At 64.9% G+C, this 57671-nt stretch carries 50 protein-coding genes and 1 tRNA gene (2 of these 51 running past the window's edge); 16 read left to right on the top strand and 35 right to left on the bottom strand.

Annotated features, from left to right (window positions below; translation table 11 throughout):
• From IGS60_RS09420 to IGS60_RS09345, 16 genes are all read right to left on the bottom strand, one after another.
• Nucleotides 1-1519: the 5' portion of an ATP-binding cassette domain-containing protein gene (locus IGS60_RS09420; RefSeq protein WP_230503972.1), read on the bottom strand. The gene continues 374 nt to the left of window position 1, outside the view; only the first 1519 of its 1893 coding nucleotides appear in the window; it begins with the start codon at nt 1517-1519; the stop codon falls past the left edge of the window.
• A gap of 159 nt (nt 1520-1678) precedes the next feature.
• Nucleotides 1679-1753 (bottom strand) — tRNA-Arg (locus IGS60_RS09415).
• Between the two features lie 77 nt (nt 1754-1830).
• A complete protein-coding gene (locus IGS60_RS09410; protein WP_230503970.1) occupies nt 1831-2562 on the bottom strand; it encodes a PEP_CTERM-anchored TLD domain-containing protein in 732 nt (243 codons plus the stop codon).
• A 120-nt stretch (nt 2563-2682) separates the two neighbouring features.
• Nucleotides 2683-3075 (bottom strand): RidA family protein, encoded by a 393-nt coding sequence (locus tag IGS60_RS09405; protein ID WP_230504073.1) that lies wholly within the window; start codon nt 3073-3075, stop codon nt 2683-2685.
• A 35-nt stretch (nt 3076-3110) separates the two neighbouring features.
• A complete protein-coding gene (locus tag IGS60_RS09400) occupies nt 3111-4271 on the bottom strand; it encodes an acyl-CoA dehydrogenase family protein (RefSeq protein ID WP_230503969.1) in 1161 nt (386 codons plus the stop codon).
• 4 nt (nt 4272-4275) lie between these two features.
• A complete protein-coding gene (locus tag IGS60_RS09395; RefSeq protein WP_230503966.1) occupies nt 4276-5130 on the bottom strand; it encodes an enoyl-CoA hydratase family protein in 855 nt (284 codons plus the stop codon).
• Nucleotides 5131-5132: 2 nt separating this feature from the next.
• A complete protein-coding gene (locus tag IGS60_RS09390; protein WP_230503964.1) occupies nt 5133-5645 on the bottom strand; it encodes a MarR family winged helix-turn-helix transcriptional regulator in 513 nt (170 codons plus the stop codon).
• 13 nt (nt 5646-5658) lie between these two features.
• Nucleotides 5659-6441: an SDR family NAD(P)-dependent oxidoreductase gene (locus IGS60_RS09385; RefSeq protein ID WP_230503962.1), complete on the bottom strand. Its 783-nt coding sequence runs from the start codon at nt 6439-6441 to the stop codon at nt 5659-5661.
• A 19-nt stretch (nt 6442-6460) separates the two neighbouring features.
• Nucleotides 6461-8863 (bottom strand): bifunctional salicylyl-CoA 5-hydroxylase/oxidoreductase, encoded by a 2403-nt coding sequence (locus tag IGS60_RS09380; RefSeq protein WP_230503960.1) that lies wholly within the window; start codon nt 8861-8863, stop codon nt 6461-6463.
• Nucleotides 8860-10479: an AMP-binding protein gene (locus IGS60_RS09375; RefSeq protein ID WP_230503959.1), complete on the bottom strand. Its 1620-nt coding sequence runs from the start codon at nt 10477-10479 to the stop codon at nt 8860-8862. The genes IGS60_RS09380 and IGS60_RS09375 overlap by 4 nt, the downstream gene beginning before the upstream one ends.
• A 231-nt stretch (nt 10480-10710) precedes the next feature.
• Nucleotides 10711-11418 carry a response regulator gene (locus tag IGS60_RS09370; protein ID WP_070312085.1) on the bottom strand — a complete coding sequence of 236 codons (708 nt, stop codon included), beginning with the start codon at nt 11416-11418 and terminating at the stop codon, nt 10711-10713.
• 86 nt (nt 11419-11504) lie between these two features.
• Nucleotides 11505-15668 carry a two-component regulator propeller domain-containing protein gene (locus IGS60_RS09365; protein ID WP_230503957.1) on the bottom strand — a complete coding sequence of 1388 codons (4164 nt, stop codon included), beginning with the start codon at nt 15666-15668 and terminating at the stop codon, nt 11505-11507.
• A gap of 123 nt (nt 15669-15791) precedes the next feature.
• On the bottom strand, nt 15792-16961 hold the full coding sequence (locus IGS60_RS09360; RefSeq protein ID WP_070224601.1) for a patatin-like phospholipase family protein: 1170 nt from the start codon (nt 16959-16961) through the stop codon (nt 15792-15794).
• 41 nt (nt 16962-17002) lie between these two features.
• Nucleotides 17003-18778 carry a gamma-glutamyltransferase gene (gene ggt, locus IGS60_RS09355; RefSeq protein WP_230503955.1) on the bottom strand — a complete coding sequence of 592 codons (1776 nt, stop codon included), beginning with the start codon at nt 18776-18778 and terminating at the stop codon, nt 17003-17005.
• 84 nt (nt 18779-18862) lie between these two features.
• Nucleotides 18863-19621, bottom strand: coding sequence for a 3-hydroxyacyl-CoA dehydrogenase (locus IGS60_RS09350; protein ID WP_070224603.1), 759 nt, complete (start codon nt 19619-19621; stop codon nt 18863-18865).
• A 149-nt stretch (nt 19622-19770) separates the two neighbouring features.
• A complete protein-coding gene (locus tag IGS60_RS09345; RefSeq protein ID WP_230503953.1) occupies nt 19771-20193 on the bottom strand; it encodes a hypothetical protein in 423 nt (140 codons plus the stop codon).
• A 279-nt stretch (nt 20194-20472) separates the two neighbouring features.
• Between IGS60_RS09345 and IGS60_RS09340 the strand changes: the two genes are divergently transcribed.
• Nucleotides 20473-22530, top strand: coding sequence for a TonB-dependent receptor (locus IGS60_RS09340; protein WP_230503951.1), 2058 nt, complete (start codon nt 20473-20475; stop codon nt 22528-22530).
• On the opposite strand, the gene IGS60_RS09335 is transcribed toward IGS60_RS09340, so the two are convergent.
• The 9 genes from IGS60_RS09335 to IGS60_RS09295 all read right to left on the bottom strand — a co-directional run bounded on the left by IGS60_RS09335 (nt 22527) and on the right by IGS60_RS09295 (nt 29968).
• Nucleotides 22527-23027: a glycine zipper family protein gene (locus tag IGS60_RS09335; RefSeq protein WP_230503949.1), complete on the bottom strand. Its 501-nt coding sequence runs from the start codon at nt 23025-23027 to the stop codon at nt 22527-22529. The two genes, IGS60_RS09340 and IGS60_RS09335, sit on opposite strands and share 4 nt — an antisense overlap.
• A 13-nt stretch (nt 23028-23040) precedes the next feature.
• Nucleotides 23041-23427, bottom strand: coding sequence for a hypothetical protein (locus tag IGS60_RS09330; protein WP_070224609.1), 387 nt, complete (start codon nt 23425-23427; stop codon nt 23041-23043).
• Between the two features lie 200 nt (nt 23428-23627).
• On the bottom strand, nt 23628-25751 hold the full coding sequence (locus tag IGS60_RS09325; protein WP_070224610.1) for a sodium-translocating pyrophosphatase: 2124 nt from the start codon (nt 25749-25751) through the stop codon (nt 23628-23630).
• A 194-nt stretch (nt 25752-25945) separates the two neighbouring features.
• Nucleotides 25946-26602 carry an adenylate kinase gene (adk, locus tag IGS60_RS09320; RefSeq protein WP_070224611.1) on the bottom strand — a complete coding sequence of 219 codons (657 nt, stop codon included), beginning with the start codon at nt 26600-26602 and terminating at the stop codon, nt 25946-25948.
• A 275-nt stretch (nt 26603-26877) separates the two neighbouring features.
• Nucleotides 26878-27636, bottom strand: a complete 759-nt coding sequence (gene kdsB, locus IGS60_RS09315; protein ID WP_230503948.1) for a 3-deoxy-manno-octulosonate cytidylyltransferase — start codon at nt 27634-27636, stop codon at nt 26878-26880.
• Nucleotides 27637-27638: 2 nt separating this feature from the next.
• Nucleotides 27639-27815 carry a Trm112 family protein gene (locus IGS60_RS09310; RefSeq protein WP_010395789.1) on the bottom strand — a complete coding sequence of 59 codons (177 nt, stop codon included), beginning with the start codon at nt 27813-27815 and terminating at the stop codon, nt 27639-27641.
• On the bottom strand, nt 27796-28851 hold the full coding sequence (gene lpxK / locus IGS60_RS09305) for a tetraacyldisaccharide 4'-kinase (RefSeq protein WP_230503946.1): 1056 nt from the start codon (nt 28849-28851) through the stop codon (nt 27796-27798). The genes IGS60_RS09310 and lpxK overlap by 20 nt, the downstream gene beginning before the upstream one ends.
• 74 nt (nt 28852-28925) lie before the next feature.
• On the bottom strand, nt 28926-29366 hold the full coding sequence (locus tag IGS60_RS09300; protein WP_230503944.1) for a biopolymer transporter ExbD: 441 nt from the start codon (nt 29364-29366) through the stop codon (nt 28926-28928).
• On the bottom strand, nt 29363-29968 hold the full coding sequence (locus IGS60_RS09295) for a MotA/TolQ/ExbB proton channel family protein (protein ID WP_070224614.1): 606 nt from the start codon (nt 29966-29968) through the stop codon (nt 29363-29365). Before IGS60_RS09295 ends, IGS60_RS09300 begins: the two co-directional genes overlap by 4 nt.
• An 880-nt stretch (nt 29969-30848) precedes the next feature.
• Between IGS60_RS09295 and IGS60_RS28330 the strand changes: the two genes are divergently transcribed.
• Both IGS60_RS28330 and xseA read left to right on the top strand, forming a co-directional pair.
• Entirely contained in the window at nt 30849-30980 is a 132-nt protein-coding gene (locus tag IGS60_RS28330; RefSeq protein ID WP_268993996.1) for a hypothetical protein, read from the top strand.
• 316 nt (nt 30981-31296) lie between these two features.
• Nucleotides 31297-32658, top strand: a complete 1362-nt coding sequence (gene xseA / locus IGS60_RS09290; RefSeq protein WP_230503942.1) for an exodeoxyribonuclease VII large subunit — start codon at nt 31297-31299, stop codon at nt 32656-32658.
• An 83-nt stretch (nt 32659-32741) separates the two neighbouring features.
• On the opposite strand, the gene IGS60_RS09285 is transcribed toward xseA, so the two are convergent.
• From IGS60_RS09285 to IGS60_RS09260, 6 genes are all read right to left on the bottom strand, one after another.
• On the bottom strand, nt 32742-35192 hold the full coding sequence (locus tag IGS60_RS09285) for a TonB-dependent receptor (protein ID WP_230503939.1): 2451 nt from the start codon (nt 35190-35192) through the stop codon (nt 32742-32744).
• Between the two features lie 107 nt (nt 35193-35299).
• Nucleotides 35300-36352, bottom strand: coding sequence for an ABC transporter ATP-binding protein (locus IGS60_RS09280; RefSeq protein ID WP_230503937.1), 1053 nt, complete (start codon nt 36350-36352; stop codon nt 35300-35302).
• Between the two features lies 1 nt (nt 36353).
• Nucleotides 36354-37730, bottom strand: coding sequence for a GH1 family beta-glucosidase (locus IGS60_RS09275; RefSeq protein WP_230503935.1), 1377 nt, complete (start codon nt 37728-37730; stop codon nt 36354-36356).
• 32 nt (nt 37731-37762) lie between these two features.
• Nucleotides 37763-38581, bottom strand: coding sequence for a carbohydrate ABC transporter permease (locus IGS60_RS09270; RefSeq protein ID WP_034751746.1), 819 nt, complete (start codon nt 38579-38581; stop codon nt 37763-37765).
• On the bottom strand, nt 38578-39570 hold the full coding sequence (locus IGS60_RS09265) for a carbohydrate ABC transporter permease (protein ID WP_230503933.1): 993 nt from the start codon (nt 39568-39570) through the stop codon (nt 38578-38580). The genes IGS60_RS09270 and IGS60_RS09265 overlap by 4 nt, the downstream gene beginning before the upstream one ends.
• A gap of 7 nt (nt 39571-39577) precedes the next feature.
• Nucleotides 39578-40870: an extracellular solute-binding protein gene (locus IGS60_RS09260; protein WP_230503931.1), complete on the bottom strand. Its 1293-nt coding sequence runs from the start codon at nt 40868-40870 to the stop codon at nt 39578-39580.
• A gap of 444 nt (nt 40871-41314) precedes the next feature.
• Between IGS60_RS09260 and IGS60_RS09255 the strand changes: the two genes are divergently transcribed.
• From IGS60_RS09255 to IGS60_RS09235, 5 genes are all read left to right on the top strand, one after another.
• The gene (locus IGS60_RS09255) at nt 41315-42334 is read left to right on the top strand and encodes a LacI family DNA-binding transcriptional regulator (protein ID WP_070224621.1); all 1020 of its coding nucleotides are present in this window, start codon (nt 41315-41317) and stop codon (nt 42332-42334) included.
• A gap of 211 nt (nt 42335-42545) precedes the next feature.
• Nucleotides 42546-43124 (top strand): superoxide dismutase, encoded by a 579-nt coding sequence (locus IGS60_RS09250; RefSeq protein WP_034751750.1) that lies wholly within the window; start codon nt 42546-42548, stop codon nt 43122-43124.
• A 125-nt stretch (nt 43125-43249) separates the two neighbouring features.
• Nucleotides 43250-46216, top strand: coding sequence for a sensor histidine kinase (locus tag IGS60_RS09245; protein ID WP_230503929.1), 2967 nt, complete (start codon nt 43250-43252; stop codon nt 46214-46216).
• A gap of 146 nt (nt 46217-46362) precedes the next feature.
• A complete protein-coding gene (locus tag IGS60_RS09240) occupies nt 46363-46722 on the top strand; it encodes a lysozyme inhibitor LprI family protein (protein ID WP_230503927.1) in 360 nt (119 codons plus the stop codon).
• A gap of 78 nt (nt 46723-46800) precedes the next feature.
• Nucleotides 46801-47676 (top strand): Kdo hydroxylase family protein, encoded by an 876-nt coding sequence (locus IGS60_RS09235; protein ID WP_230503925.1) that lies wholly within the window; start codon nt 46801-46803, stop codon nt 47674-47676.
• Between the two features lie 54 nt (nt 47677-47730).
• Here the strand turns inward: IGS60_RS09235 and IGS60_RS09230 are convergent, their stop codons facing one another.
• Nucleotides 47731-49329, bottom strand: a complete 1599-nt coding sequence (locus IGS60_RS09230; RefSeq protein WP_230503923.1) for a CYTH and CHAD domain-containing protein — start codon at nt 49327-49329, stop codon at nt 47731-47733.
• Between the two features lie 120 nt (nt 49330-49449).
• Between IGS60_RS09230 and mgrA the strand changes: the two genes are divergently transcribed.
• Entirely contained in the window at nt 49450-50490 is a 1041-nt protein-coding gene (mgrA, locus tag IGS60_RS09225; protein ID WP_230503921.1) for an L-glyceraldehyde 3-phosphate reductase, read from the top strand.
• A 75-nt stretch (nt 50491-50565) separates the two neighbouring features.
• The gene (locus IGS60_RS09220) at nt 50566-51051 is read left to right on the top strand and encodes a hypothetical protein (protein WP_070289581.1); all 486 of its coding nucleotides are present in this window, start codon (nt 50566-50568) and stop codon (nt 51049-51051) included.
• Here the strand turns inward: IGS60_RS09220 and IGS60_RS09215 are convergent.
• The 3 genes from IGS60_RS09215 to IGS60_RS09205 form a co-directional block, all read right to left on the bottom strand.
• The gene (locus IGS60_RS09215; RefSeq protein WP_070289580.1) at nt 51036-51512 is read right to left on the bottom strand and encodes a DUF2244 domain-containing protein; all 477 of its coding nucleotides are present in this window, start codon (nt 51510-51512) and stop codon (nt 51036-51038) included. The two genes, IGS60_RS09220 and IGS60_RS09215, sit on opposite strands and share 16 nt — an antisense overlap.
• Nucleotides 51513-51599: 87 nt before the next feature.
• A complete protein-coding gene (locus IGS60_RS09210; RefSeq protein WP_070224630.1) occupies nt 51600-51917 on the bottom strand; it encodes a hypothetical protein in 318 nt (105 codons plus the stop codon).
• 115 nt (nt 51918-52032) lie between these two features.
• On the bottom strand, nt 52033-52362 hold the full coding sequence (locus IGS60_RS09205; RefSeq protein WP_070312067.1) for a hypothetical protein: 330 nt from the start codon (nt 52360-52362) through the stop codon (nt 52033-52035).
• 286 nt (nt 52363-52648) lie between these two features.
• Here IGS60_RS09205 and IGS60_RS09200 point away from each other — a divergent pair, with 286 nt between their 5' ends.
• The 6 genes from IGS60_RS09200 to IGS60_RS09175 all read left to right on the top strand — a co-directional run.
• The gene (locus tag IGS60_RS09200; protein WP_162995582.1) at nt 52649-52966 is read left to right on the top strand and encodes a DUF4148 domain-containing protein; all 318 of its coding nucleotides are present in this window, start codon (nt 52649-52651) and stop codon (nt 52964-52966) included.
• A 132-nt stretch (nt 52967-53098) separates the two neighbouring features.
• Nucleotides 53099-54511: an efflux transporter outer membrane subunit gene (locus IGS60_RS09195; protein ID WP_230503918.1), complete on the top strand. Its 1413-nt coding sequence runs from the start codon at nt 53099-53101 to the stop codon at nt 54509-54511.
• 73 nt (nt 54512-54584) lie between these two features.
• Nucleotides 54585-55091 (top strand): MarR family winged helix-turn-helix transcriptional regulator, encoded by a 507-nt coding sequence (locus IGS60_RS09190; RefSeq protein WP_070224646.1) that lies wholly within the window; start codon nt 54585-54587, stop codon nt 55089-55091.
• Nucleotides 55092-55101: 10 nt separating this feature from the next.
• Nucleotides 55102-57246 carry an FUSC family protein gene (locus IGS60_RS09185; protein WP_230503916.1) on the top strand — a complete coding sequence of 715 codons (2145 nt, stop codon included), beginning with the start codon at nt 55102-55104 and terminating at the stop codon, nt 57244-57246.
• Nucleotides 57236-57436, top strand: a complete 201-nt coding sequence (locus IGS60_RS09180) for a DUF1656 domain-containing protein (RefSeq protein ID WP_070224633.1) — start codon at nt 57236-57238, stop codon at nt 57434-57436. Before IGS60_RS09185 ends, IGS60_RS09180 begins: the two co-directional genes overlap by 11 nt.
• 38 nt (nt 57437-57474) lie before the next feature.
• On the top strand, nt 57475-57671 hold the beginning of the coding sequence (locus IGS60_RS09175; protein WP_230503914.1) for an efflux RND transporter periplasmic adaptor subunit. It continues 700 nt past the right edge of the window; only the first 197 of its 897 coding nucleotides appear in the window; it begins with the start codon at nt 57475-57477; its stop codon lies beyond the right edge, outside the window.

Below are 57671 nucleotides of genomic sequence, written 5' to 3'. Positions count from 1 at the left end.
CCTGCGTGACCACGTTGTCGAGGAAGGTGCGGTCATGGCTGACGAGGAAGACGGTGCCGGTGTATTCTTCCAGCAACTCTTCCAGCAATTCCAGGGTATCAATATCCAAGTCATTGGTCGGCTCATCGAGCACCAGCACGTTGGCTGGCTTGGCGAACAGACGCGCCAGCAGCAAACGGTTGCGCTCGCCACCGGACAGGGACTTGACGGGCGAACGCGCACGTTCCGGCGCGAACAGGAAATCGTTCAAATACGTCATCACATGGCGACGCTGGCCATTGATCTCGACCCAGTCGCTGCCTGGCGCGATGGTTTCCATCAGATTCGCCTCTTCGTTCAGCTGCGTGCGCATCTGGTCGAAATACGCGACCTGCAGCTTGGTGCCCAGGCGGATGGTACCCGTGTCCGACTGCTCTTCACCCAGAATCATTTTCAGCAAGGTGGTCTTGCCGGCGCCGTTGGCGCCGATCAGGCCAACCTTGTCGCCGCGCAAGATGGTGGCGCTGAAATCCTTGACGATGACCTTGTCGCCGTAGATCTTCGAAACGTTTTCCAGGTCCGCCACGATCTTGCCCGAGCGTTCGCCGGCCGACACGTCCAGTTTCACTTGGCCCTGCTGTTCGCGGCGCGCATTGCGCGTCAGGCGCAGCGCTTCCAGGCGGCGCACGCGGCCTTCGTCGCGCACGCGGCGCGCCTTGACGCCCTTGCGTATCCACACCTCTTCCTGCGCCAGGAACTTGTCGAACTTGGCGTTTTCCACTTCCTCGATTTCCAGCTGCTCCGCCTTGCGCGTCTGGTAAGCCGTGAAGTTGCCCGGATACGACAGCAAACGGCCGCGGTCGAGTTCGATGATGCGCGTGGCAACGTTGTCGAGGAAGGAGCGGTCATGGGTGATGAACAGCACGCTGCCCTTGAAGTCGCGCAGCAAACCTTCCAGCCACAGGATGGAGCTGAAGTCCAGATGGTTGGTCGGCTCATCGAGCAGCAGCACATCGGGCGCCGACACCAGCGCGCGCGCCAGCGCCACGCGCTTCTGCATGCCGCCAGACAGGGTTTTCATCAGCATGTCGCCCGTCAGGTTCAAGCGGTCGAGCACGGTTTCCACCTTGTTCGGCAAGCTCCACGCATCGGCCGCATCCAGTTTGACCTGGATGTCGTGCATGCGTTCCATCAGTTCGTCGTCATTGCCCTGGCCAAACTGGCCCGTCAGCGCATCGTATTCCTTCAACCAGGCCTGCGACTCGCCCATGCCGGACGCGACGGCGTCGAACACGGACATGTCCGGATCGAATTGCGGTTCCTGCTCCACATAGGCGATCTTGATGCCCTGCTGCATGACCAGCAAGCCATCATCGAGCTTGAACTTGCCCGAAATGACCTTCAACAGCGACGATTTCCCCGTGCCGTTGCGGCCGATCAAGCCGACCCGTTCCGAGGTTTCCAGTGAAAATTCCGCGTGATCGAGCAGCGCGACGTGACCGAACGCAAGTTGCGCCGATGAAAGAGAAATGACAGCCATAATGAGTAAAGGTGTACGGGCGCCGCCTCGCGCGCACCGCGTGGTACGCCAAACAGCTGCCGATTGGATGAATGAAGCACGCATTGTACCGACAACTCGGCACCACCAGTACATTGCGGCCAGCATGAACTCAGGCCACCGGCGCGCGTTGCGTGGATGTGGTGTCGCCAGCAGGAATCGAACCTGCATTTAAGTCTTAGGAGGACCTTGTACTATCCATTGTACGATGGCGACACGCGCAGCGGCATTATACAGGCTGGCGCCCGCCATGGACAGCGTGGCAAGCGGACGGCATTTTTGACTGCGACGCGTCAGGCCAGCGCGCGCTTGCGGCGGCGAACCACGCCCAGCACGCCCAATCCCGCCAGCAGCAGCGCATAGGTGACTGGCTCGGGAATGGCGCTGATGCTGAATACCTGGATGGCGCCATAAGTGATGTCAGCCCCCTTCCAGACGGAGCCATCCAGAAGGCTATAGCCCATCGTCGGCTGACCGTAGTGGTTATAGGTATACAAGTAGGACGAGCCGCCATTGGTCAGATTCTCGGGAACGTAGAGGTCATGGCCGACGCCGAAGGTAGGACCGGCCTTGGCACCGTTGAAGGTCTGATCCTTGCCCAAGCCATCTCCGCTGAAATACTGCTTCAACTGCGGCAGCATGAAGCCCGCTGTCAGATTGAACAGGAAGGCCGTGCGCTCGCTGTCCTCCATGGTCACATGCATGCCATCAGTCGAGCTCCAGCTTTGTGGATTGTAGCCGCCCACCAGCCACGTCTTGCCCGATGAATTCGTGGCTTCCATAACGGAAAATGTGCGCCCCTTGCCATCGGAGGCCTTATGGAAATCGAGCGAAGTGTCGCCCGCCGCCTTGCTGTAGATATTCGTCAGCGCCAGACGGCCCTCTCCGAGCCAAGTTTCCAATTGCGCCTGATAGCCAGGAGACAGTAGCGACGTGCCGGTTCCGGCCTGCGCGCCCAGGCAAACACCCATACCGGCCACGGCCAGCACCACACTTCTTACTGCCTTAAAATTATTGTGCATCATCTGCCTCGACTGTCAGTATTTGAAGCCGGCGTATTTTCCGGTTGCCAAATATAACATAGCAGATATTGTTTTTATATTTCTTATTTTAGCGCAAAAGAATATAATTTTGATAAAAATAATTCATTCAGGCAACACCGCCGTCACCTCGATCTCGACCTTCGCTCTGTCCTCGATGAGTCCCGCCACCTGCACGGCCGTCATGGCCGGGAAGTGCTTGCCGATGATTTCCCTGTAAGCAACGCCGATTTGTGGATATGACGCCACATATTCCTTCTTGTCCAGTACATACCAGTTCATGCGCACGATGTGCTCGGGCAAGGCGCCCGCCTCGGCCAGCACGGCGACGACATTCTGCAGCGCCTGGCGCACCTGTCCCGCAAAATCGTCCGTATGAAACTGGCCCTGCGCATCCCAGCCGATCATGCCGCTGACGTACACCGTGCGTCCGCTGGCGGCCACGCCGTTCGCATAGCCGCGCGGTCTTGCCCATCCGGGCGGTTGCAGCACTTGCATCGTGTTCTCCTCGTTGTCCATGCGGTTCATGCTGTTCATGCGTTCCCCGCCTCGCGCAGCAGTTCGCGCGCGATGATCAATTGCTGCACTTCGCTGGCGCCCTCATAGATGCGCAGCGCGCGGATTTCGCGGTACAGGCGCTCGACCGGGTGCCCGCTGACGACGCCCATGCCGCCAAACAGCTGCACGGCCGCGTCGATCACCTGCTGCGCCGTTTCCGTGGCCGTCAGCTTGGCCATCGCGGCCTCCTTCGTCACCTTGCGGCCCTGGTCGCGCTGCCAGGCGGCGCGGTAGGTCAGCAGCGCGGCCGCATCGATGCCGGTGGCCATCTGCGCCAGTTTCGCCTGCGTCAACTGGAAGTCCGCCAGAGTCTGGCCGAACATCTGGCGCTTTGTCGCGTGGCGCAGCGCTTCGTCGAACGCGCGCCGCGCAAAGCCCAGGGCGGCGGCGGCCACCGACGTGCGGAACACGTCGAGGGTCGCCATCGCCACCTTGAAGCCCTGCCCCGCCTCGCCCAAGCGCTGCGACACGGGCACGCGGCAATTGGCAAAGCGCAGGCGCGCCAGCGGATGCGGCGCGATGACGGCGATGCGCTCGGCGATTTCCAGCCCGGGATTGTCGGCGTCGACGATGAAGGCGCTGATGCCGCGCGCCCCTGGCGCCTCGCCCGTCCGCGCGAACACCACGTAAAAGTCGGCGATGCCACCGTTCGAGATCCACGTCTTTTCGCCATCGAGCACATAGTCGTCGCCGTCGCGGCGCGCCGCGCACGCCATGGCCGCCACGTCGGAGCCGGCCTGCGGCTCGGACAGGGCAAAGGCGGCGATGCGCTTGCCGCTGGCCACGTCCGGCAGATAGCGCGCCTTGTTCCCGGCGCTGCCGAACAGGCCGATGGCGCCGGAACCGAGTCCCTGCATGGCAAAGGCGAAATCGGCCAGGCCGTCGTGGCGCGCCAGGGTTTCGCGCATCAGGCAAATGGCGCGCGTGTCGATCTGGCCATCGGTGCCCGTGGCGTAGGCCAGCCATCCGCCCTGCCCCAGTTGCGCCACCCGCGCGCGGCAAGCCGCATCGACGTCGCCGCCATGCTCGTCGCCCAGGTGCTGCGCCGCCCAGGCATCGAGGTCACGCTCAAGTTCCGCATGGCGCGCTTCGAAAAATGGCCAGTCCAGGTAAGTGGTGTCGCGTGTCTTGTTCATCTTCTCAATCGCCCTCGAACTGCGGTTTCTCTTTCGCCACGAAGGCGTGATAGGCGCGGTGAAAATCGTTGGTGGCCATGCAGATGGCTTGCGCCTGCGCTTCCGCCTCGATGGCTTCGTCGACGCCCATGTTCCACTCCTGCTGCAGCATTTTTTTCGTCATGCCGTGCGCGAAGGTGGGGCCGCTGGCCAGGCCGGCGGCGAACAGCTGCGCCGCCTCGGCCAGGTCTTCCGGCTCGACCAGGCGGTTGAGCCAGCCCCAGCGTTCGGCCTCGGCTCCGGCCAAAGAGCGGCCCGTATACAGCAGTTCGGCGGCGCGCCCCTGGCCGATCACGCGCGGCAGCAAGGCGCAGGCGCCCATGTCGCAGCCGGCCAGGCCCACGCGGGTAAACAAAAAGGCCGTCTTGCTGCGCGCCGTGCCGATGCGGATATCGGAAGCCAGCGCCAGCATGGCGCCGGCACCCGCGCAAATGCCGTCGATGGCGGCGACGATGGGCTGCGGGCAGGCGCGCATGGCTTTCACCACGTCGCCCGTCATGCGGGTAAACGCCAGCAGGCCGGGCATGTCGAGCTGCGTCAGCGGTCCGATGATGTCGTGCACGTCGCCGCCCGAGCAGAAATTGGCGCCGCTGCCCGTGATGACCACGGCCTTGACGTCGTCCGCATGCGCCAGCGCGCGGAACAGCTCGCGCAACTCCGCATACGAATCGAAGGTGAGCGGATTCTTGCGCTCGGGCCGGTGCAGGGTCAAGGTGGCCACGCCGCCTTCGACGGAAAACAGAAAATGCCGCGCGGCGTAGCCGGCCAGGCTGGCGCGGTTGCCTGGCAGGTCTTGCGGCTGGCCGGGTAGATGGCGCATGGTCAGTCCTTTAGAGGGGTGTTATTCAACTGCTGCTTCATGTGCGACAGCAGGTCGATCAAACGGGTTTTGTCATCGGGCGTGACGCCGTGCAGCAGTTCGGCGATCCAGCCTTCGTGCACGCGCGCCATCTCGTCGAACGCGCGCCGGCCCGCTGGCGTCAGCTTGACGCTGTACGAGCGGCGGTCTTTCGGGTCGACCACGCGCACCACGAGTTTTTCCTGCTCCAGCTGGTCGGTGATGCCCGTGATATTGCCGCCTGTGACCATCATGCGCCTGGACAGTTCGCCCATGCGCAGGCCTTCGGGAAAGCGCTCCAGCTGCGCCATCAGGTCGAAGCGGGGCAAGGTGATGCCGAAGGTGGCGCGCAGGCGCGTGCGCACTTCGTTTTCGATTTTCACTGTGCACGAGAGCATGCGCAGCCACAGCTTGAGCGACTGGTGGTGGTCCTGCGTCAGCCGGCTGGCCAGATCCAGCACGGGTTCGTCCTGCACATTTTCGTTTTCTTTGTCCATGATCTTCATTCTGTTACATGACTTCGCCGCCGGCGACGGCGATCGATTGTCCATTCATGGCGGACGACGCGGGCAGGCAAAGCCAGGCCACCGCATCGGCCACTTCGCGCGGCTGCACCAGCCGCTGCTGCGGATTGGCTGCCGCCAGTTCCGCGCGCGCCGCGTCTTCGCCGCGCCCCGTCTTGCGCACGATGTTCTGCACGGCTTGCGCCACCATGTCCGTTTCCGTGTAGCCGGGGCAGACGGCGTTGACGGTGACGCCGCGCGGCGCCGCTTCCAGCGCCAGCGCGCGCGTCAGGCCGATCACGCCATGCTTGGCGGCGACATAGGCGCTGACGTAACGGTAACCCTTCAGGCCCGCCGTCGACGCCACGTTGACGATGCGCCCCCAGCCCGCTTCCAGCATGGCCGGCATGGCCGCTTGGCAGCAGTGGAACACGCCCGTCAGGTTCACGGCCAGCATCTGCTGCCAGATGGCGGCGTCCGTCTTGCCGAATGGCGCAGCATGCGCCTGGCCCGCGTTATTGACCAGGATATCGATGCGGCCGAAATGCGCGGCGGCCTGCGCGAAGCCCGCCTGCACGGACGCTTCCACGGCCACGTCGAGCACGCAGATGGCCACCCGGCCCGCGTGGCCCGCCTCTTCCAGCTGCATGCGCGCGCGCGCCAGCCGCGCGCCATCGCGCCCAGCCAGGGTGACCCTGGCGCCCGCGTCCAGCAAGGCGTGCGCGCAGGCCAGGCCGATGCCGCTGCCGGCGCCCGTCACCAGCGCATGTTTTCCTGATAATGCGTCCATCGATGCTTCCTTGCTCATGTCATCCTTCCAGCAGCCGCGCGGCCACCTGTTGCGGGGTGAGACCCGTGTTGGCGGCCGCCAGCTGGCGCTCGCGCTGCAGATTGCGTTCCAGCTGCTGCTGGCCCGGCCGGTACTGTTTCGGCCAGGCTGCGCCGTTCCCAGCGCCTGCGCCGCTGTAGCCGATGCGCGCCATTTCCGTCAGGGTCCAGGCCGGGTTGGCCAGGTGCGGGCGGCCCACGGCGCACAGGTCGGCGCGGCCGGCGGCGATGATGCTGTTGGCGTGGTCGGCTTCGAAAATCGAGCCGACGGCCATGCTGGCAATGCCCGCCTCGTTGCGCACGCGGTCGGCGAACGGCGCCTGGAACATGCGCCCGTAGACGGGCCGTTCGAGTTTGCTGACCTGGCCCGAGGAACAGTCGATCAGGTCGGCGCCCGCCTGCTTGAACAGGCGCGCGATGACGACCGCATCGTCGGGCGTGATGCCGCCTTCGACCCAGTCGTGGGCCGAGATGCGCACGCTCATCGGTTTATCCTGCGGCCACGCCGCGCGCATGGCGCGGAACACGCGCAGCGGATAGCGGCAGCGGTTTTCCAGGCTGCCGCCATATTCGTCGGTGCGGCGGTTGGTCAGCGGCGAAATAAAACTCGACAGCAGATAGCCGTGCGCGCAATGCAGTTCCAGCCAGTCGAAACCGGCGACGGCGGCGGCCAGCGTGGCGCGCACGAAGTCCTGTTCGATGCGCGCCAGGTCGTTTTCCGTGGCCGCGCGCGCCGTTTGCGACACGCCGGCCAGGTATTGCTGTTCCGAGGCCGAGACCAGCGGCCAGTTGCCCTCCCTGAGCGGCTGGTCGATGCCGTCCCACATGGGCCGCGTCGAGCCTTTCGCGCCCGCGTGGCCCAGCTGCAGGGCGATCTTCGCATCGCTGTTCGCGTGCACGAAATCGACGATGCGCCGCCACGCCTGCGTGTGCGCTTCGCTGTACATGCCGGGGCAGGCGGGCGTGATGCGCGCATCGGCCGACACGCACGTCATCTCGGCAAACACGAGGCCGGCGCCGCCCATGGCGCGCGCGCCCAGGTGCATCAGATGGTAGTCGCCCGCCACGCCATCGACGGCGCTGTACTGCGCCATCGGCGAGACGGCGATACGGTTTTTCAGCAGCACGCCGCGCAGCCGGAAAGGCGTCAGCATGGGCGGCATGGCTTCGTCCCGCAAAGGTTCTTGCGAAAACACAACGCCGGCCTGCTCGCCCGCGCGCCGCGCCAGCCACGATTCATAGCCGGCCACGTAGGCGGGATCGCGCAGGCGCAGGTTTTCGTGCGAGATGCGCTGGCTGCGCGTGAGCATCGAATAGGCGAACTGCGGCGCTTCCATGGCGCTGTAGCGCTCGACGTTTTCAAACCACTCCATGGAATTGCGCGCCGCGCTCTGGATCTTCAGCACCTCGATGGCGCGCAACTGCTGGTAAGCGGCCAGCGCAGCATCCGTACCAGCATGCTGGCCGAAGCAGCGCGCCAGTTCGATCGCGTCTTCCAGCGCCAGCTTGGTGCCGGAGCCGATCGAATAATGCGCCGTGTGGGCCGCATCGCCCATCAGCACGACGGGCACGCCATCCTGGCGGTGCACCCATTGCCGGCAGACGATGCGGGGAAAGGTGATCCACTGCGCCGAGCCGCGCAAGTGCGGCGAATTGCTCAGCAAACCGTGGCCATCGAGTTCCTCGGCGAACAACGCTTCGCAAAAGGCGATGCCCTCTTCCTGGCTCATGGCGTCCAGTCCCGCCGCGCGCCACACGTGTTCGGGCGTTTCGACGATGAAGGTCGATGTCTCGCCGTCATACTGGTAGATATGCGCCTGGAACCAGCCGTGCGGCGTCTGGCGGAAGGCAAACGTGAAGGCCTCGAATTTCTTGCGCGTGCCCAGCCAGACGAAGCGGCAATGGCGCTGGTCGATCTCGGGCTGGTAGCTGGCCGCATAGCGCGTGCGGATGCGGCTGTTCAAGCCGTCGCTGGCGAGCACCAGGTCGGCGCCGTACTGCTTCGCGATGGCCTGGTCGTCCAGCACTTCCGTCTCGAATACCAGCTGCACGCCGAGTTCCTCGCAGCGCGCCTGCAGGATATTGAGCAGGCGCTTGCGGCCGATGCCGCAAAAGCCATGGCCGCCGGAGCGCACGGTCTCGCCCTTGAAGTGGATCTCGATATCGTCCCAGTGGTTGAACGCCTGCAGGATGGCGCGCGCCGTCGGCTCGTCCGCATTGGCCAGGTTGCCCAGGGTCTGGTCGGAAAACACCACGCCCCAGCCAAACGTGTCGTACGGGCGGTTGCGCTCGATGACCGTGATGCGGTGATCCGGGTTCTGCTTTTTCATGAGCAGGCTGAAATACAGGCCGGCGGGGCCGCCGCCGATGCAGACGATATTCATGGGGTGTCCGTGCGAAGTTTGAAGCGCTGCAGCTTGCCCGTTTCCGTGCGCGGCAGCGCAGGCAGGAAACGAATGGCGCGCGGGTATTTATACGGGGCGATCTGCTGGCGCACGAAGTCCTGCAATTCGGCCGCCAGCACGTCGCCGGGCTGGAAACCATCCTTGAGCACGATGTGCGCCTCGACGATCTGGCCACGCTCGGCATCGGCGCGCCCGACCACGCCGCATTCGGCCACGGCAGGGTGGCGCAGCAGCGCCTCTTCCACTTCCGGGCCGGCGATGTTGTAGCCGGCCGAGACTATCATGTCGTCGCTGCGCGAGCGGTAATAGAAATAGCCGTCGGCATCCATCTCGAAGGTGTCGCCCGTCAGGTTCCAGCCGTTCTGCACGTACTCGCGCTGGCGTGGGTCGGACAGGTAGCGGCAGCCGGTGGGGCCTTTCACGGCCAGGCGGCCCGTCACGCCGGGCGGCTGCGGCACGCCCGCATCGTCAACGATGCATGCCTGGTAGCCGGGAATGGCCTTGCCGATGGCGCCGCGGCGGATGCCCTCGCCCGTGGCGGAAATGAAGATGTGCAGCATTTCAGTGGCGCCGATGCCGTCCGTCATGGCCAGTCCCGTCGCCGCCTGCCAGGCGTCGCGCGTGGCCAGCGGCAGCGCCTCGCCTGCCGACACGCACAAGCGCATGCTGCTCAAATCGTGGCCGGCCGCCAGGGGCGCCATCTGGCGGTAAAAAGTCGGCGCCGTGAAGCAGATCGTGGCCTGATAGGCAGCGATGGCGCGCAGCAGGGTCTCGGGCGTGAGTTTTTCCAGCAGCACGGTGGCCGCGCCAAAACGCAGGGGAAACAGCAGCAGGCCGCCGAGGCCAAAAGTAAAAGCCAGCGGCGGCGTGCCGATGAAGATATCGTCGGCGCGCACCTGCAGCATGGAACGGGGAAAGCAGTCGCAGATGGCCAGCAGGTCGCGGTGCATGTGCATGGTGCCCTTGGGGACGCCCGTCGTGCCCGAAGTAAAGCTGATCAGGCAGACGTCGTCGGCCGCCGTGCCGTGCGCGGGAAATGGCGCATCGTGGGCCGCCATGCGCCGTTCCAGTTCCGCATCGGCGGCGCCAAAGCACAGAATGGCCGGCAAGTCTGGCAAGCCGTCGAGCTCCGCGCGCAAGCCCTGCGCGCACAGCACGGCATTGACTTGCGCTTTGGTCAGGATGGTGGACAGTTCGCGCGCCCGCAGCAGCGGCATGGTGGGCACGGCGATGCAGCCGGCCTTCAGCACGGCCAGCAGGCAGGCGGCCATCATCGGGGTATTCGCGCCGCGCAGCAGCACGCGGTTGCCGGGGATCAGGCCCAGGTCGGCGCGCAGCACGTGGGCGATGCGGTCGACTTGCCGCGCCAGATCGGCGTAGCTCCAGCGCTGGCCGTCGGCAAGGATGGCGGTGCGCTCGCCGCCGCCTTTGGCCACGGCCGCATCGAGCAGCGCGGCGACGCAATTGAGGCGCGGCGGATACTGCAGCTCGGGCAAATCAAGGCACAGCTGCGGCCAGAGTGCGCGCGGCGGCAGGTGCGCGCGCGCAAAGTCGTCCTGGGGAGATGCGGTGGTAGGCGAAGGGTCGCTGCTCATGCTCATCCTGGCTGGTGACGGGCGCGTGCACAAGGCCCGGAAGCAGATACTTTAAACCTAAAGTATTTTTCCAGCAAGCAGAAAACAGCAATTTCAACACACCTAACAAAACCGTAGCGAGCGGATGGGAGGCTCGGCGCCCCCGTTGACCCGAGAAGCGGAGCTGTGCGGATGCACAGTGAGCATCGGAAGCCGCAAATCACGACGCGCAGTAGGTTTTGTTATGGTGTATCAGTCGGCGCCGTCCTGGCGCAGCAAACGCGCCTGCTGCGCCGCGCTGCGCGCCAGCGCGGCCAGGGCCGCCTGTATCTGCTCGCCATCGAGCACGGCCGACTGCAGCAAGGCGCTCATGCCGGCTTCCGCGCCATGCAAGCCCAGGGTGCGGCAACCGAGGTGCAGCCGTTCGAGCTGCTGGCGCGCCTGGGCCGGTTCGCCGCGCGCCAGCAAGGCGTCGACCTGTTCGCTGGCGGCGACTATCTGCCCCTGGAAGCCCGTCAAGTAGGCCAGCAGGCGTTCGCCGTCAATGCCCAGCCGCTGCAAGGTGTCGCGCGGCGCCTCGGCCGGCAAGGCGCAGACGTCGAAGCAGGCGTCGATATGCTGGCGCACCTGCTCCGGCTGAAAGGGCTTGACGATGTAGCCGGCGGCGCCGGCCTGAACGGCGTCGCGCACCGTGTCGTGGTCATTGGCCGACGAGACCAGCACCAGCGGCATGGCGTCGAGCGCGCTGTCGGAGCGGATTTTCTGCAGCAGCTCCATGCCGGACAGGCGCGGCATGCGCAAGTCGCAAAAGCACAGCGCGGGGCGCAAGCCGCCTTCGAGCTGCTCCCACGCCGCCGCGCCATCTTCGGCTTCCACGATATCGTGCACGCCGCAGCTGTCGATCAGATGCATCAATACCATGCGCGACACGACATCGTCGTCAACCACCAGTACTTTCATTGCTTTCTCCATTGGCGGCAGCGTCAGGGTGCCTGGCCGTATTCTACCCAGTTTCGCCGCACGCTCCACGGCTGGAATTGCCTATTTTACATTTCCTTGCCCGAAACAGCTATTTGCGCCAACAGTGCGCGCAATTGCGGCAAATGCAGGGCCACCTGCGTCCAGCGCCCGCCATCGGCCGCCTCCTCCATTTCCGTGCACAGCATGTGCAGCTGCGTTTCGTCGAGATAGGCGGCGCTGCCCTTCAATCCGTGCAGCAGGCGCCCGGCGTTGTCCTGGTCCTGCGCCGCCAGGGCATCGTCGAGTTCGCGCAGGCGCCCTTCCAGGTCGGCGACAAAGGCGACGCGGATGCGCCGCTGCAGTTCGCCGCTGCGGATGGACTGGGATGGCGGTGCGGCGGGGATGGCCGGCGCGACGCCGAACAGGGCGTCGAGTTCCGCCTGCCCCCGCGCGCTAGCGCGCGGGGCGTTCGATGGCATGCGCGGCAACATGAAACCGCGCTGCAGCTGGCGCTCGATGGCGCGCGCCAGCAAGCCATGCAGCGCCGCCTCGTCCACCGGTTTGCTGAGGAAATCATCCATGCCGACGCCCAAGTAGCGGCTGCGGTCCTCTTCGCTGGCGTTCGCCGTCAGGGCCACGATCATCAGTTCCTGGTCGCGCACGGGCTGGTCCGGCCAGCCGCCCACGCGGATCAGACGCGTCGCCGTGGCGCCGTCCATCTCCGGCATGCGCCCGTCCATCAGGATCAGGTCATAGCGCGTATGCACGCAGGCCGCCACGGCCAGCACGCCGTTGGCGACCACGTCGACCCGGTGCCCCAGTTCTTCGAGCATCACGCGGATGATGATCTGGTTGGTCGGGAAATCTTCCGCGCACAGCACGCGCAGCTGGTGGCTGTGCGGCGCCAGCGCCACCTGCGGCACCAGCGGCGGTGCCACGCCATCGGCCAGCGGCAGGGTGAAGGCAAACGTGCTGCCCTGCCCCGGCGTGCTGGCCACCTCGATCTCGCCGTCCATCAGTTCGACCAGCTGGCGGCAGATCGCCAGACCCAGCCCCGTGCCGCCGTAGCGCCGCGTGGTGCTGGCATCGGCCTGCTCGAACTTCTGGAACAGGCGCGCCATCGCGTCCGCATCGATGCCGATGCCGCTGTCGCTGACGCTAAAGCGGATCAGGTTGACACGGCGTCCGCCGCTGCCGCTGGCCACGCCGGCCCGCTCGACGCACACGCTGACGCCGCCGCGCTGGGTGAACTTGAAGGCATTGCCGACCAGGTTGACCAGCACCTGGCGCAAGCGGGTCGGATCGCCCACCACGAAGGGCGGCAGGTCCGGCGCGAAATCGATGGAGAAACCGATGCTGCGCGCGGCCGCCTGCTCCTCGAACAGGGTCACGACCGTCTCGATGGCCGCGCCGAGCGCGAAATCGATGTTTTCGATACTCAGCTTGCCCGCCTCGATCTTGGAAAAATCGAGCAAGTCATTGATGATCACCAGCAGCGACTGGGCATTGGCCTGGCCGCGCAGGATCTGCTCGCGCGTGGCGTCGTGCAGCTGCTCGTCGCGCAGGGCAAAGCCCAGCATGCCGATCACGCCGGCCAGCGGGGTGCGCATCTCGTGGCTCATGTTGGCCAAAAATTCCGACTTCTGGCGCGTCGCATCCTCGGCCTTGCGCTTGGCCTGGCGCAGGCTTTCCTCGTTTTTCGTCAGGCTGCTGTTGACTTGCGCCAGCTTTTCCGATTGGGCCAGCACCTCGATTTCCTTGCTCTGCAACTCGGCCGTGCGTTCGCCGACCAGTTTTTCCAGCTCGTTCTGCTGGCGCCGCAGCGCGCGCACGCGCTGCCGGTACGCGCCATACACGGCGCCCAGCAGCAGCAGCGCCATCAGGGTGCGGAACCACCAGGTCTTCCAGAACGGCGGCAAAATCGTGATGGCCAGCGTGGCGCCGCTCTCGTTCCACACGCCGTCCTTGTTAGCCGCCTTGACGCGAAACACATAGTTGCCCGCGTCGAGGTTGGTGTAGGTGGCAAAGCGCCGCCCCGCATCCGTCATGACCCAGTCCTGGTCGAAGCCTTCGAGCCGGTAGGCGAACATATTGCGCTGGGGCGCGGCGAAATGCAGGGCCGCGAATTCCAGCGAAAAAACGCTTTCGCGGCTGGTCAGCACCAGCTCGCGCGTATGGTCGATGGCCTTCTTGAGCACATGCGCGAACTCGCCGCGGCCGATGGCCACCGGCTTGTTGAAGATCTGCAGTTCCGTGACGGCCACCAGCGGCGGCACGCGGTTGTCGTGGATATCCTGCGGCATGAACGCCGTCATGCCGTTGAAGCCGCCGAAATACATGGTGCCGTCCGACGCGCGCAGGGCCGCGCCGTCGAAGTACGAGCCTTCCACCGTGCCATCGGCGCTGTCGTAGTTGCGAAACAGGCCGCTGCGCATGTCGAGCCGCGTGATGCCGCTGTTCGTGCTCAGCCACAGCTGTTCGTTGTCGTCGCCGAGGATGCTGGCGACGGCATCATCGGCCATGCCATCCTTGCGCAGGAAGCGCCGGAAGCGGATCCCGCCCTTGGCGTCGACGTCCATGCGGTTCAAGCCATTGGCCGTGCCCACCCACAGCACGCCGCGCTTGTCTTCGTGCAGGAAATGCACTTCATCGTGGCTCAGGCTCTGCGGGTTTTGCGGATCGTGGCGGAAATGGCGGAAGCGGCCGCTGGCGCGGTCCAGCAAGTCCAGGCCGTGGAAGGAGCCTATCCACAACCGCCCCTTGCCGTCTTCCAGCACGGGCCGCACCATGTTGTCGGACAGGCTGTTCGGATCGGCCGGGTCGTGGCGGTACGTGGTAAAACGGCGGCTGACGGGATCGAAACGGTGCACGCCGCCCCGCGTCGACACCCACAGCATGCCGCTGCGGTCGCTCACGACATTGCGGATGGTGTCGCTGTTCGGGTCGCCGGCGGCAAAGCGCATGGTAAAAAAACGCCCCAGTGCCGGATCGAAGCGGTGCAAGCCCGTCGAGCCGCCCACCCACAATACGCCGTCCGGCGCCTTGTACAGGGTCGTGACCTGCTCGTCGCGCGACATGCCGGGTGCGCTGCGCAGGTCGAACAGGCGCGAGCTGCCGTCGCGCGTGTCGTACAGTTTCAGGCCGCCCTTGGTGGCCAGCCACAGCTTGCCATTGCCCGCGTCGGCCACGGCGCGCACTTTCTTGTCCGCCAGCGCGCCCACGTCGCCGGGCGCGCGCGCCATGCGCGCAAAGCCGCCGCTGCCCAGGTCGACCCGGCTCACGCCGTTGTACCAGGAACCGACCCAGAAGGTGCCGGCGCGGTCGCGGTAGAGCGACGACAGCTGGTTGTCGGCGACGCTGAACTTGTCGCCCGTCTGGTGCCGGTACTGCAGGAAGGTGTCGCTGTCGGGCAGCCAGCGGAACAGGCCATCGGCATTGCTGCCCAGCCAGACGGTGGCGTCGACATCCTGGTACAGGCTGGCCACGCGGATGGCGGAAAAGCCATGCTTCTCGCCGAAGCGCACTCTTGCCTGCGGCGGCTGGCCGGCGCCACCCAGACGCCAGCGCTCGGCGCCGGCCATGGTGCCGATCCACAGGTTCTGCTGGCGGTCGACCAGCAGCGACTGGATCACGTTGTACTTCGAGCCGGGCGTCGCATCGACGGCGAAATGTTCGAAGCGCTCGCTGCCCGGCGCCAGCATGTCCAGGCCCGTTACCGTGCCGATCCACAGGCGCTGTTGCGCGTCCAGCGCCAGCGCCTTGATTTCATTGTCGCCCAGGCTGTGCGGGTTGCCTTCTTCATGGTGCCAGGTGCGGAAGGTGCCGGTGGCGGGGTCGAAATGCTGCAAGCCGTCCGAGGTGGCGATCCAGAAGCCGCGCGCGCCATCGTCGAGGATGGCGTGGATATGCCGGTTGCCGTTGCCGCGCTTGCTCTTTTCGCCGGGACCATAATGGATGAAGGTCTGGCTGGCGGCGTCGAAGCGGTCCAGCCCATTGTCGGTGCCCACCCACAGCTGGCCCTGGCTATCGACATGCAGCTCGCCGACCCAGTTGTCGGCCAGGCTGGTCTTGTCGCCCTCGATATTCTTGTAGACGACCATGCGGTAGCCGTCGTAGCGGCTCAGGCCGGACTGGCTGCCGAACCACATATAGCCCTGCCGGTCCTGGGCGATGGCCAGCACCGATTCCTGCGCCAGGCCCTGGTCGACGCTGAGCTGGTCGAAACGCAGGGTGGGCGCAGGCGCCGCCATGGCCCAGCCGCCCAGCAGTAAAATTAACAGTGAGGCAACATCGCAAACACGTCGAAATACCAGCACAATCGTCCTGTCAAAAAAAAAAAGCGCGAAACTCCGGCAACTGTTCCGGGGGCCGTCTCAAGAACCAAAAAACGCCAGTACATCGTCCTTGCGGGCCTGCGTATCGCGCTGTCCAAGACGGATCAGCTCGTTAGTATACGTCGATTCGAACAATAAATACGATGCCAGCGCCGCGCCGCGCGCTTCGGCCGCGCCGATGCCCGACAACATGGTGCGGATGGGACGCGGCAAACTGCCGATATGCCGGCTGGCGATGGCGTCGAGCCGCTCGGACGGCGCGATGACCAGCAATTCCACCGGCCGCAAGGCCGTCTTGCCCAGCAGCTCGGGCGGCAGCATCGACAGGGTCAGGTTGATGCGGTTCAGACGCTCGATGTCGACGGCCAGGCCATCGAGGAAGATCGACGACAGCGCGTGGCCGGCGATCTGCGCCAGGCTCGGGTAGCGCGCCGCTTCCGACGCGGCCGGTGCCGGTTCCGTCATGCGCCCCGCGCCCACCACCAGCACTTTGTTCGCGCCCAGGTGGATGGCCGGCGAGATCGGCGCCAGCTGGCGCATGGAACCGTCGCCGCAGTATTCGCGCTGGCCGCCCACGTACAGGGGCACGGCGGGGAAGATAAAAGGGATGGCGGCCGAGGCGAGCAAGTGTTCCACGCCGATCTGGTCGGGCAAGGCCAGGCGCTGCGTGCGCACCCATGGCGCGATATCGCCGGCCGTCTGATAAAACGTCATGTGGCGGCTGCCCGAATACGACGACGCCGTCACGGCCAGCGCATGCAGCAAGCCGTCGGCCAGGGCCGCGTCCAGGCGCGGCAGGTCGAGCATGCGGTGCAGCAGGCTGACCAGCGGGGTATTGTCGAGCAGGGAATTGGGCGGCGACGCATGCCACTGGCGCAGCAGCCAGCCGAACGACAGCAAGGACAACCAGCGCGCGCCCGAGCGGATCACGCCCAGCGAATCGGCCCGATACACTTGCTCGACTTCGATGTGCTGCCACACGTCGAGCAGCTTTTGCACGCCTTCGCCGAAGTTATCGGCGCGGCAAGCCAGCGCCGTGGCGTTGATGGCGCCGGCCGAGGTGCCGCAGATGATGTCGAACGGGTTGCGCGCCGGCGCCCAACCCGCTTCCCACAGAATCGCCGAAATCGCCTGCAGCACGCCCACCTGGTAGGCGGCACGGGCGCCCCCTCCCGTGAGTATCAAGCCTGTTTTATTTTGCATTCCCATGCCGGCAGATTAGCAGGGTCTTGATACTTTGTGGAAAAGTTTCAATCTCCCTTGACCATGCCTTCACGACGCGGATCGGCGCCGCCAAACCAGAAATCCTTGCCATGCGCGTTCAGCCGCATGATGCCCTGCAGGCCGGAATTCTGCTCGATGACGCGCACCTCGTGGCCCATCGCCTGCAGCGCCTCGACTTGCACGGCCGGCGCGCGGCCCTTTTCCAGTTCCGTCGGACCGTTGCGGCTGCCGAAGTTGGGCAGGCTGATCGCCTGCTGCACGTTCAAGCCCCAGTCCATGGTGCCGACCAGGACCTTGGCCACATAATTGATGATGGACGAACCGCCCGGGGAACCTGTGGCCAGCACCAGCTTGTGCGTGCCCTTCTCGAACACGAGGGTGGGCGACATGGCGCTGCGCGGACGCTTGCCCGCTTCGACCCGGTTGGCGATGGGACCGTCGGCATCGCGCGAATCGAACGAGAAATCCGTCAGCTGGTTGTTCAGCAAAAAGCCGTCGACCATCTGACGCGAGCCGAACGCGTCTTCCACACTGGTGGTCATCGACAAGCCGCCCCCAAAAGCGTCGACGGCCACCAGGTGCGAGGTCGACGGACGCTGCAAGGCGTTATCCATGCCCCACGCCACCTGCATGCCGGGCGGCGTGCCGGGCAAGGCTTTACCCATGGATTTGTCGCCGATCAGGGCGGCGCGCTGCGCCAGGTAGGCTTTGTCGAGCATCGAGGCGATGCCCTTGCCCGGCAGCGGCACGAAGTCCGTGTCGGCCACGTAGCGGTTGCGGTCCGCGTAGGCCAGGCGCCCCGCTTCCGAAAACAGGTGGATCGCCTGCGCATCGAGCACGCCGTCGACGGGCGCATACGGGCGGATGTCCTTCACTTCCAGCATGCCCAGCATCTGCGCGATGGCGATGCCGCCCGACGATGGCGGCGGCATGCCGCATACGGTCCAGGCCTTGTAATCGCTGCAGACGGGCTCGCGCACCTTGGCGCGGTAGCCGGCGATATCCTGCGCCGTCAGCTTGCCCGGGTTGCTCGGGTGCGACGCCACCTTGGCGGCGATGTCGCGCGCGATGCGGCCGTTGTAAAAGGCGTCGGCGCCGCCGCGGGCGATTTCGCGCAGGGTGCGCGCCAGCTGCGGGTTCTTCAGCACGTGGCCGACGGGCCAGGCCTTGCCCTCGCCGTCATAGAAATACGCGGCGGCGACGGGGTCGCGCTTCAGGGCCTGGTCCCAGTTCAGCAAGCCGTTGAGGCGCTGGCTGACGGGAAATCCGCCGTGCGCCAGCTTGATGGCGGGGCCAAACAGGGTCGCCCACGGCAGCTTGCCATGCTCCTTGTGTGCCAGCTCCAGCATGCGCAGCACGCCCGGCGCGCCCACGGAACGCCCGCCCACCACGCCCGTGGCGCGCGAGACGGGGCTGCCGTCCGCATTCTGGAACAGGTGTTCGTCCGCCGCGGCCGGCGCCGTTTCGCGCCCGTCGAACGCCTGCACGCCCTTGGCCGTGGAGTACAGCAAAAAGGCGCCGCCGCCGATGCCCGACGATTGCGGCTCGACCAGGGTGAGCACCAGCTGCGTGGCGATGGCCGCGTCGATGGCGCTGCCGCCTTTTTTGAGCATCTGGTAGCCGGCATCAGCGGCCAGCGGATTGGCGGCGGCGACCATGAATTTCTGCGCCGCCCAGCCCGACTTTTCCGCATACGCGGTGGCGATTTCCGGCGCCTTTTGCGGCACTTCGGCAAATACGGGACTGGCGGCCAGCGCCCCCAGCAAGGTCAGGCTCAGCGCCAGCGGCTTCAATGCGATCATGGATTCTCCGATAAAAAAAGGGCGCACAGCCAGGCAAGGCTGTACGCCCCATACGGGGGTATCCTACATCAAATCACGCCACGCTTATTTGGGCTGCATGCGGATGGCACCATCGAGACGGATGGTTTCGCCATTGAGCATGACGTTTTCCACGATGGCCTTTACCAGTTGCGCGTATTCGCCGGGCTTGCCCAGGCGCGAAGGGAACGGCACCATCTTGCCCAGCGCATCCTGCACTTCGGCCGGCATGCCCAGCAGCATCGGCGTCTCGAAGATGCCGGGCGCCACCGTCATCACGCGGATGCCGTTGCGCGACAGGTCGCGCGCCATCGGCAGGGTCAGTCCCACCACGGCCGCCTTCGACGAGGCGTAGGCCGCCTGGCCGATCTGGCCATCGTAGGCCGCCACGGAAGCCGTGTTGATGATGATGCCGCGCTCGCCTTCCGCCGTCGCGTCCTGTTTCGCCATGGCGTCGGCCGCCAGGCGGCACATATTGAAGGTGCCCACCAGGTTGATGTTGACGACTTTCTGGAACAGGGCCAGCGGATGCGGGCCATCCTTGCCCACGGTTTTCACGGCCGGCGCCACGCCGGCGCAGTTGACCAGGCCGCGCAAAGTACCGAGCTTGGTGGCCGCAGCCACCACGGCCAGGCCGTCCTCTTCCGACGTCACGTCGCATTGCACGAACACGCCGTTCAGTTCAGCGGCCAGCGCCTGGCCCGCCTCCGTCTGCACATCGGCCAGCACGACCTTGCCGCCTGCTGCCGTCAGCATGCGCGCCGTGGCCGCGCCCAAACCCGATGCGCCGCCCGTGATGATGAATACATTGTCCTGAATCTGCATGAAAACTCCTGAGTGATAAGGGCCGTGTTCCCGGCGCCTGATGGTTGCATGGTGCCATAGTTACGTTTACGTAAACGTAATGTCGGCGACAATTGTAGCCATTTTTGAGCGCACCGAGCGAAAACTTGCAGCGCCAGCGTATGGCCGGCTTAAAAACACTGGATGAAAGCGCCGTTGCGGTGGCAGATGCGCCCGTTCGCATCGAGCGTGGCGTTGCCCGCGCCGTTATAGCGCGCGCCGGCAGCGTCGCGGCAACCGCCCGTGTCGCATGAACCGATGGGCTGCGGCGCGCGCGGCATGGGCGCGGCCGGGCTGGGCGGCAGCGGCGCCATGGGCACGACCGGTGGCGCTGGCTGGGCCGGCATGCGGCCGATCACCTGCGCCACGGAACGGCGCGGCTGCACGGGCGGCGCCGGGCGGCACGGTTCCACCGAGAGCTTGCCGCTGTCGCGCGGGTCGAGCTGGCACACGGGCAGTTGATCGGACGCAGCAGGTTCCTGCGCCCAGGCATCGCCGCCAGCGAGCAGCAGGGCGCCGGCCAGCGCCAGCATGGTTTTTGTCATCGTCTTCATGCCCCCTCCCCAAGCATCGATCATACCGCTTTCATTATTGGCACACACGGCGCCAGATGCCAGCGCGAGTAACACGCACACGCTGGCAGCCACCATGTCCAGGCTGCAACGGTGTTTTATTTCCTTTCAGCACTTTCCTTCTTGCCAGGATGGCATTACAATAAGAACGATTCTTATTCTCATTCACGGAATAGGAGCGCAGTTTATTGCATTTTCAATCATTCATACCCGAGCCACCCGGAAGGCAGCCAGGAAAAAACAACATCCGGAAAGTTCACCATGACCAAGCGCAGTCCCGCCTTCATTCATCCTGTTACGCCCGCCCGCCCCATCCATTGCGCCACTCTGCTTCTGCCCTGCCTGCTCTACTTGGCCGTCAGCAGCGCCTGGGCCGAAGGCAATGCGGCCGCCGATCCCACCATGAACACGGTGGTCGTCACGGCATCAGGCACGGCCATCGACATCAAGGATGCGCCGGCCAGCATCAGCGTCATCACGCGCGAGGAAATCGAACGCCAGCCCGTGTATGACTTGAATACCTTGCTGCGCCGCATCCCCGGCGTGACGGGCGGCACCAGCCCCGTGGGCGAAGAGTCGAAGATCAAGCTGCGCGGCCTGCCAGACAAATACACCTTGATCCTCGTCGACGGCAAGCGCGTCGGCAGCTCGGCCGACACAGCCTACCGTCCCGACCTGGGCCGCCAGGACTTGAACTGGATCTCGCCCGACATGATCGAGCGCATCGAAGTGGTGCGCGGCCCCATGTCGTCGCTGTACGGCTCGGACGCCATGGGCGGCGTGATCAACGTCATCACGCGCAAGGTGCCGGGCAAATGGAACGGTTCGGCCACGGCCAACTACACGCAGCCGCAGGACAGCGGCCGCGGCACGGCGCACCAGTTGGGCGTGAACCTGGCCGGCCCCTTGTCGGACACGGTGGGCATGCGCCTGGGCGTGGGCCAGACGCGCCAGAATCCCGATGAAAAAGCGATCGGCAAATCGGGCGGCATCGGCGGCGAACGCAACCAGACTGTCTCGGGCCAGCTGAACTGGGCGCTGGACAAGAAGCAGAACCTGTCGCTGGACGCCAGCTACGGCAAGCAGCAATCGACGGATTCGACCACGCTCGACGCGGACGGCTACCCGCTGTTCGGCGCCTGGGGCGCGAGCAAACTGATACGCAAGAGCGCCAGCATCGGCTATGAAGGCCGCTGGGACTTCGGCAAGGCCGTGGTCAACCTGTACCACAACGATTTCGACAACGAAGTCGTCGGCACGGTGGCCAAATCCAAGGACAGCACGCTGGACGCCAGCCTGGAAAAACGGGTCGGCTGGGGCGGCATCGAGCAAATGCTGGTGATGGGCGGCCAGTGGAAGCACCAGGAATTGACGAACACGGACACCATCGGCACCGTGCCCACCGATTACCTGGGCAACCCCGTGAGCGGCGCCACCCTGTCCGGCACCACCTCGGCCCTGTTTGCGGAAGATCAGCTGTTCCTGCGCGACAACCTGACGGCCACGGCCGGCCTGCGTCTCGATCACCACAGCAAGTTCGGCAACCACTACAGCCCGCGCCTCTACCTCGTGTACCACCCGGCCCCCGCCTGGACCATCAAGGGCGGCATCTCGCAAGGCTTCCGCGCCCCCAGCCTGAAGGAAAACTCGCCGGCGGCGGCCACGCAGTCGGGCGGACGCGGTTGCGGCAGCCTCAAACCGCTCGGCTACATCACGGGCGGCTGCTACATGGCCGGCAATGCGGACTTGAAGCCGGAAACGAGCACGGCCGGCGAGATCGGCGTGGCGTGGGAACAGAATGGCTGGGACGTGGGCCTGACGTACTTCCACACGGATTTCAAGAACAAGATCGACTACGCGCCGCTGGGTTTTTACCAGAAGCAGTGGTGGACCAAAATGACGAATATCCAGAAAGCGCGCACCAGCGGCCTGGAAGCGACGGCGAATATCCCGCTGACGAAAAACCTGAACTGGCGTAACAACGTGACCTACATGGCCGAGGCGAAAAACCTGACCACGGGCGCCAACCTGCTGTCGACGCCGAAGCTGTCGTGGTATTCGGCGCTGGGCTGGCAAGTCAACGACCAGCTGTTCGGCGAAGTGTCGGCCCAGTACACGGGCAAGGAACTCGACGCGGGCAAGCTGGCCGACAAGGCCTACACCATCGTCGACACCGTCGTGTCGTACAAGGTCACGCCCCAGTGGACGGTGCGCGGCGGCGTGCAGAACCTGTTCAAGAAGGGACCGATGGCCGATGGTCTGGTCGACTACTACGTGCCGGGACGCCGCATGTTCGTCGGCCTGACCTCACGGTTCTAATAACGGGGCGGCGGCGTATCGGGCGGCGGCGTGGCGGCATTCGCCGGCACGCTGCTCAGCATCTGCCCGGCGACGGGCACCTTGTGGCCGCTCGCATACATGCATTGCTGGTAGGCGTAGTCATAGCGGCGCTGCATGCCATACGCGGAATTGTCCGCCGCGCCCGTGCCTGCCAGCGCGCCGAACAGCAAGCCCGTGCCCGCGCCCACGCCGGCGCCATGGCCGCCATCGATGGCGGCACCGGCCGCCGCACCGAGCACCGTACCCAGCGCCGCGCTGCGCAGGCCGCTGTCGACGCTGGTCTGCTGCGCCGAACTGCCGCCCAACTGGCCTTGCGCATAGCCGCGGCACTGCAGATCGTCGCTGCGGAATTGTTCGAAACTCTTGCCCGTGCCGGGCAAGACCATGGCCGACGGCCCTTCCGGCATCACCGTGCAGGCAGCCAGCAGCAGCGGCGCCAGCAGGCCGGCACGCCCCATTAACGCTCTCGTATTCATGTTGACCTCCCCGTCAGCGCACGCTGGTCGGCAGCACGGCACGCCATGCCGTACTACAATTTTTCACGTAGGGATAATAGCCCTGCGGCCGCGCGCAGTAATACCACATCTGCGCCGTCGGCTCGCCGCCCTGCTCAATGTACACGGGTGCCGGCTGCACCACCACCGTGCGCCCATACGGATAGGGATAGCCATACCACGGGTCGCCATACCACCCCGGCCCATAGCCATACCACAAGGGCGCTCCCACCCAGACGCCCACGTGCGAATGGCCATGAAAGTGGCCGTGATGGCCGTGGAAACCGCCGTGCCGGCCCGGCTCCGCCTGGGCCAACCCGGCAACACCGCCCAATATCAGCAACGCCAGCAGCGCGCCGCCCTTTCTGTTGATGCTGTCCATGACTTCCTCCCGCCTTCCCTGCCAGACTGTGAAGCTCACCTTTTCACTCCATTATTGGCAAGGGGCCGGCACAAGCAAAGGCGCCGTAACAATTGCTCACTTTTGATACGCCGAGGATATGGAGTGCAGGAAAGTTTCACCTGCAGAAAATGCAAACAGCCCCGCGGCGCGGGCCACGGGGCTGCATGGAGTGGCGCGGTCTATTGCGCCGGCAAGCTTTGCACGGGTGTCGCCGGCGCCAGGATGGGCGGCACGGGCGCGTGGACAGGTGCCGGCGCCTTGACGGCCAGCCAGCCCGTGGCCGGCAGCAGCGGCACCAGCAGCAGGGCCACGATATTGATGATCTTGATCAAGGGATTGACGGCCGGTCCCGCCGTATCCTTGTACGGGTCGCCCACCGTGTCGCCCGTAACGGCTGCCTTGTGCGCGTCGGAACCCTTGCCGCCGAAATGGCCATCCTCGATGTATTTCTTGGCGTTGTCCCAGGCGCCGCCGCCCGTGGTCATGGAGATGGCCACGAACAGGCCCGTCACAATCGTTCCCATCAGGAGGCCGCCCAGCGCCGCCGGCCCCAGCAGCATGCCGACGACGATGGGCACCACGACGGGCAGCAAGGAGGGCACGATCATTTCGCGGATGGCCGACGCCGTCAGCATGTCGACGGCCTTGTCGTATTCGGGCCGCGCCGTGCCTTCCATGATGCCCTTGATGTCGCGGAACTGCCGGCGCACCTCGACCACCACGGCGCCCGCCGCGCGGCCCACGGCTTCCATCGCCATGGCGCCGAACAGGTACGGTATCAGGCCGCCGATGAACAGGCCGACGATCACCATGGGGTTCGACAAGTCGAAGGTGATGTGCTGGCCCACGGATTCGAGCGCATGCGTGTAGTCGGCGAACAGCACCAGCGCAGCCAGACCCGCCGAGCCGATGGCGTAGCCCTTGGTAACGGCCTTGGTCGTATTGCCGACGGCATCGAGCGGATCGGTGATGGCGCGCACGGAGTCGGGCAGGCCCGACATTTCCGCGATGCCGCCCGCGTTATCGGTGATGGGGCCATACGCGTCGAGCGCGACGATGATGCCCGCCATCGACAGCATCGAGGTGGCCGCGATGGCGATGCCGTACAGGCCCGCCAGCTGGTACGACACGAGGATGGCGACGCAGACGGCCAGCACCGGGTAGGCGGTGGACTTCATCGACACGCCCAGGCCGGCGATGATGTTCGTTCCGTGGCCCGTCGTCGACGCTTCGGCGATGTGGCGCACGGGCTTGAAGTCCGTGCCCGTGTAGTACTCGGTGATGTAGACCATCAGGCCCGTGAGGACGATGCCGACGACGGTGGCGCCCAGCATCTTGTAGCGCATGGCGTCGTCGGGCCACAGCAGCCACGTGACCACGGCAAAGCCCACCAGCGACAGGCCCGCCGCCCACCACAGACCCGTGTACAGGGCCGACATGATCTTCTTCCCGGGTGCCGTCTTGACCATCGAGCAGCCGACGATGGAGGCGAGGATGGAAACGGCGCCCAGCAGCAGCGGATATAGGATGGCCGTGCTGCTGGCCTCGGCCATCAGCAGCGCGCCCAGCAGCATGGTGGCGATCAGGGTCACGACATAGGTTTCGAACAGGTCGGCCGCCATGCCGGCGCAGTCGCCCACGTTGTCGCCCACGTTGTCGGCGATGACGGCAGGGTTGCGCGGATCGTCCTCGGGTATGCCCGCCTCCACCTTGCCCACCAGGTCCGCGCCCACGTCGGCGCCCTTGGTGAAAATGCCGCCGCCCAGCCGCGCGAAGATGGAAATGAGCGAGGCGCCAAAGGCCAGGCCGATCAAGGGCTTGATCAGGTCATGCTGGGTCAGGCCTGGCGCGCCCGTCGTCACCAGCAGCCAGTAGAACAGGGTCACGCCCAGCAAGCCCAGACCGACGACCAGCATGCCGGTGATCGCGCCGCCCTTGAAGGCCACGTTCAGCGCCTGGTTGATGCCCAGGGTGGCCGCCTGCGCCGTGCGCACATTGGCCCGCACCGAGACATTCATGCCGATGAAGCCGCAGGCGCCCGACAGCACGGCGCCGATCAGAAAGCCCAGCGCCGTGTGCAGGCCGAGCAGCACATAGATGGCGATCAGCAGCGCCACGCCGACGATGGCGATGGTGCGGTACTGGCGCGCCAGATAGGCGGCCGCGCCCTGCTGGATGGCCAGCGCGATTTCCTGCATGCGCGCGTTGCCGGGATCCTGGCGCAGGATCCAGCTGCGCGACACCAAACCATAGATGACTGCGACCACGCCGCAGGCTACCGCAAACCACAAACTGGCTGCCATATCGTCCCCTTCTGTTTTTATCCGACGTCATTGCCGACAGCTGCAGACCGCACCGGGTAGGCACGCGCAGCCAGGAAAACACGACCTGCAAAAAACTTCAACTACGAAAACGTAAGACATACAGCCATGCTTGCAGTCTGCCTGAAAAGCGGGCACAAAAAAAGCGGACACTGAGGTCCGCTTTTCAATACTGCTTATTCCGCCAGGGCGGCAAATGCGCTGTCGCGGATTTGCTCGACCGGACCGACGCCGGCGATGCGGCGGTATTTCGGCGCGCCCGGCAGGCCGGATTTGGCCCAGTCGTTGTAGTAACCGAGCAAGACCTTGGTCTGGTTGTGGTACACGTCCAGGCGCTTCTTGACCGTTTCCGCCTTGTCGTCGTCGCGCTGGATCAGCGGCTCGCCCGTGATGTCGTCGACGCCGTCGACCTTGGGCGGATTGAATTTGACGTGGTAGACGCGGCCCGAACCCGGGTGGCTGCGGCGGCCGTCCATGCGCTCGATGATCGACTCATCGGGCACGTCGATTTCCAGCACGTAGTCGACATTGATGCCGGCATCCTTCATGGCGTCCGCTTGCGCGATGGTGCGCGGGAAGCCGTCGAACAGATAGCCATTGGCGCAATCGGCTTCCTGCAGGCGGTTCTTGACGAGACCGATCATGATGTCGTCCGACACGAGGCCGCCCGCATCCATGACTTTTTTGGCTGCCAGGCCCAGTTCGGTGCCTTCCTTGATCGCCGCGCGCAGCATGTCGCCCGTGGAGATTTGTGGAATATTGTATTTTTCTTTGATGAAGTTAGCTTGGGTGCCCTTGCCGGCACCGGGTGCTCCTAAAAGTATCAGACGCATTGAAAAGTTCCTAAAAAACAGATTTTGGATGGTGGTATGTGTAATTATTTTTAGATGATGTTGCTATGGCTATCTTTCCCTACGAAACTTACCACAAAAAATCCCTGGAACGCCAGTTTGCTGTCGAATTGCTATGCCCTGATTGATCAAAGCCAGCAATTAGCGAAGCAGGCGTTTCAAAATGTGGTTTTTTGTGGCAGGCCCCGCATAAAGTTTTTCTCGCGCACGCACGGCGCCTGAAATACGTTCAGGGCAAGGCAGCCATGGACGTTTTCTCAGGTGGCGTGGCGGTAGTGCGCCTGCACGCGTTCCAGATCTTCCGGCGTGTCCACGCCGGCGGCCGGGGCCGAGTCCGTGACGTGCACGGCGATGGCGTAACCGTGCCACAGCACGCGCAACTGCTCCAGCGCCTCGATCGCTTCCAGCGGCGACGCGGAGAGCGTGGGATACGTTTGCAAAAATGCATTGCTGTACGCATACAGGCCGATATGACGCAGCGGCACGTAGCCGGCCGGCAAGCTGTCTTTCGACTGCGCGAAGCCGTCGCGGTGCCAGGGGATGGTGGCGCGCGAAAAATACAAGGCGCGGTTTGCCTTGTCCAGTACCACCTTGACGACATTCGGATTGAAGGCCTCAAGCACGTCGTGCAGCGGATGGGCGCACGTGGCCATGGGGACGGCGGCGCTGATCTGCGCCGCGCAGGCGGCCAGCAGGGCCGGATCGATCAGCGGTTCATCGCCCTGCAGGTTGACGACGACGGCGTCCGGCGGCAGCGCGAGCGTACGCGCCACTTCGGCGATGCGGTCCGTGCCCGACGGATGGTCGGCAAGCGTCATGCACACTTCCACGCCGTGCGCGGCGCAGGCGTCGCGGATCGATGCATGGTCGGTGGCGACGATAACGCGCGCGGCGCCAGACAAGGCTGCCTGCTCGGCCACGCGCACCACCATGGGCTTGCCGCCCAGGTCGGCCAGCGGCTTGCCCGGCAGGCGGGTCGAAGCCAGGCGGGCCGGGATGATGACGATGAACGCCATCGTTATTCCACTGCGTCTTGCAGGGTGCGCGCTTCGTCCGCCCACATGATGGGGATGCCATCGCGGATAGGATAGGCGAGGCGGTCGGCGCGGCAAATCAGTTCCTGCGCCTTCTTATCGTGTTCAAGCGGACCCTTGCAAACAGGGCAGACCAGGATATCAAGCAGTCGAGCGTCCACGACATTTCTCCACAATTTGTTGGGCCAGCGCGCTATCGATGCGCGCACTGACGGGGACGACCCACAGTCTCGGGTCATCTTTGAGATATTCAATTTGCGCACATTTTACTGCATCCTTCTCGGTGATCAAGATCACATCCGTGTCGAGTGCCGCAAATGGCTGGTCGAGAAAGTCGTGATGATCAGGCAGGGGCAGCTCGGCAAAACGCAATCCGGCGCCGCGCAGCATGCTGAAAAAGCGCTGCGGATTGCCGATGCCGGCCGCCGCCACGATGCGCCGGCCGCCGGCCGCCAGGGTTTCCAGCGGCATGCGTTCGCTGCGGTCCGTCAAGCGCTCAGCCACGCCGCCATCGAGCCGCATCTGAACCACCAGCCCGCCCTTGGGCGCGACCTGGTCCACCAGCGCCGGCGCCAGCTCGGGCGCATTGATCACCGTCACGTCACGCCGGCGGCGCGGCGATTCGCGCAAGGGGCCGGCCGGCAGCAGCCAGCCATTGCCCGCGCCGCGGCCGTCGAACAGCACGATTTCCACGTCGCGCCGCAAGGCGTAATGCTGCAAGCCGTCGTCCGTGACGAGCACGTCGACGTCCGGGTGCGCGGCCAGCAGCGCCCTGCCCGCTTGCGCGCGGTCGCGCCCCACCATCACGGGGCAGCCGCCGCGCTGGAAGATCAGCAGCGGTTCGTCGCCCACCTGCTGCGGCGTGGAAGCAGCCGTGACGGCGCGCGGCGAACGGTCGGCGCTGCCATGGCCGCGCGAAATGACGCCCGGGCGCATGCCCGCGTCGCGCAAGGCTTGCACCAGCCAGATCGTCAGCGGCGTCTTGCCCGTGCCGCCGATAAAAATATTGCCGACGACGACGACGGGCACGGGCAGGCGCGCCGATTGCAGGATGTTGGCGCGGTACAAAACGCGCCGCACGGCGCTCAGGGCGCCGAACAGCAGGGAAACGGGCCACAGCGCGCACGCCAGCGGACCGCGCGTCAGCCAGGCGCGGGTCAATGTGGTTTCAAGCTTGGCGGGGGAGGATGTGGGCATGCGGTGAGGAGTAAAGGGCTGGGGTCTGACCCGGCGGGTCAGACCCCAATTATGTTACCGGTAACGGTGGGAATTTACTTGCCGCCCGCCTGCGCCGCAAACGTCAGCTTTTCATAGCCGGCCAGTCGCGCCGCTTCCATCACGTGGATGACCATCTGGTGCATGGCGAACTGGTCGGCGTTGACCACCACCACGGGGGTCTGCGCGGGCGCCTTGCCGCCGTTGGCCGCCTTGGCCGCGTTTTGCAGGGCGTCGGCCAGGCCGGCCACGTCGCGGAACGATATGGGTTCGCGGTTGACCGTGTAATTGCCCTTGGCATCGACGGTGACGTCGATCTGCTGCGGCTTGTCCTTGGCCTGCTCGGCGTCGGCCGTCGGCAAGGTGATCTGCAGCTCCGTAAACTTGCTGTAGGTGGTGCTGACCATCAGGAAGATCAGGATCACCAGCAGCACGTCGATGAACGGGATCAGGTTGATTTCGGGGTCTTCACGCCCCTTGCCTTTGCGGAAGTTCATTTGCGGCCACTGTGGACGATGTCGACGAACTTGACGGCTTGCTGCTCCATGTCAATGACGAAGCTGTCGACGAGGGCGCGGAAATGGCGGTAGAAGACGAGGGTCGGCATGGCGATGGCCAGACCGAAGCCCGTGTTATACAGGGCCACCGAGATACCGTGGGCCAGCTGGGCAGGATTCGAGCCGCTGGCGTTTTGCGAACCGAAGATTTCGATCATGCCCACCACCGTGCCAAACAGCCCCATCAGCGGGGCCAGGGTGGCGATGGTGCCCAGGGTCGTCAGGAAACGTTCCAGCGTGTGGGCCACGCCGCTGCCGGCCTCCTCGATCGATTCCTTCATCACTTCGCGCGGCGCGTCGACGTTGCGCAGGGCGGCGGCCAGCACCACGCCCAGCGGCGAATTGTCTTCCAGCTTGGCCACCGTGTCCGGCGTGATCTTGCCGCTGCGATATACCTGCACCACTTCATCGAACAGCTTGCGGGGCAGGATCTTGGCGCGTCGCAAATACAGCAGGCGCTCGATGATCAGGGCCAGGGCGACGATGGAAGCGATCAACAACAGCCAGATGGGCCAGCCAGCGGCTTGAAATATAGCGAGCAAAAGAAACTCCTGGTAAAGGGAAGGCGATGAACCGCCCGGACAGCCTGTATTGTACCGAGCGCCGAAGACCGATGGCACGTGCGCGCAGGAATGGCGCAATGTAGCGCGTTGCCGCGCCGGCGGCAAGTGGCGCCTGCATGGTACTTGTTCACACGGCGCGGCGGGCCGGTGCTCCAGCGCACAGTTTTGCACACTTTGTGTGGATAAGATTGTGAGCAAGCATGAAGTCCAGAACATAAGCCCTTGATTTACATGGAAATTATCATGCTGCGCAAAATACAGGCATAGCAGCTTATCGACAGTAGTCAATGTCAATAAATTAATACTTGCAGAGTTCTGCACATTTACTGTGGACAAGATTGTGCGCAAAGCCGTGGAATTCAATTAAGCCATTGATTTTAAAGGAAATTAAATCAATGCATAAAAAAGTGGCAGACGGCGCGCAATCGGCGGCAAATGGGCCGTCAAAGTTCTGCACACATTCTGTGGACAAGATTGTGCGCAAGCGCAAAGATACGCGCTAAGTACATTGATTTATATCGTTTTTATTGCCGTGCATAAAAATGTAGCAAGGGCTGGAAAACACGGTTTTCAGCGTCACATTTCACTGCAAAAAGGCAGTCTTCCACGGCGAATGCAGTTTCACACATAAAGTGTGGATAAGATTGTGAGCAAGCCGATTGACTCCATGCAAGAGCATTGATTTTAAAGGAGTTTTTTTCGATGCTGAAAAATAAGGCAGCGCAAGCACCTGCTCGCGCCGTGGAAAACTCCCGGAAAAAGCGAAACGGTTTATGCGGTTTTGCACATATTCTGTGGATAAGATTGTGAGCAAGGCGCACGGTCGAACGCTAGGCCCTTGATCTATATGGCTATTTTTATGCTGCGTAAAATTCAGGCAAGCCATGCAATGGGCATTCCGGTGGATAAATCCGCTGCCGCGCGGGAGTTCTGCACATTTTTTGTGGATAAGATTGTGCGCAAGGCCATGCATGGCATACTAAGCGCTTGATTCCTATGCACTTTATTTCCGTGCGCAAAAATGTAGCAAGGCACTTTTATTGGTATAAAGAGGCCTGCACGGCCACGTTTGTCCAAGGCAAAAAGTTCCGCACACTTTCTGTGGATAACTTTGTGCGTAAGTGGCAGGGGCTGCACTGATGTGCTTGATATTAAAGGATTTTTTCCCTGTGCACGCAAATCAGGCATACGGGAATTCATCATGAAATCAATTACTTAGAAATAGAACTTGTTGTTTTGCACGATATATGACATAAGCATGACCTCGCCGATAATATGTGGACAGTTCCCTTCCCGCTCCCAGCTTTATGATGACAGACACCCCGACTGACAGCGGCTTTGCCGCCCCGCCCGTGCTGACCGTCAGCGCCCTGAACCAGGCCGTCGCGCGGCTGCTCGAGCGCTCGTTCCCCCTGACCTGGATCGCCGGCGAGATTTCCAACTTCACGCGCGCCGCTTCCGGCCACTGGTATTTCACCTTGAAGGACGATGGCGCCCAGGTGCGCGCCGTGATGTTCCGCGGCCGCGCCCAGTACGCCGGCTTCACGCCGCGCGAAGGCGACAAGGTCGAAGTGCGCGCCCTCGTCACCCTGTACGGCGCACGCGGCGACTACCAGATCAACGTGGAAGCCATCCGCCGCGCCGGCGTGGGCGCCCTGTACGAAGCGTTCCAGCGCCTGAAGGAAAAGCTGGCCGCGCAGGGCCTGTTCGACCAGGAACGCAAGCGCGCCATTCCCATGTTCGCGCGCAGCATCGGCATCGTCACCAGCCCGCAGGCGGCCGCCCTGCGCGACGTGCTGATCGCCTTGCAGCGCCGCGCGCCGCACGTGTCCATCATCCTGTATCCCACGCCCGTGCAGGGCCAGCAGGCGCCGGAAAAAATCGCGCACGCGATCCGCACGGCATCAGCCAGGGCCGAGTGCGACGTGCTGCTGGTGTGCCGTGGCGGCGGCAGCATCGAGGATTTATGGTCGTTCAACGATGAAGCCGTGGCGCATGCGATCGCCGATTGTTCCATGCCCGTGATCAGCGGCGTGGGCCACGAGACGGATTTCACCATCGCCGACTTCGCAGCCGACCTGCGCGCGGCCACGCCGACGGCGGCGGCCGAACTGGCGGCCACGCCGCGCGCCGACTGGATGGCTTCCCTGCGCGCCGACGCAACGGACTTGCGCCGCGCCATGCGCCGCCGCCTCGACGACGCGGCGCAAACCCTGGACCGCCATAGCCGCCGCCTGCTCAACCCGAAGGCGCAGCTGCAGCAGCAGCGCCTGCAGCTGCTGGCCCTGTCCACGGCCATGACGCATGCGGCGCGCGCGCCCGTGAACCAGTCGCAGTACGCACTGGAACGCCTGCGCAACCGCTGGGCCGCCTTGCGGCCCGACGTCACTGCGCCGCGCGCGCGCCTGGTGGAAGCGCAGCGGCGCGGCGGCGCGGCCATGGCGCAGCTGCTCAGCCAGCGGCGCCACCGCCTCGACGGCCTGGCGGCGCAGCTGGAGCTGTTGAATCCCCAGCGCACCCTGGAACGCGGCTACGCGATCCTGCGCGACGAAAAAGGCGCCATCGTGCGCTCGCCGGCGCAGCTGCAGGCGCGCCAGAACGTCAACGTGCGCCTGGCCGATGGCAGCGCGCAGATCGGCATCGCCAGCGTGCAGGCGGCGCTGGAATAAAAAAGGCCGGGGAAGCTCCCCGGCCCAACACCTTCCCCTACTGAGTGGACTGCGACTGCAACTGCCCTTTCACACTACCCCATTTAAAACTTCATCGACACGCGCGCGCCAAACGTGCGCGGCGCGTTGTAGAAGGCGCCGTAGATCTGCTGCGTCGGCTGGCATGGCATGCCCACGTCCGTGCAGATTTCATTGACGTCCAGCTTGACCGCCTTGTCGGTGGCGTTCTGCACGAACGCTTCCACCGTGTACGCCTTGTTCGCCGGCTGGAAGCGCAGGCTCAGGTCCAGGGTCGTGTAGGCTTCCTGGCGCTTGACGCCCGCATGGCCCGGCACGTCGCCGTTGAACGCACCCGCGCCCACGTACGACATGGTTTCATAGTGCACCGAGGCGCGCGGCGTGAGCTGGCCGCCGGCGACATTGAAATCATGCTCGTACTGCACCGTGGTGGAAAACTTCGGCGCATGCTTCATGGTGCTGCCGCCCACGTTCACCAATGGCGCCGTCGAACCGCAGGACTGGCCATTCGCGCGCGCCGCATCGACGTCGCACGAAAGAAAATCGTCATACACGGCTTTGAGCCAGGTGGCGTTGCCCGTCAGGCGGTCGACCTTCGTTGGCCGCCACACCCATTCCGCTTCCAGGCCCTTGACGGTGGCGCCGGCCGCGTTGAAGTTGGCCAGCACGCTGTTGACCACCTGCGATTCGAGCTTGTCCTTGTACTTCATCAGGAAGGCATCGAGGTTCAGGGTCAGTTCGCGGTTCAGCAAGTCCGACTTGAAGCCGATTTCATAGCTGGTCAGCTTTTCCGGCTTGGTGGTGGCGCCGCCGTCGCCGATGGCCGGCGAGTGGAAGCCCGTCGTCACGGAGCCGAACAGCAGAATGTCCGGGCGCAGCTTGTACTCGATGCGACCCAGCCAGGTGGCCTGGCCGTATTTCAGGTCGGCCGTATTGTCGCCCGGCGTATTGCCGCAGGCGGCCGCCGTGATGGCGCCGCCGGGGCCGATATTGTGCGTGTTGGCCAGGCCCGTGCCCGGCGTGACCAGCTGGCGCAGCTGGTCGGCGGTCAGCACGGTGGTGCCCAGCGGCGTGTTGGCGGGCCAGTTCGGGCAAGCCCAGTTCTGGCCGCCGATGTCGAATTTATGGTCTTTCGTGTAGCGCGCGCCGGCCGTCAGCTTGATCTGGTCCGTCAGTTGCTGGCTGACCTGGCCGAACACGGCTTTCGATTTGAGCTGGCGGTCGCCCTGGATGAAGGACATGGACGAGGCATACTGGCCCACGGTGGGCTGCACGAAGATCACAGCGCCGTTGGCGATATCCTGCTGCACGGCGGCCTGCGAAATCTGGCTGCGGTCGATGTCGAAGCGCACCTTGTTCTTTTCATTGAACAGGAACAGGCCGGCCACCCACTGGAACGGCGCATCGTCGTCCGAGCGCGCCTGCAGTTCGTGCGAATAGCTGTCGAACTGCGCCCAGTCGGTGCGATTTTCCGACTTGAAGCCGGGGAACAGGCCCGCATCGGCATCGTTGCTGTTCTGGCGCTTGTAGCGGCTCCAGCTGCCCAGGTAGGTGAAGTCCAGCGCATCCGTCGGCTTGTAATTGAGCTTGCCCTTGTAGGTCAAAATCGACTGGTCCAGGGTGCCCGGCGTGTCGATCAGGGCCGAGCGCAGCTTCTCGCCCGTTTTCGGTTCCGCCGCCAGGTAAACGTTGCCGGCGCCCTGGTCGAGGAAGTAGTCGGCGATGAAGGTGCCGCGCAACTGCGGCGTGAACTTCCACAGCAGCGAGGCGCGCACGCCCATCTGGTCGCCGGCGCCATACTTGGCCGTGCCCGGCATGACGTTCGAGCCGCGGCGGAAGTCCACCGTGCCGTCGTGGCTATCCTTGATGGCGGCGATGCGCAGCGCCACGTCGTCGGAAAACGGAATGTTGAGCATGCCCTGCGTCTGCAGGTGGCGGTAGTCGCCGACGGTGATGCCGGCCGAGCCCATGAACTTCGATGTGTTTGGCGCGGCGGAGACGAGATTGACGGCGCCGGCCGTCGAATTGCGGCCGTTCAGGGTGCCCTGCGGTCCACGCGCCACCTCGACGTGGCTCAAGTCGTACATCAGCGCCGTGGCGCCCTGGGGACGCGGCGAATACACGCCGTCGACATAGAAGGCGACGGCCGGGTCGCCCAGCTCCGTGTGGTTGGCCGAGCCCACGCCGCGCATGTAGACGTGCACGCCGCCCGAGTCGCCATGCTGCTCGACGACGAGGCTGGGCACCATGGTGGCCAGCGACGCCAGATCCTTGACCTGATTGTTTTGCAGGGTGTCCTGGTTGAAGGCGGTGACGGCCAGCGGCGTCTCCTGCACGAAGGTATTGCGGCGCGTGGCCGTGACGACGATGCGGTCCATCTGTTCGGCTGCCGGTTTTGCCGCGTCCGTGGCCGCAGCCTCCTGGGCCATGGCGGCGCCGCTGCCCAGCAAGATGAACTGGGCGAAGGTCGCATGCGCCAGGCTGAGGGCGATGGTATTGCGTTTGAGCTGTTGCATTGTTGTTGTCTCCTGTACCGCTGGTTGAATGATGATCACATAGCTCTTTGGCTACTGCTGCACATTTTTTGGGTGTCAATCTGAAGTCATGTCGCCTCCGTGCGGGGTCAATGGGTAGCCACGGCGCGCCCGGCCGTGTCGAACAGAAAGGCATGGCCTTCTTCCGGCGCGAAGCCGATGGCGCTGCCCTGCGCCAGCGCGTGGCGCGCCTCGCCGTGCAGCTTGATAGCCACCGCATGCGGGCCGCCGTCGATGCGATCGTCAAGCGTCGCGTGGATGATCTGCGCATCGCCCAGCTGCTCGATCAGGGTCACCGTGGCGCCGTAGCCTTCATTGCGCGGCACCAGGCGCAGGTGTTCGGGGCGTATGCCGACCAGCATGCCCGCCGCGCCGCCAAGCTGGCTGGCCAGGGCCGGGACGGCGGCGCACGGCAAAAAATTCATGCGCAGCGCGCCGATGAAACCTGCCACGAACTGGCTGGCCGGATGGCGGTACAGGTCCAAAGGCGCGCCCACCTGCTCCAGGTGGCCGCCATGGAAGACGGCGACCCTGTCACCGAGGGTCATGGCCTCGACCTGGTCGTGCGTCACGTAGATCATCGTCGTGCCCAGCTCCTGGTGCAGCTTGGCCAGCTCGATGCGCGTCTGCACGCGCAGCGAGGCATCGAGGTTGGACAGCGGCTCATCGAACAGAAACACCTTGGGCTGGCGCACGATGGAGCGGCCGATGGCCACGCGCTGACGTTCGCCGCCCGACAAGGCCTTGGGTTTGCGGTCGAGCAGGTGCGTGATCTGCAAAATCTCGGCCACCTTGCCGACGGCGGCGCGCACTTCGGCTTCCGGCCGGCCCGCCAATTTCAAGGCAAAGCCCATGTTGTCGCGCGCCGTCATGTGCGGATACAGGGCGTAGCTCTGGAAGACCATGGCGATGCCCCGCTCGGCCGGTGCCACGTCGTTGGCCAGCAAGTCGCCGATGCGCAGCTGGCCCGCGCTGATGTCTTCCAGTCCCGCGATCATGCGCAGCAGGGTCGACTTGCCGCAGCCGGACGGCCCGACGAAGACCATGAATTCGCCGTCGTGGATATCGAGGTCCAGGCCCTTGACGATTTCCGGGCCGTCGCCGTAGGTCTTGCGGATGCCGCGCAGCGAGATGGCGGCCATGTCAGTGCTCCCCGGCCAGGACCAGCTGGGCCGGTGCGTGGGACGCGCGTTGCGCGGCGATGAAATCGCGGTACCACAGGGCGCTGTCCTTGAAGCTGCGCTGCTGCGTGGCGTAGTCGACGTACAGCATGCCGAAGCGCTTGGCGTAGCCCGAGTTCCACTCGAAATTGTCCATCAGGCTCCAGTAGAAATAGCCGCGCACGTCGATGCCCTGCGCGATCACGGCGCGCAGGGCGTCCAGGTGCAGCCGCACGTACTCGATGCGCGGTTCGTCGTGGATCTTGCCGCCGACGGGCTTGTCGGCGACGGCCATGCCGTTTTCCGTGATGTAGACGGGCGGCAGCCGGTACTCACGGTGCAGGCCCACGAGCAGCTCCGTCAAGCCTTGCGGATAGGTTTCCCAGCCCATGTCGTTGACACCGAGCTTGCATTCGGGCTTGCGCGGCGGCGTCTCGGCGCTCATGTAAGCGCGCGTGTAGTAGTTCACGCCGAGGAAATCGAGGGGCTGCTTGATATCTGTGAAATCGTTTTCAAAGATAGCCAAAGCAGAAGCGTCGGCGTGTTTCAGGGCCAGGGCCGGGTAGCGGCCCTTGAAGATGGCGTCCATATACCACTGCACCGAGCGCGCATATTCGAGTTCGGCCAGCTCGCGGTCCTGGGCGCTGTCGGTGGCCGGCGTGGCCGTCCATTGATTGAGCACGATGCCCAGCTTCGCCGGCGCATTCACCGTGCGCATCGCCTGTATGGCCAGGCCGTGCGACAGCAGCAGGTGGTGCGACACTTGCACGGCGGCGGCCGGATCGGCCATGCCGGGCGCGAACTGCCCCGTGCCGTGGCCCAGCACGGCCGTGCACCACGGCTCGTTGTGCGTGGCGATGCTGGCGACCTTGTGGCCGAAGCGGCGCGCCACCTCGGCCGCGTAGGCAGCGAAGTGATAGCAGGTGGCGCGGTTGAGCCAGCCGCCCTCGTCCTGCAAGGCTTGCGGCAAGTCCCAGTGGTACAGGGTCAGATGGGCATCGAGACCCTTCGCGGCCAGGGCGTCGAGCAGGCGCGCATAGAAATCGAAGCCCGCCTCGTTCCAGGCGCCGGAACCCGTCGGCTGGACGCGCGACCAGGACATGGAAAAGCGGTAGGCGTTGACGCCCAGGCTGGCGATCAGCTCCACGTCCTCGGCATAGCGGTGGTAATGGTCGCAAGCCACGTCGCCATTGCTGCCGTCGATGATCTTGCCGTCCGTGTGGCTGAAGGTATCCCAGATGGACGGGCCGCGGCCGTCGATGGCGGCGGCGCCCTCGATCTGGTAGGCGCTGGTGGCCACGCCCCAGGTGAACGTGGCGGGGAAGTTGGTGTCGATGTCGTCGTTATGCATGGTGGTCATGTCAGTGTGAGGGGTTGAGATAAATGTGTGGATCAGCCTTTGACGGCGCCTTGGGTCAAGCCTTCGATCAGGCGCTTCGAGGCGACAAAAAACATCAGCAGCAGCGGCAGCACGGCGATGGCGGCGCCCGTCATCAGCGCGCCCCACTCCGTGTTGTTCGGCGCCTGCATGCTGCGCAGGGCCAGCGGGATCGTGTAGTTCTCGACCGAGCGCATGACGACCAGCGGCGTGATGAAATTGTTCCACGAGTTGATGAAAGTGATCAGGCCCAGGGTGCCCATGGCGGGGCCGATCAGCGGCAGCACGACGCGCCAGTAGATGGCGAATTCGCCGCAGCCGTCGATGCGCGCCGCCTCGATCAAATCCTTCGGGATGGCCGTGCCGATGTACTGGCGCATCAGGAAGATGCCCAGCGCGCCGGCCGCTCCCGGCACGTACAAGGCGCGCGGCTGGTCCAGCCATCCGAGGAAATCCATCAGCATGAAGGTCGGGATCATGTTCATGAACGACGGGATGATCATCGAGGCCATCACCAGGGTAAACAGGGGCCGCTTGAAGCGGAATTCGTACATGGCGAAGGCATAGCCGCCCAGCGAGCAAAAGAACAAAGTCAGGGCGGTGGTCATCAAGGCCACGTAGAGGCTGATGCCGATATTGCGCCAGAACGGCAGGCGCTCCTGCAGCAGTTCGAGGTTGTTCAGCAGGGCCGTGCCGAACCAGCGCGGCGGCGGCAGGCTGTAGATCTCGGCGCTCGTGTGCGTGGCGAAGACGAACATGAAGTAGAACGGCGCGACCATGATCAGGGCGCCGATGGCCACCATGGCGTAGGCCGTCCAGCGGGTGGTTTTCATCGGGCCTCCTTGCGTTCATGACGTTCATTGCGGCTGAAGATGCGGTTATTCACCCAGGTGGTGCTGGCGATGATGAGGAACAGCAGCCAGGAAATGGCCGACGCCGTGCCGAAGTCGCCCGAGGAAAACGCCGTCTTGTAGACGAAGATGGCCGTCGTCATCACGGACTGGCTCACGCCGCTCGATTCGGCCACCAGCACGAACGGTTCCTCGAACAGCTGCAGATTGCCCATGATGGTCAAGGTGACGGCCAGGTAGATCATGGGGCGCAGCTGCGGCAGGGTGATGTACCAGAATTGCTGGCGTTTCGAGGCGCCGTCGATGGTGGCCGCTTCATATAAATCCTTCGGGATGACCTGCAGCGCGGACAGGTACAGCACCAGGTTCCAGCCCAGGTAGCGCCAGAAAATCACGAAGGCGACGGCCGGCTTGATGAACAGCGAGCTGCCCAGCCAGTCGATGGACTCTGCCGGAAACAGCCCGCCCACCAGCGGCAGGCTGGCGCACCACTGGAGCAGCACATTGATCTGGCCATAGTCGCGCGAGAACAGGGTGTTGAAGACCATGGCGATGGCCACGCTGGAGGTGATGAACGGTAAAAAGTAAATGCCGATCACCAGGTTGCGCGAGCGCTTGAAGCTGTTGTGGATGAACGCTGCCAGCGGAATGGCGACCAGGTGCTGCGGCACACCCGAGGCCAGCGCCAGCCAGACGGTATTGCCCAGCGAGCGCAAAAACCACGGGTCGCTCAAGGCGTACTTGTAGTTGTCCAGCCCCACCCACTGCATGGCTTCCACGCCGCTGGCCGCTTCCCACTGGTTGAACGACAAATAGATGGAAAACAGCAGCGGGAACAGGCTGAAGACGGCGAACAGGATGAAGAAGGGGCTGATGAAAATATATGGCGCCCACTGCTTCATGTTGAAACGCTTCCTGGCGCGCCGCGCCGGGACGGCGGCGCGCTCGGTACAAGGCATGGAGGTAGTCATGCTGCTCCTAGCGCCGCGCGCGGTGGGTAATCAGGGCCTTGGCGTCGGCCAGCGCCGTCTTGATATCCTTGTTTTGCGCCAGCACGCTTTCCAGTTCCATGTTGACGATGTCGCGCGCCACGGCGTCGAACTTGTCGACGCGGATGACGGGAATCTTCGCCGCCGTGTCGCGTGCCAGCAGGCGCGTCTTCTGGCCGCCGAAGTACGCTTGCGGCTCGTCCATCATCGGGTCCGCATATGCCGCTTTCAGGGCCGGGAAGGCGCCGATCTCGTTCAGCGAGTGCAGCTGGATATCCTTGTTGACGGTCATGAACTTGATGAATTCCCAGGCCTGGGTTTTATTCGCGGCCTTTTTCGGGATGCCGTAGAAGGAGCCGCCGTAGGACGCCAGCGCGCCGGCCGGCAAGTTGGCCGCGCGCCACTGGCCCTTGGAATCGGGGGCCAGCCACTTGGCCAGGTGGCCGCTGAGCCAGGAACCCATCATCTGGCTGGCCACCTTGTCGCGTTTAAAACCTTCGGCCCACTCGCCCGTCCAGGCCACGGTGCGCGCATCGATGCCGGCCACCCGCGCCGCCTTGGCCAGTTCGAAGGCCTTGACGAAGCGGGGCGAGTCGACCAGCACCTGGCCCTTGTCGCCAAAGTAAATGCCTTCGCCATCCTTCAAATTAGCGCGGATAACGATGTCGGCCAGGTCGCTGGCGCCGGCCAGCAGATAGGTGCCGGTGGCGGCCTTGAGCTTCTTGCCGGCGGCGATATACGATTCCCACGATTGCGTCAGGTCGGCTTCCTTGATGCCCGCCTTGTCCATCAAGTCCTTGCGGTAGAACAAAGTGCCCGGCCCCAGGTCGGCCGGCATGGCGCCCAGGGTGCCGCGCGAACTGGTCGCCTGCACGAAGGTGAACGGCACGAACTGGGCGCGGTACTGCCCTGCGCCGTAGGGCGGCAGCAAGAGGTCTTCCATGCCCTTCGATTCGGCGAAGCTGCCCACGTAGCGGAAGTCGATGGCCATCACGTCGGGCAGGCGCGCGCCGGCCGCCAGCGCCGTCGTCATCGAGTTATGGTGGTCGTCGATCTGCAGGCTGACCAGCTTGACCTTCACCTGCGGGTACAGCTTTTCCCACAGGGGCAAGGCCGTCTTGACGGCGCGGTCCAGGTCGGGAAACGAGGCGACGGTAATCGTCGCCGGGGCCAGCGCCGGCACAGGCGGCGCGGCCGGCGGGACGGCGGCGGGCGCGGCGGCCACGCTGGCGGCCAGGGTCAGCGCGGCCAGGGGGGCGGCGCCAAGGATGCTTGACTTCATTATTTCATCTCCGATTATTGAGCGTCTTCTATCTTGAAAACGTTTTCACAACATGTGTCCATTTAACACCGCAAAGAAAATCAAGTCAACCGAAAAAGTTGTCATTTTTATTGAGGGTGGCGTGGCAAGGTCCACGCCACGGCGCGTGCTCTCCTATGAAAAAGGCGAAAATACAAACTGTCGGGCTTGCTGTTGTTTTTTGTGAAAACGTTTTCAAGCGTAGGTCGGATTAGCGTTTCAACGCGTAATCCGACAATATTGTTGGCGGCAGAGGCATGTTCCGGCGCATTGCTGGCCGTGATGTGTCGGGTTACGCCCTGCGGGCTAACCCTACCTACGCCGACCTACCCCGATCTGCGGCGCTATCGGCCATTTATGGTAATCTTTCGATGAAAAGGTTTTCAGAGCACTGACGACCAGCCATCTTGACACCCAGGAACCGCCTTGAACGATAGCGCCCATGCTGCTCCCCCTTCCACCCTGCTCGACGTGGCCCGCCAGGCCGGCGTGTCGCCCAGCACCGTCTCGCGCATCCTGAACGGCACGGCCAGGGTGTCCGATGACAAGCGCGACGCCGTGCTGGCGGCCATTGCGCACATGAAATTTGCGCCGAACCAGATGGCACAGGGCTTGAAGAAGGGCCGCTCGATGACCATCGGCATCGTGGTGCAGGATATTTCCAGCCCCTTCTTCGATGAAAGCCTGCGCGGCGTGGACGATGGCTTGAAGGACACGGGCTATGCGTCCGTCATCGTCAGCGGGCACTGGAATGCGCAGGAAGAAGCGGACCGCATCCGTCTGCTGCTGGCGCGAAAGGTCGACGGCATCATCCTGCTGTCCGGGCGCATCTCGGACGAGAGCGTGCTCGATTTCTCGCAGCAGCGGCCCATCGTCTCGACGGGCCGCCTGCTGGCAACGAAAAGCGCCATCGGCTTCAAGCTCGACAACGAATACGGTGCCTACCTGGCCGTGCGCCACTTGATCGAACTGGGCCACCGGCGCATTGCGTTTGTCGCCGGCCCCGCCAACAACACGGATGCGGCAGAGCGCCTGACGGGCTACCAGCGCGCGCTGCGCGAAGCGGACATCGCCATCGACCCGAAACTGATGGCGGAAGGCGATTTCCACGAGGCAAGCGGGATGCTGGCCATGAACCACTTGTTTGATACGCAGCAGCAATTCAGCGCCGTCTTCGCCGCCAATGACCTGTCCGCCTATGGCGTGCGCCTGTGTTTGTACCGCAAGGGCATCCGCGTGCCCGACGATATCTCGCTCGTCGGCTTCGATGACTTGCCCGGCTCGTCCTACACGACGCCGCCGCTGACGACCATCCACCAGCCCCTGTACGACATCGGCCGCATCGCCACGGAAGCGCTGCTGGGGCTGATCAATGGCGAAGCCGTGCAGGCCGCCATTCCACCGCTGGAACTGATCGTACGCGAGACCACGCGGCGCATCCGATAGCATCCACAGCGGAGAGCATGACGCCCGATTCAGGCTGAACGAGAATCACTACGCCACCCGCATCCGCGACGCGTGGCGGAATCTGCAGCAATGGCGCATCCGCTTTACAATAGTGGCTCGTTCAGCAAGAATGCCTGCTTCAAGCAAGCTTGGCTCAACCCTCCGGCCGCAGGCCGGTAGACTCCGAATACTCACCATAAAGGGACATCACATGGAACATACTCTGCCACCACTGCCGTATGAAATGGACGCTCTGGCGCCGCATATTTCGAAAGAAACCCTGGAATACCACTATGCCAAGCATCACCAGGCGTATGTCACCAACTTGAACAACCTGATCAAGGGTACCGAGTTCGAGAACCTGTCGCTGGAAGAGATCATCAAGAAATCGTCGGGCGGCATCTTCAACAATGCGGCGCAAGTATGGAACCACACCTTCTACTGGAACGGCATGAAGCCGGCCGGCGGCGGCGCGCCTGCGGGTGCCGTGGCTGACGCGATCAACGCCAAATGGTCGTCGTTCGACAAGTTCAAGGAAGAATTCACCAAGTCGTGCGTGGGCAACTTCGGTTCGGGCTGGACCTGGCTGGTGCAAAAAGCCGACGGCTCCGTCGACATCGTCAACACCTCGAACGCCGGCTGCCCGCTGACCACCGGCGACAAGCCGCTGCTGACCTGCGACGTCTGGGAACACGCCTATTACATCGACTACCGCAACCTGCGCGCCAAGTACGTGGAAACGTTCTGGGGCCTGGTCAACTGGGACTTCGTTGCCAAGAACTTCGCGTAAGCGGTCCTTGTCAACGTAGGGCGAAAAAAGCCTGCGCCATCCCGCGCAGGTTTTTTTTCGCCTGCTGAAAAGCAGGGCGCTGCGCTACAATCACTGCCCCGCCACCGCCATCTTCCTCTGCACCGATGTCCGCTCGCCTGCTGCGCCGCCTGTTGATGTTGCCCCTGCTGGCGTGCCACCTGCACGCATGCGCGGCCGCCCCCCTGCTGTCCGACTACACCCACAATGCCTGGGGCGCCTTGCAAGGCGCGCCCGTCGACGTGCTCAAATTCGCCCAGGGCAAGGATGGCTGGCTGTGGATCGCCACGGCCACCGGCTTGTACCGCTACGATGGCGTGCGCTTCGACCGCGTCGACAGAGTGTACGGCCACCGCCTGCCGTCGAGCAATGTGCTGGGCCTGGCCACGCCGCCGGACGGTGCCGTGTGGGTCGGCTACCGTCTCGGCGGCGTCAGCGTCTTTCGCCAGGGTGGCGCGCGCACCTACCGCGAAGCGGACGGCTTGCCGCCGGGCGCCGTGTTCCATATCGAGGCGGCGCCCGACGGCGCCATCTGGGTCGGCACGCGCGATGGCGCGGCGCGCCTGGCGCCCGGCGCGGACCGCTTCGTCGCGCAAGCGGCCAACGTGGGCCTGCCCGACAAGCGCGTGTACCAGATCCTGTTCGGGCGCGATGGCACGCAATGGATGGGCACCATGCATGGCGTCTTTTTCCGCAGGCTGGGCGAGACGCGCTTTTCCCATGCCTGGCCGCGCACCCTCCTCACCGCCATGGACGAAGCGCCCGATGGCGCCATCTGGGCCGTCGACACGCACAGCAATTACTACCGCGTGCGCACCAGCGCGCCGCGCGGCGATGCGCCCATCCGGCCCGACGCCAGGGGCAACGGCATCCGCTTCGACCGCGCCGGCACCATGTGGCTGATGCAGCCCGATGGCATCGAACGCAAGTTCGACCCTGCCGGCCCCAGTCTGCCGGCCCAGCGCCTGACGCGCCAGAACGGCATCAGCGGCCCGCTGCCGCAAACGTCGTTCCAGGACCGCGAGGGCAATCTGTGGTTCGGCACTTCGACTGGCCTGGACCGGCTGCGGCCAAACCGCCTGCAGACCCTGGCCGTTGCCGTGCCCTTCGACCACCCAGGCATGCTGGCGGGACCCGATGGCGACGTGTGGATCGGCGACTACGTGAGCGACGTGCGCAGCTTTACGGCCGACGGGCTGAAAAAAGTGATTTTGAAAGGGGCGCTGGCGGCCAGCCACTGGGCGCCCGACGGCACGCTGTGGCTGGGCAACGAGCAGGAGCTGCACCACCGCGCGCGCGACGGCGCCATGACGCGCGTGACAGCGCCCGTGCAAGGACTCGATCCGCAGGCGCTGCAGCAGGACCGCTCGGGCGCCCTGTGGGCCTCGTTTTCCGGCGGCGGCCTGTTTCGCCTGAGCGAAGGAAAATGGAGCGCGAACGGCGGCCTGTCCGGCCTGCCGGCGGTGCTGACCACGGCCATGGCGATCGATGGCGCCGGCACCGTCTGGCTGGGCCATGCCGACAATACGGTCAGCCTGGTGGCCGACGGCCAGCGCGCGGGCGCCGTCAGGCGGCTCGGCGCGGCCGAGGGCCTGCAGGTGGGCACCGTGCTGCAGCTGTACCGCGATGGCGACGCGATGTGGGCCGGCGGCGAAAACGGCGTGGCCCTGTACCGCGCCGGGCGCTTCCACACCTTGCGCGGCGCGCGCGGCGCGGCGTTTCGCGGCGTGTCGGGCATCGTGCGCCTGCCGGACGGCGACCTGTGGCTGCATGGAGCGGACGGCATAAGCCATATCGGCGCGTCCAGCCTGGCCGCGTGGATGCGGGACGGCAGCGCCGTCGCCTCGGAACGCTTCGACGCACTCGACGGCTTGCAGGGCCATGCTTCGCAACTGCGCCCCGTGCCTTCTCTGATCCATGCGCCCGACGGCAAGCTGTGGTTCTCCACCTCGGCCACCATCGCCATGCTCGACCCGCTGCATATCCGCCGCAATCGCCTGCCGCCGCCGGTGCAGATCCACAGCTTGCTGGCCAATGGCGCGCGTTACGCGCTCGACGATGGCAAGCCGCTGCAGCTGCCGCAAGGCAGCAAGACCCTGCAGATCGGCTTCACGGCGCTGAGCCTGTCGATGCCGGAACGCGTGCGCCTGCGCTACCGGCTGGCGGGCGTGGACGCCGGCTGGCAAGAGGCGGTCGGGCGCCGCGAGGCGTACTACACCAACCTGGCACCGGGCAGCTACCGCTTCGACGTCACGGCCGCCAACGAAGACGGCGTGTGGAACACGCAGGGAGCCAAGCTCGACATCGTCATCGCGCCCGCCTTCGTGCAGACGCCGTGGTTCGTCGTGCTGCTGGCGCTGGGCGCCGCGCTGCTGCTGTACGGCGGCTATGTGCTGCGCATCCGCCATCTGACGCGCAACATGCAGGAACGGCTGCAGGAACGCTTGCAGGAGCGGCTGGCCGAACGCTCGCGCATCGCCCGCTCGCTGCACGACACCCTGCTGCAAAGCGTGCAGGGCCTGATCCTGTCGTTCCATGCGCATGCGGACATGCTGCCCAAGGGCACGCGCGAACGGGCGCGCCTCGACGGCACCCTCAACCTGGCCGACCAGCTGCTGATCGAAGGCCGCGACCAGATCATGGACTTGCGCGCCTCGGCCGAACCGGACGAACTGCGGCTGGCGCTGCAGCAATTCGGCAAGGGCCTGGCCGAGCACCGCGCGCACGCCTTCACCGTGCACGTCAGCGGCAGCTGCCGGCGCCTGCAGCCGCGCGTGCATGACGAGGTCTATGCCATCGCGCGCGAAGCGCTGTTCAACGCCTCGCGCTATGCCGAGGCGGCAAACATCGTGCTGGAACTCGACTACGCGGAGCAGGCATTCACCCTGCGCGTGCGCGACGACGGCTGCGGCCTCGACGATGGCGTGGCGCAGGCGGGCCAGCGGCCCGGCCACTGGGGCCTGGTCGGCATGCGCGAGCGCGCCGCCGGCATCGGGGCCAGCCTGCGCATCGACAGCCGGCCCGGCGCCGGCACGCAGATCGAAGTGAGCGTGCCGGGCCGCCTGGCCTACTGACGGCGCTGGCGGGGCTGACGGGGCTGACGGGGCACGCCCGCAAGCGTCCGCGGGCGGGAGAGAAAATGTTATACGATGCGCAAGAGCGCTGTACTGCTCACCGATCCTGCCCCACCACTTCCTGAAAGCCCGCCATGAAAAAATGCATGCTTGCCCTGCTCGTGTTTGCCTCCGGTTCCGCCTTCGCCAACTCGGCCTGCGACACGCCGCGCAACGACTTCGACGGCCTGTATTGCCTCAACAAGGTGTACCAGGAAGCGGACAAGGAACTCAACGCCAACTACAAGACACTCGCCGCCAAGCTCGATGCCGGCGGCAAGCAGAAGCTGAAATCGGGCCAGCTGGCATGGATCGCCAACCGCAACGACGCCTGCTCCAAACGCGAATCGTCGGGTTTCTATGTGAATCTCGATTGCGCCACCAAGACCACCATCGAACGCGCGCAATTCCTGCAGGACCGCGTGCGCGAATGCGTGAGCGCCGGCTGCCAGAACAGCAAACTGTGATGTAAGTCTGCGCCAGCGCAAACGGGAGCGGGCGGCAAGCGCCCATACTGGCCGCTCCGATGTTTCCCCGTTTGTGCCATGAGCAAACTCATCGATATTTCCCTGGACCGGTGGGACGCCAGCGGCAGCGCCGCGCAGCAGGCGGCGGCGCTGCAGGCACTCGAAGATGGGCAAGTCGTGCTGCTGCCCCGCCTGGGCTTTTCCCTGCAACCGGAAGAGCATGCCCTGCTGAACGGCGCTGTGGGTAGCGCCAGCAGCGCCAAGAACATCAGCTGGGAACCGTCACGCGGCGTGCGCGGCCACGGCGATGCCTGCGATGCGGCCCTGCTGGCCGCGCTGATGCAACGTTATGCGCAGCACACGCAGCGCTTGCTGGCCGGCTTGCTGCCCGGCTATGTTCCCCATCTGCAGCAAGGCAAGGGCAGCTTTCGTCCCGTGGAAATCGCCGGGCGCATCACCTCGTGGCGCAAGGACGATACGCGCCTGCACGTCGACAGCTTTCCTTCCTCGCCCACGCAGGGCCGGCGCATCCTGCGCGTCTTCAGCAACATCCATCCGCGCGGCGCGCCCCGCGTGTGGAAACTGGGCGCGCCGTTCGAACAGGTGGCGCAGCATTTTCTACCCCTTGCAAAGCGTCCGCAACCCGTGCTGGCGGCGCTGCTGCACCGGCTGCGCATCACCAAGTCGCGGCGCACGGCCTACGATCACTACATGCTGCAGCTGCACGACGCCATGAAGGCCGATCTCGCTTACCAGGCGCAGGTGGAGCAATACACCCACGCATTCGCGCCGGGCCAGACGTGGATCGTCTTCAGCGACGCCGTATCGCACGCGGCCCTGCGGGGACAGCATGCGCTCGAGCAAACCTGGCTGCTGCCCGTGCGCGCCATGGCCGCCCCCCACAAATCGCCGCTGGCCATCCTCGAGCGCCAGTTGCAGCGGCCGCTGGCCTAGCCTGATGTGATCTGGCCAGGGCTGGCCGGACATCACGCTCCGATAAAAGCGGATTCAGGCCGGCAAGCGGACCGCCTTGAAGCGCCGCCAGGCCTTGTGCATGCGGCCATCGCTGCCATCGGTCTGCGCGCGCGCCGCCAGATAGCCGCGCACGAAGGCCGCGTGCAGCCGCAAGCCGTCCTGGGCGGACTGGTCAGCCTCGTCGGCCTGGCCAGCCTGAACTTCGGGCAATTGCTGCAGCAGCCGGTCGGCCACCTGCACATCGTTGAGCCAGCCCAGTTCATCCTGCAAGGCCGACAAGCGTCCCACATACGGTTTCACGGCCCGTCCCGCAAACAGCGAGGCAAAGAATTCCGTCGCATAGCGCGTCTTCTTGGCCGCGATGCGCACTTGATGGCGCTGCTGCGGCGTGGCATGCAGCAGGCGCTTGCCGCGCTTCATCAGGCGGCGCTGGTCCTTGCGCAGGGTGGCGCGGGCAAACGGCGACACGCGCGCATCGAGGCGCCGCAATTGGCGCGCGGAACAGCCATCGCGCCAGGCGCGCGCCTGCAGCCAGCGCTGCAAGCCCAGCATGCAGGCCGTGTAGCGCGCCGAGGTGACGGCCTGGGCGGCTTGTTGGTGCTTGAGCCGCGCCTGCGCGTGCGCCGCCTGTGCCAGCGCCGCCGCATCGGCCTGCGCCTCGCCATCGAGCTGCGCCAGGGTATTGCCAGCCAACACATCCCAGTCGCGCGCCTCGCCCAGCGCGCCGCCCAGCCAGTCGAGTTCGGCCTTCAAGGCGTCCGGCAAGGCCAGCAGGGACTTGAACATGCCCAGCGCCGAGCGCAAACGGCGCAGTCCCACGCGCATCTGGTGCACGCTTTCCACATCCTCGCCCGCCGCCACGCCACCCTGGTTGCCGCTGACCTGTTCCAGGCAATTGCCGGCGATGGCCACAAACACCTGCTCCACCGACATGGCCGCGTCCAGCACCAGCGGCTGCGCCTTGACCGCCTGCAAAGGCTGCGGCACCGCCAGGCGGTAACCGCGTTCCGCCTTGCTCATGTGGCCCAGCTGCAGCGGCACGTCCCGCAGCAGCGCCAGCGCCACGTCGAACAGGCTGGAAGCTTGCCCCTGCTTCAATTCCAGTTCGACCTCGCTGACGGGCACGCTGTATACGGTACCATCGGCACCATCGGCCCCATCCGCGCCGCTTTCAATGACACCCTGGTCCAGCACGCATTCGATCTGGTCGCCCTGCGGCGTGCGCAGCTGCCAGACGGTGCGCTCGATGCGCGTGGTAAACACGGGCTGCAAGGCGTCGCGGACGGCGTCCCGGCGCAGCAGCGCGCGGATGGGCTGCTTGCGGCCGATGGCCGAGTCGAGCGCGGCCAGATCCGGCTGCGGCCCCGGCACGTCACCCTCCCATTCATGGCGGCTGTGCAGGCCGCCGTTGACGGTGCCGCCCGCCTTCAGCGTTTGCACCCAGCGCCCGTCCACCTGGCGCACGCGCAAGCCCGCGTGGTGGCGGCACAGCTGCAAATCGGGCGTATCGACATAGATATCGTGCATCTGCAGCACCTGCGGCGCACCTTGCGCAGCCTGCGCCAAGAGCGGGTGGGCGCGCAGACGGGGCGCGTCCTGCGGCGCCAGCAGCAATTTCAATTCGATTTCCATGTCCGCTCCTTGCGAGATTCCTGAACGCCCATTGTAAGGCGCGTCCCGCCGCGCGCAAGGCGCACGCACGCACACCTTGATTTTGCGCCAAAATAGGCGATTCATTTACAAGGAGACGCCATGACCTATCACGCCGCCGAGAACCGCTACGACAGCATGCCATACCGCACATGCGGGCGCAGCGGGCTGAAATTGCCGCTGCTGTCCCTGGGACTGTGGCATAACTTTGGCGACAGCAACAATCTGGCTTCGCAGCGCGACATGCTGCGCACCGCGTTTGACCTGGGCATCACGCATTTCGACCTGGCCAATAACTACGGCCCGCCGTACGGCAGCGCGGAAAGCAATTTCGGCAAGCTGCTGCGCGACGATTTTTTACCGTACCGCGATGAGCTGATCATTTCCACCAAGGCGGGCTGGGACATGTGGCCGGGTCCGTACGGCCAGGGCGGCGGTTCGCGCAAATACGTGCTGGCCAGCCTGGACCAGAGCCTGCAACGCCTGGGTCTCGACTACGTCGACATCTTTTACTCGCACCGCTACGACGCCGACACGCCGCTGGAAGAAACCATGGGCGCGCTGGCGACCGCCGTGCAGCAGGGCAAGGCACTGTACGTGGGCCTGTCGTCGTATTCGCCGCAAAAGACGGCCGAGGCGGGCGCCCTGCTGAAGGAATGGAAAGTGCCGTGTTTGATCCACCAGCCTGCCTACAATATGCTCAACCGCTGGATCGAGGAAGACGGCTTGCTCGACACGCTGCAAGAGCAGGGCATGGGCTGCATCACGTTCACGGCGCTGGCGCAGGGTTTATTGAGCGACAAATACCTGGACGGCGTGCCGCAGGATGCGCGCGTCAACCGCCCCGGCGGCGGTTCGCTGACGCAACAGCACTTGAGCGCGGAAAACCTGGCCCGCGTGCGCGCCCTGAATCAGATCGCCGCGCAGCGGGGCCAGACCCTGGCGCAGATGGCGCTGGCCTGGGTGCTGCGCGATCCGCGCGTCACTTCGACCCTGATCGGCGCGAGCAGCAGCGCGCAAATCCGCGAAAACGTGGCCGTGCTGCAGCAGTTGTCATTCACGGCCGACGAGCTGGCCGCCATCGACGTGCAGGCGCGCGAAGGCCATATCAATCTGTGGGAAGGCCCGTCGCGGGCCACCTGAGGATCGTCCCCCGCTTGTGGCGGCGGCAGCCAGCAGGTAGACTGCCGCCTCCCACGACATCCGCGACAAGGTTCCATGCAAGCCATCCCTGCCATCACCGTCTGTTTACTGCTTTCCTGTGCGGCCCCTGCCAGCGCGGCCAATTATTGCGACTCGCCGCAATGGTCGATCGTGCATAACAAGAGCTACGACGAGGTCATGCAGATCGCCACGAAGCGCGACAAGATCCGCGACGCCGAATGCAGTTTTACCGATGTGATCCTACGCATCCAGAACGAGGAGGCCGGCATCGGGCGCTATCCGGGCATCCTGCTCATCGCCGACGCGCAGGATGAACGCTTCGTCGTCACCAGCCGCGTCGGCGCCTACACCATCTTCAGCTACCGCTATAACGACAAGCGCCTGCTGCAGTTTGCCATGAAGGATCACAGCTGGGAGGAAGGCGAAGCGTTCCAGGCCGGCGCCTACAAGATTACCGGCGTCAAGGAGTTCAAGACCATCACGGGCTTTCCCACCACCTTGCTGGTAGTACAGACTTTCCAGTTTTACGGGCCCAAATAGGGCGGCAGCAGCGCGCCCAGCTCCTGCGCCACTTGCCGGCGCCGCTCGGGCGTGGCGAACACGCCCACCGCCACATGACGGGTAGCATCACACATATCGTTGATATGTATCAATTGGCGCGGCCCTTGCGGCACTTCGACGCGCGTGCGCCATGGCGAAAAGTGGTGGCGCCGGCAGCGGCCGGCGCTGACCTGTTCGACGATCAGCTCGCCGTCGCGCAGGGCGATGTGTTCATAGTCGCGCGCGTGGCGCAGGTAGTGCAGCAGAGCGGCGGCCACCAGGCCCAGTTCGGCGAACGAAAAGACGGGAATGGTCCAGAGGCCGCGCAGCGCAAAGGCGGCGGCAATGACGAGGGAAAACAGGCATAGCAAGCCATAGGCGCGCAGCAACTGGCGCGCCGTCAAGGCACTGTGGCGCGCCAGCAGCCATTGCGGCTGCTCGCGCGAGTGATCGCGTGGCATGGCGCCTCCCGCACTATCGCTCCATCACCGCGGCGGCCTTCGCCGCCGCCAGGTTCCGCCAGATCGTTCAGCCAGCGTGCGCCCGGGTCAGGCGCCCATCCTCACCAGCGCGTGGCCCACGTGCTGCCACCAGTGATCGCGCGACTTGACCTGTTTCAGGCAAGACGTGTCGATTTCCGTCGGAAACACGCGATCCTGGCACGCCTTCGTTTCCAGGGCATAGCGCTGGTTTTCCGCCGCCGCCAGGGCCACGATCAGCCAGAACGCCAGCGCCAGCAAGACCACCAGCGCACTCCAGGCCAGGTGATTGGTGTTACTTTTTTCGCCAAAAAACTCGCGCGGCCGCGTCTCGCGGTACATCGACATCAAGCCTTTTTCTTTCTCTTCCGACATCTGCGTTTGCATCCTCTGACATCCTATCCTGTGCCGGCCGGCTGGCCATGGCGGCAAGCACGCCGCCTTGCCAGCATTTTACGCTGATGGCGCCAGAGCGACAGCAATTTGCGGCCGGCCGCCGGCATCAGGGGCGCGGCGCTGGCGCCTGGGGAACGCCGGGTTCGCCATCGCCCTCCTCTGCGGGCCGCACGGGCGCCAGGCTTTCCACATGATCGACATCGATATCGCCGCCGTCGGGCGCCGTACTGCGCGGCTCCACGCCGGCCCGTTCGCCCGTGCCGGCCGCATCGCTGTCGTTATCGAGTTCTTCCGCATCCTGGCCGGGCACGCCCTGCATGTCGCTGCCGCTGTCGGAACTGTCGCTGGGACCGAGCGCGCCCTTGCCATGGCCGGAGCCCAGAACGCGGTCGGGCGTGACGGGCAAATTGTCCGGATCGAGTGTGCTGCTGCTCATGGCTGACTCCCGTTAACAAAAAAACCAGCTTACTCTCCTGACCAATCGAGCGGCGCACGCCTGCCCGACCTTTTCCGAGGGGAAAATGCGGCGGCGCACAACTATTTTCATAAATTACTTCACAAATGTACTATTCATTGCTATAGTTAATCCAAGTAAGCATCTTCTCATCCAGAAACTGCTTCATCGGCGGCACGGCGCCCACCAGCGCCATGCCGCCGAACCGACCGGTACGTGGCGATCCGGCCCATCCACCCAGCCATCATGCACATTTTGGAGTCTTATCATGCAAGCCAAATCACTCATCGCAGCATTGTTTGCCATTACCACCGCTACTTCGGCGTTTGCCCAGAGCGCCGCGCCTGCCGCTGCCAGCCAGCAACTCACGCGTGCTGACGTCACGGCCGAATACATCCGTGCCCGCAACGCCGGCGAAATCGCCACCAGCGAAGTCGACTATCCGAAAACGCCGTCCACCGCCGCCAGCAAAGTGACGCGCGAACAAGTCATGGCCGAGTTCTACGCCGCCCGCAAGGCTGGCCTGATCCCGCAAACGGAAGCGGACTTTGATGTCGCGCAAACGGCCAAGCACGTCGTGCAATAAGAAACCAGTCAGCCGGTTTCAGTCAGTAACAACTCAGTTGCGGCGCAGCACTCGGGCCACTCCCGAAGCTCCCCGCGGCGAGCTGTGATACCCCAGCAGCACCCCCAACACTACCTCTCCCGGAGTCCCTGCATGTCCCTGCACCGCCGTTTGCTTGCCGCCAGCCTGATCCTTGCCTTGAGCGCTTGCGCCGACATGGGCCATATCGCGCCGCAATCGGCCATGCTGGACGCCAACAAGCTGCAGGCGAGCCAGGCCATGGATGCCGCCGCCAGCGCCGCCATACAATGGCCGCGCACGCAATGGTGGCAAGACTTGCAAGACCCTCAATTGAACCGTTTGATGGAGCAGGCGCTGGCCGACAGTCCCACCCTGCGCGGCGCCCAGGCGCGCGTGCGCCAGGCCGAGGCGCTGGCCGGTGCGGCGGAAGACAAGACCCGCCCGCAGGCGGACGCGAACGTCTCCATCAACCGCGAACTGTATTCGCAGCACGGCAGCACGCCGGCGCCGTTGGCCGGCAACTACGCGTGGCGCAACCAGGCCACCGTCACGGCCTCGTACGACCTGGACCTGTGGGGCCGCAACCGCGCCGCCCTGTCCGCCGCCCTGGGCGACGTGCAGATGGCGTCGGCCGAATCTCAGATGGCCCGCCTGGCCCTGGAAACGGCGCTGGTGCGCACCTACATCCAGCTGTCATACGAATTCCAGCTGCAGGACGTGATCGAGCGCAGCCTGGCGCAGCGCGCCCGCATCCTCGACATCACGCGCCAGCGCAAGGCGGCCGGCATCGGCACGGACATTGACGTGGCGCAGATCGAAACCACCTTGCCGGCCGGCCGGCGCCAGCTGGAGCAGTCGGCCGAGTCGCTGGCCCTGCTGCGCAACCAGCTGGCGGCCCTGGCGGGCAAGGGTCCGGCGGCCGGCGCGGCGCTCACGCGCCCCGTGCTGCGCCTGGACCAGCCGCTGGCCATTCCCGCCGCCCTGCCCGCCGACCTGATCGGCCGCCGCCCCGACATCGCCGCCCAGCGCTGGCGAGTGGAAGCGGCGGCGCAGCGCATCGACGCGGCCAAGGCCGAGTTTTACCCTAACGTCAACCTGGTGGCGTTCGCCGGCTTCCAGGCCTTCGGTTTTAGCCACTTTCTCGACGCCAACTCAGAGGTCCGCGGCGCCTCACCCGCGCTGAGCCTGCCCATCTTTGCCGGCGCCCGCCTGCGCGCCCAGCTGGGCAGCCAGACGGCCGTGTACGACGGTGCCGTGGAGCAGTACAACGCCACCGTCATCAATGCCATGTCGGACGTGGCCAACGCCGTCACCCGCGCCCAGTCGCTGGCCAAACAGCATCAGCTGACCGTGCAGGCGCTGGCCACGGCGCAGCGCGCGCGCGACCTGGCGGAAAAAGCGTACAAGGCGGGCATGAGCGACGCCATCAACATGCTCAACACGCAAGTGGCGCTGCTGGCGGAAGAACAGCAGCAGGCGCAAAATGGGGCGCGCGAGCTCGATCTGTACGTTTCCTTGATGAATGCATTAGGAGGCGGCATCTAAGCTTGCAATCCTGGCATTGCCCTAGCCCAACAAGATACAATCGGAACTTTATTCACACATGAAGGAATATGACATGACCGCTTTTGACGCCACCTCCAAGCGGCTGCAAAACATCCGCACGCGCATGCCAGGCTTCCCCATGGAACTGATGCGCCTGCTGCGCATGACGTACCACATCCAAAAAGGCATGAAGGACCTGACCAATGCCGCGCTGAAAAAGCACGACCTGGTCGATGCCAGCTACATGGTGCTGGCCGTGCTGTACGGCACGGACGACGAAACCTCGAACGCCTGCACCCTGGGCATGGCGTGCCATGAAAAGCCGGCCAACCTGACGCGCGTGTGCAACGACCTGGAAACGCGCGGCCTGATCCACCGCGGCACGCGCCCCGGCGACCGCCGCTCCGTGATGATCTCGCTGACCGACAAGGGCCGCGCGCTGATCGAAACGGCGCTGCCCGACGTGTACCAGGAAACCTCGGCCCTGTACGACGGGTTCACGGAAGAAGAGCTGCAAGTGCTCGACAAGCTGTACATGCGCCAGCTGCGCAACCTGAACAATCTCAACAACCAGAACTGATAGCCTATCGATGACGCCAGCCACAGCAACAAAACCCACATATGGCCCCCTGAACCGGGCGGCCCGCTGGCTGGCGCTGGCGCTGCAGGACTGGCGCGCGACGGAAGGCGAACGCTGGATCTACGTCGGCAAGACTCTCATCGCCGCGTTCTGCGCGCTGTGGCTGGCCTACCGCCTGGGCCTCGATTCGCCCAGTACGGCGATGACCACCACCATCATCCTGGCCCTGCCCAGCAGCGGCATGGTGCTGGAAAAAAGCTTTTACCGCCTGTGCGGCACCCTGCTCGGCTGCACGGCCGCGCTGACCCTGATCGGCCTGTTCCCGCAGCAGCCCGTGCTGCTGTTCGCCGGCCTGGCCCTGTGGGTGGGCCTGTGCACGAGCGGCTCGGCCCTGCACCGCAACGCCCAATCGTATGTGTACGTGCTGGCCGGCTACACGGCCTGCATGATCGTGCTGCCCGCCATCGAGCAGCCGATGCAGGTGTTCTCGCTGGCCGTCACGCGCGTGGCTGAAGTGGGCCTGGGCATCATCTGCTCGGCGGCCGTCTCCAGCGTGCTGCTGCCGCGCCACCAGGGTACGCAGGTGATGCGCACAGTGCAGGCCCGCTACGGAAAATTCCTCGCCTTCTGCCATGACGTGCTGCAGCAAAAGCTCACGCCGGCCCAGGTGGAACTGACGCATCTGCAGTTTGCCGCCGACGTGGCGGCGCTGGAACTGGGGCGCTCGGCTGCGCTGTTCGAAGTGACCAGCAAAGTGAGCCACGTGCGCGCGCAAAACCGCAAGCTGCACGCCTTCAACGCCACCTTCATGACGGCGCTGACCACCTTCTATACCTTCCACCGCCTGTTCGACCGCCTGCAGCGCGATGGCGAAACCAAGGTCATGCAAGCGTGTGCGCCCCTGTACGCCATCGTCGCCGAGGCGCTGCAGACGACGCCTTCGCAAGACTCGCTCGACACCATGCAGCGGCATTTGCAGACGGCGCTGGCGCAGGCGCGCGCGGACATCGACGGCGCGGCCATCGTGCATGCGCAGCGCATCGACTTCGACACCGTGTGCGAACTGCTCGAGCGCTTCGCGCGCGACATGAGCCGCTTTCACGAAGTGTATTTCAGCCTCGTGCACGACACGCCGCTCGACGTGAGCACGCCGCAGGCGTATGCGCCGAAGACGCCGCCCGCGCTGGTGCTCGCCAGCGGCGCGCGCGCCGGCATCAGCCTGGCCCTGCTGGCGCTGGGCGCCTACTTCCTCGCCTGGCCCTACGCCAGCACGGCGATGCTGATGGCGGCCGTGTTCTGCGCGCTGGCCTCGTCCTCGCCGCGCCCCATCATGATGATCCGGCAAGTGCTGACGGGTTTTTTGATCGCCATGCCCCTGTCGCTCGTCTGCGTGTACTTCGTGCTGGTGCACGGCGACGGCTTCCCCATGCTGGTACTGAGTTTTGCGCCCTTCCTCGCCGTCGGCCTGTACCTGATGACGAATCCGGCCAAGCTGGGCGTGGGCCTGGGCGTGTCCACCTTCATCACGCAGATGGCGCCGACGAATCTGATGCACGTCGACGGCGCGGCCTTTTTGAACACGGGCATGGCGCTGATCGTCGGCCTGATGCTGGCCGCCCTCGTGTTTGCCGTGCTGCTGCCCGAGCATACGATGGGCCACAAGGACCATATCGGCCCGGCCCTGTGGCGCGAAGCGCTGCAGGCGTGCACGGCGCCGGCGCGCCGGGTCAAGCATCGCTTCGACAACCGCGTGCGCGACCTGCTCAGCCAGCTCAATGCGGCGGCCGGACCGGCGCCGGGCGAGGCCACGCGCGCCGTCGTGCGCCAGGCCCTGACCCTGCTGGAAATCGGCCATTCCGTAATCGAGTTGCGCGAACTGATCGCGACCGCCCGCCCGGGCGCCACGCGCCATGCGCTGCAGCAGTGCGTGGACGGCATCGCCGCCTGGCTGCGCACGCGCGGCGATGCGCAACTGCAGGCGGCGCTGGCGGCCACCCTGCAGGCGGGCGCCGTGGTGCGCGCGGCGCAAGCGGAAGCGGAAGCGACAGCCGAACGCAGCGCACGGTTGCAGACGGCCTTGGCCGACCTGCATTCGATCTACACCTCATTACTCGACCACATGGCGCCTGGCGCCGGAGACCACCATGCCGCGTGAATTCGCCCTGTTCGGAATTCTGATTCCTACCCTGCTGCCCCTGTTCATCCTCAGCATCGGCCTGCAAACCCTGCTCGACCGCGTGCTGGGCTGGCTGGGCGTGTACCGCATGGTGTGGCACCCGTCGCTGGCGCGGCTGTGCATCTTCATCGCCATCTTCGGCGCGCTCGCTCTATCGCTTTACAAATAAAAAAAACTGTTCAACCCCATCAAGGAAAGGCTGCCGACATGGTAAGCAAACTGACACGCTATGCAATCACCCTGCTGCTCTTGGCAGCAGCCCTGTGGATAGGCAAGACCGTCTGGGACCGCTACATGGAGTCGCCATGGACGCGCGACGGCCGCATCAAGGCCGACATCGTCAACATCAGCGCCGACGTGGCCGGCACCGTCACGGACGTGCTGGTGCGCGACAACCAGGTGGT

Source organism: Janthinobacterium sp. FW305-128 (genome assembly GCF_020858135.1).
Classification (GTDB): domain Bacteria; phylum Pseudomonadota; class Gammaproteobacteria; order Burkholderiales; family Burkholderiaceae_D; genus Janthinobacterium.
The sequence above is the reverse complement of the archived record's forward strand: the minus strand, read 5'-3'. Positions and strand labels throughout refer to the sequence as shown.

Excerpts from the sequence above, each read along its gene's own strand:
- IGS60_RS09410 (WP_230503970.1), bottom strand. The coding sequence starts at position 2,562 with ATGATGCACAATAATTTTAAGGCAGTAAGAAGTGTGGTGCTGGCCGTG.
- IGS60_RS09405 (WP_230504073.1), bottom strand. The coding sequence starts at position 3,075 with ATGCAAGTGCTGCAACCGCCCGGATGGGCAAGACCGCGCGGCTATGCG.
- IGS60_RS09400 (WP_230503969.1), bottom strand. The coding sequence starts at position 4,271 with ATGAACAAGACACGCGACACCACTTACCTGGACTGGCCATTTTTCGAA.
- IGS60_RS09395 (WP_230503966.1), bottom strand. The coding sequence starts at position 5,130 with ATGCGCCATCTACCCGGCCAGCCGCAAGACCTGCCAGGCAACCGCGCC.
- IGS60_RS09390 (WP_230503964.1), bottom strand. The coding sequence starts at position 5,645 with ATGGACAAAGAAAACGAAAATGTGCAGGACGAACCCGTGCTGGATCTG.
- IGS60_RS09385 (WP_230503962.1), bottom strand. The coding sequence starts at position 6,441 with ATGGACGCATTATCAGGAAAACATGCGCTGGTGACGGGCGCCGGCAGC.
- IGS60_RS09380 (WP_230503960.1), bottom strand. The coding sequence starts at position 8,863 with ATGAATATCGTCTGCATCGGCGGCGGCCCCGCCGGCCTGTATTTCAGC.
- IGS60_RS09375 (WP_230503959.1), bottom strand. The coding sequence starts at position 10,479 with ATGAGCAGCGACCCTTCGCCTACCACCGCATCTCCCCAGGACGACTTT.
- IGS60_RS09370 (WP_070312085.1), bottom strand. The coding sequence starts at position 11,418 with ATGAAAGTACTGGTGGTTGACGACGATGTCGTGTCGCGCATGGTATTG.
- IGS60_RS09365 (WP_230503957.1), bottom strand. The coding sequence starts at position 15,668 with ATGGCGGCGCCTGCGCCCACCCTGCGTTTCGACCAGCTCAGCGTCGAC.
- IGS60_RS09360 (WP_070224601.1), bottom strand. The coding sequence starts at position 16,961 with ATGGGAATGCAAAATAAAACAGGCTTGATACTCACGGGAGGGGGCGCC.
- ggt (WP_230503955.1), bottom strand. The coding sequence starts at position 18,778 with ATGATCGCATTGAAGCCGCTGGCGCTGAGCCTGACCTTGCTGGGGGCG.
- IGS60_RS09350 (WP_070224603.1), bottom strand. The coding sequence starts at position 19,621 with ATGCAGATTCAGGACAATGTATTCATCATCACGGGCGGCGCATCGGGT.
- IGS60_RS09345 (WP_230503953.1), bottom strand. The coding sequence starts at position 20,193 with ATGAAGACGATGACAAAAACCATGCTGGCGCTGGCCGGCGCCCTGCTG.
- IGS60_RS09340 (WP_230503951.1), top strand. The coding sequence starts at position 20,473 with ATGACCAAGCGCAGTCCCGCCTTCATTCATCCTGTTACGCCCGCCCGC.
- IGS60_RS09335 (WP_230503949.1), bottom strand. The coding sequence starts at position 23,027 with ATGAATACGAGAGCGTTAATGGGGCGTGCCGGCCTGCTGGCGCCGCTG.
- IGS60_RS09330 (WP_070224609.1), bottom strand. The coding sequence starts at position 23,427 with ATGGACAGCATCAACAGAAAGGGCGGCGCGCTGCTGGCGTTGCTGATA.
- IGS60_RS09325 (WP_070224610.1), bottom strand. The coding sequence starts at position 25,751 with ATGGCAGCCAGTTTGTGGTTTGCGGTAGCCTGCGGCGTGGTCGCAGTC.
- adk (WP_070224611.1), bottom strand. The coding sequence starts at position 26,602 with ATGCGTCTGATACTTTTAGGAGCACCCGGTGCCGGCAAGGGCACCCAA.
- kdsB (WP_230503948.1), bottom strand. The coding sequence starts at position 27,636 with ATGGCGTTCATCGTCATCATCCCGGCCCGCCTGGCTTCGACCCGCCTG.
- lpxK (WP_230503946.1), bottom strand. The coding sequence starts at position 28,851 with ATGCCCACATCCTCCCCCGCCAAGCTTGAAACCACATTGACCCGCGCC.
- IGS60_RS09300 (WP_230503944.1), bottom strand. The coding sequence starts at position 29,366 with ATGAACTTCCGCAAAGGCAAGGGGCGTGAAGACCCCGAAATCAACCTG.
- IGS60_RS28330 (WP_268993996.1), top strand. The coding sequence starts at position 30,849 with ATGCTGCGTAAAATTCAGGCAAGCCATGCAATGGGCATTCCGGTGGAT.
- xseA (WP_230503942.1), top strand. The coding sequence starts at position 31,297 with ATGATGACAGACACCCCGACTGACAGCGGCTTTGCCGCCCCGCCCGTG.
- IGS60_RS09285 (WP_230503939.1), bottom strand. The coding sequence starts at position 35,192 with ATGCAACAGCTCAAACGCAATACCATCGCCCTCAGCCTGGCGCATGCG.
- IGS60_RS09280 (WP_230503937.1), bottom strand. The coding sequence starts at position 36,352 with ATGGCCGCCATCTCGCTGCGCGGCATCCGCAAGACCTACGGCGACGGC.
- IGS60_RS09275 (WP_230503935.1), bottom strand. The coding sequence starts at position 37,730 with ATGACCACCATGCATAACGACGACATCGACACCAACTTCCCCGCCACG.
- IGS60_RS09270 (WP_034751746.1), bottom strand. The coding sequence starts at position 38,581 with ATGAAAACCACCCGCTGGACGGCCTACGCCATGGTGGCCATCGGCGCC.
- IGS60_RS09265 (WP_230503933.1), bottom strand. The coding sequence starts at position 39,570 with ATGACTACCTCCATGCCTTGTACCGAGCGCGCCGCCGTCCCGGCGCGG.
- IGS60_RS09260 (WP_230503931.1), bottom strand. The coding sequence starts at position 40,870 with ATGAAGTCAAGCATCCTTGGCGCCGCCCCCCTGGCCGCGCTGACCCTG.
- IGS60_RS09250 (WP_034751750.1), top strand. The coding sequence starts at position 42,546 with ATGGAACATACTCTGCCACCACTGCCGTATGAAATGGACGCTCTGGCG.
- IGS60_RS09245 (WP_230503929.1), top strand. The coding sequence starts at position 43,250 with ATGTCCGCTCGCCTGCTGCGCCGCCTGTTGATGTTGCCCCTGCTGGCG.
- IGS60_RS09240 (WP_230503927.1), top strand. The coding sequence starts at position 46,363 with ATGCTTGCCCTGCTCGTGTTTGCCTCCGGTTCCGCCTTCGCCAACTCG.
- IGS60_RS09235 (WP_230503925.1), top strand. The coding sequence starts at position 46,801 with ATGAGCAAACTCATCGATATTTCCCTGGACCGGTGGGACGCCAGCGGC.
- IGS60_RS09230 (WP_230503923.1), bottom strand. The coding sequence starts at position 49,329 with ATGGAAATCGAATTGAAATTGCTGCTGGCGCCGCAGGACGCGCCCCGT.
- mgrA (WP_230503921.1), top strand. The coding sequence starts at position 49,450 with ATGACCTATCACGCCGCCGAGAACCGCTACGACAGCATGCCATACCGC.
- IGS60_RS09220 (WP_070289581.1), top strand. The coding sequence starts at position 50,566 with ATGCAAGCCATCCCTGCCATCACCGTCTGTTTACTGCTTTCCTGTGCG.
- IGS60_RS09215 (WP_070289580.1), bottom strand. The coding sequence starts at position 51,512 with ATGCCACGCGATCACTCGCGCGAGCAGCCGCAATGGCTGCTGGCGCGC.
- IGS60_RS09210 (WP_070224630.1), bottom strand. The coding sequence starts at position 51,917 with ATGCAAACGCAGATGTCGGAAGAGAAAGAAAAAGGCTTGATGTCGATG.
- IGS60_RS09205 (WP_070312067.1), bottom strand. The coding sequence starts at position 52,362 with ATGAGCAGCAGCACACTCGATCCGGACAATTTGCCCGTCACGCCCGAC.
- IGS60_RS09200 (WP_162995582.1), top strand. The coding sequence starts at position 52,649 with ATGCAAGCCAAATCACTCATCGCAGCATTGTTTGCCATTACCACCGCT.
- IGS60_RS09195 (WP_230503918.1), top strand. The coding sequence starts at position 53,099 with ATGTCCCTGCACCGCCGTTTGCTTGCCGCCAGCCTGATCCTTGCCTTG.
- IGS60_RS09190 (WP_070224646.1), top strand. The coding sequence starts at position 54,585 with ATGACCGCTTTTGACGCCACCTCCAAGCGGCTGCAAAACATCCGCACG.
- IGS60_RS09185 (WP_230503916.1), top strand. The coding sequence starts at position 55,102 with ATGACGCCAGCCACAGCAACAAAACCCACATATGGCCCCCTGAACCGG.
- IGS60_RS09180 (WP_070224633.1), top strand. The coding sequence starts at position 57,236 with ATGCCGCGTGAATTCGCCCTGTTCGGAATTCTGATTCCTACCCTGCTG.